Below are 57,671 nucleotides of genomic sequence, written 5' to 3' on the forward strand. Positions count from 1 at the left end.
CTCCAGCCCGCATTGCGCGGCGCTTCTCCCTCAGCCATTGGAATCTGTTTAACCATCGGCTTGGAATCCTTGCCCAGTGCCACGTCGCCTTCTCCCGGATCGGTCCAATCGATTCCTTTCAGACCACTCGCCCCGTTCGTTTGACCTTCGGCAGTGAACATATAGTCCACCATTTTGATTAGAGCGATCTGCGCTTCTTCGCTTGCCTTGTTGGTAATGACGAATTTGGCTCCCGGAGATACGCCGCCTCCATCATGCGTTGCGTACGATACGCCTCCCGGTCCGGAAATCGGAGGTACAGGGTTATAATGTGCCGAGCGTGTATTGCCAGGATCAATGTTTACGAAGATTGCGGGGTGCATTCCTGCCCCGACGCCGAGAATTTCCGCATCTGCATTTTCCCCCAATTTTCTTAAAGGCTTCAGCGTTCTGTGTAAAAGCTCCTGGATCAATGAGACCTGCATCGTACAACGATTTGATATAGGTCAATCCTTCCTTCCACTCCGGCGTAATGGCTGCGGATTGAACCTTTCCTCCTGTCATTTGCAGATAGTTGCGGTCATCATCGTACACAAAGGCATTCATGAGGAATGGGATGATGCGCACACCAAATTCTTCGATGGAACCGCTAAGAGGTACTTCATCGGCTTTGCCATTTCCGTTCGGGTCCTGCGTTTTGAACGCCTGCAGCACATTTTTGAATTCCTCCGTCGTGGTTGGCATCTCCAGATTGAGCTTTTTGAGCCAATCCGTATTCATCCACATCTTGCTCGGATAAGAGCAGTGGAAACATTCCGTATAAGCAACGAGGCCATAAATATTGCCATCCGGTGCTGTGTTAAGCGTTTTCAAATTTGAGTTACTTTCCATCGCTGCTTTGATGTTGGGAGCATATTGATCAATCAGATCGTTGAGCGGCAAGAGGACGCCCTGTTTGCCATATTTCAAAAGATCCGCTTGGGAGAATTGGTCAATGTAATGAGTAAGCAGGTAGGCATCGGGATAGTCGCCACTTGCCAGTGAGATCTGGCGTTTCTCCTTGGCTCCGTCCGATGGATTGATCTGCCAGTTGAATTTGATGTTGAACTTGTCTTCCACGAATTTGGTGAATTGGTTGGTCGGGATATCGATCCCCGATTCCTGTACGGAAAATACACTGATGTTGACCGGACCGTCTCCTGCAGCCGGCTCTCCTGATTCAGGGCTTGACGAGTTGTCACTCGAACATCCGCTCATTACCATTGTGAACACCATGAGCAGCATGAGTATGATTGTCAGACTTTTCTTCAAAATGGATCACTCCCTATAATAATTTACCGGTGAAGAAAATGATTCCCTAACTCAAGCTGTGACTTAGCCCTTAATGGAACCAACCAGCATTCCCTGTACAAAATGACGCTGTACAAACGGATAGATCACCAGCACAGGCAATGTAGCCACCACAATCAAGGAATATTTTAACAGCTCGGCAAGCTGCTGTCTCTCCACCATTTTCGCCGCATCCATCGCTCCTGCACTGTTGTTCTGAATAATAATGCTGCGCAGAATCAGCTGTAACGGGAACAGATCAGCCGATTTAAGATAAATAAGAGCATCAAAATAAGCATTCCACTGCCCAACCGCATACATGAGTACCAGCACAGCGATAATGGGCTTGGATAGAGGGAGAACGATACTCCAGATGAAGCGCATGTCACTGCAGCCGTCCATCTCGCTGGCTTCCAGCAATTCCTCAGGAATGGACGATTTGAAGAAGGAACGGGCAATGATGACTTGCCATACCCAAATGGCATTAGGAATCAACAGCGCCCAGCGTGTGTCGATCAGATGAAGCTGCTTCACAACCATATATGTCGGAATTAACCCGCCGCTGAAAATCATCGTAAAGGTGATGATCATCATTAAGGCGTTTCGGCCAAAAAAGCTTCTGCGTGATAGCGGATAGGCAATCATGATGGTCAGGAGCACACTAATAAGCGTACCTACCATCGTATAAAAGATGGAATTACCGTATCCTTTTAAGATTTCAGGTGTGTTCAATAATGCCTTGTAACCACTGAATGAAATATCTACAGGCCAGAGCCATACACGGCCAGAAGTGACGGCTGCCGGACTGCTTAACGAGCTGCTGATAATAAAAATTAGAGGATAGATCACCGCCAGTACAACGAGACTGAGCACAATATAGATCGTAATCAGGAACGCTCTGTCGGCGGCTGACTCCCTAATCCTTTTTGGTACCGTTGCTGCCACTTGAGGACCCTCCTTTCCTACCAGATACTATTGTTGGTCACTCGTTTCGCCAAACCGTTCACGGTAACCAGCAAAACGAGATTAATCAGCGAGTTGAAAAGTCCGACCGCGGTCGCAAAACTATAGTTGGCATTCAACAGGCCGATACTGTAAACATAGGTTGCAATAATTTCAGAGTTGGCTAGGTTAAGCGGATTCTGCAGCAGGTAGACCTTTTCGAAGCCAATGGCCATGACATTCCCTACATTGAGAATCAAAATAATCACGATGGTCGGCACAAGGCCTGGGAGGTCGACGTGTCTGATCTTTTGAAACCGTGAAGCTCCATCAACTTTGGCCGCTTCATACAGCGTCGGATCAATTCCGGCAAGAGCTGCCAAATAGATCACTGCACTGTATCCTGCGGTTTGCCATATATCCGACCAGACATAGATGGATCGGAACATCCCGGGTTCGCCGAGGAAATTGACCGATTCAAGCCCGAAAAAATTCAGGGCAATGTTGGCAAAGCCAAGCCGAGGTGCCAGAAACAGCATGATAATGGATACCATTACGACTGTTGAGATGAAATAGGGCGCAAACGATACGAGCTGTACGAACTTTTTAAACTTCGTGCTCCGCACCTCATTAATCATAAGGGCTAAGATAATTGGAATCGGGAATCCCGCCAGCAGCAAATATCCGCTCAATATAATCGTGTTCTTCACCAGTGTCCAAAATAACGGATTTTCGAAGAACAGACGGAAGTTTTGCAGCCCCACCCAGGGACTTCCCCAAATACCCTTAATGACGTTATAGTCCTTAAAGGCAAGGACTGCATTAATCATTGGGTAATACTTGAAAATAAGAAAAAACAGCAAGGGTGGAATCACCAGCAAATGCAATTGCCAGTGCTTCCTCATTTTCCTGCGGGCATTGCTCCATAAGCTGGTTTCATTTCTCTGTGGCAATGACCTGTGATTCACAACGACTTCCTTCTCCAGAACAACCCCCCCTGACTTCAGTCTGTGATGTTCAATGATGATAGCGCTTACTACACGTTGATCATAGTGGATTGAGATGGCTTCTTAACAGGTACAATTGAGATGTAGAGCGTACAGTTATCCCTTTTTCGAGGGCACAAACCAGCAACAGAACGGCCATTTCTCCATATAAACCGCTACATTGCACCAAAAAGACCGCATCGTCCTCTTGGGACAACACGGCCATAAGACCTGAATGATTTCATTCGTAAGGTGTCTGTCTATACACACTCGGAGAAATACCATTCAATCGTTTAAACGCACGCCGGAAGGAATGTGAACTGTTGTAACCCACTCTTGCTGCTATTTCGTCCACCGTATAATTACTGTCCCTTAACAGGATCATCGCCTGATCCATTCGCACTTTGATCAGATGATCAGAAAAATTAACCCCCGTATACTCCTTGAACAGTTGGGAAATGTATTTTTCAGGTCGCTCAACGTGTTCAGCAACGCGATACAGGGTTAGCTCGGCATCCGAATACATCTCTGCAGTATACGCTTTGATCTGTTTAACGATTTGACTATGGGTATCCTTCTTCTTGTTTGCAATCAGTCCGCACAGTTCTTCCATGATTTCGTACAATTCAGACTTAACGGTCTCCAGTGGCTCCGCGGACCCAATGTCGATGATCCGCCGTTTGACGTTTTCGATGGAATCATATTCCGTAAATACCTTTTGATCAAGCAGCTTGATAAAGGTTCCCTTCATCTCGCCAATCAGTTGATGTTTCATTTCCATAGATAGCTCCCGCTGCTCCATGTTCTGTACCATGATGGCTTCGACAATCCGCTTAGCTTCCTCAAGTTCTCCGGCCCGGATCGTTGTAATCAGTCGCTGCTCGGAGTCGAGCGGATAATAATAGGTCGTATTTTCGGTCTGTGTTTCACTGCTCCACACCATGCCCCTTTCGTTCATGTAGATGGCATATTCAAGAGCTTGATTGGCTTGGTCGAAGGAATCGCTGACCTCCGTCACGGACGAGAAATGGTTGCCGAATCCCGACTGGATGGTGATCCGGTAATCATTAAACACAACCTGTGCCAACTCATCCATGGTCTGCGTAATATCTTCTACGGTGCGTTGTGTGCCAGCTTCCTCATCCGTGGAGAAAAACAAAGTGGCTACTTTATCCGATCCCCAATCGGTCATCAGTACATTAACACCAAGCTCGCTCAGCGCCTGCTTCAACAGCAGCCGAGAAGCATTTAGCTCATTCAGGATATCAACGTTATCCATGCTGCCATAACCTTTGATCTGAACGAGACCCGCATATCCTGCTCCCTGATGCAAAAGAATATCCGCCTGTTCGGCAGCAGACTGAATCTCGTCCCGTGATTTGAATTCACCAGAGATCAGACGCTTCAAAAAAGCATCCCTTACGAGTGGCAGCTGGCGATTCAATTCCGTCTCCAACAGCTTGTTCTTGGTGATCATATCCGAGATGTTTCCGCTTAGAAAATCAAACTCATTCCTGGAAGTCCCGTCATCTCGTCCGAATTGCTCCTTCATCACACTTAGCAGTCGATTGATTGGGGCGCTATGACGATAAGCAAGCACCAGCCCTACGAGCAGTCCAATCAGTAGTGTTCCACCTGTAATGAGCATGCTCATCTTCTTGATCTTGTTTGCATTTTCCAGAAGGAGGTCACGCGGAATCCCTGCCTGATATACCCAGCCGTTAGAATCAGATTGCGTAGTGATGACCAGATCATCCTCATAGAACTGGCTAACCTTGTTCGGATCGAAATTCGGATCAGCGATCATCTTGGCCATCTCAGGTTCTCCGCTGCCCTTCAGCGCAATGGTTCTCCCTTCCGCATCGCTAATGTGAACCCAGCCGCCATATCGGTCCGTCATACTTGATAGCAATCCAACGATCATCTTCTCATCAATGACGACGACAGCTACCGCTGGCGAGGAATCGTTGAAGCTGTCCAAAGGCAGTGATTGCATATATGTAATGACCGAAGTTTGCTGGCCTCTGCTGACATAGGAACTGAGCGGCTTAATTTCACTACGATGCGTTTGTTGTAATACCTTCTTCATCCATTCCTCCAGGGACAGATCTGTATAATGAAAATCGGCATAATAATGATTCGGCCTGTAGGACGAACCCGGGGTAAGAATTAGATTATAATTGGCTAAATAAATATAATAATTTTGCAGGAAATCATTCGTCTGCCCAAATGTCAGCACATTCTCCATGGCTCGCCATATGCCATATACATTCGTTTCGTTATCCCTTTCATTCATTAGGACGTTCAGTTCCTGATTCACGGCAAGCTGTCTGGTGAAGCCTTCGACTTCAGCCATGCGCCGTTCCAATATTTCTTGGCCTTTCTCAAGCTGAGTAACCCCATTCTCAATGGAAATGGATTGCGTTACGGAAATCGAAGTCAGATAAGACATGTAGCCACCTATGCTGGGTATGACCAAAATGATGACATACGAAATGAGAAATTTCCGAAAAACACTGGAATTTCGAATGGGCAACCCCTCCATCGCCGAGTTGTTGGTAGCGCTATCATAATCACAGATTATATCATTTTTTGGCTTAGTCAAATGTTTTCTTGCTTGTGCAGCAGCTCATGCATTGAGCTTTACTGATGCAGCCCACCCTTTATTAAAAGGATTCAGAAAGAAGGGGACCTATATGGTCCCCTTCTCAATTAGCACTATTTTAAGCTATTCAACCCATTGCTCCCCGCCACTTGCAGCAGGCTTCGAACCATGATTAACCGACGCTTCTTCAATATCTCCAAAAGCCCAATGGGAGGGTGATACATCCTTCCACTGAGGCTGCGAAACTCCCTTAAGTGGTCCTCTTCCCAGCGCCCGGTTAATGACAATAATGGCTTCTGCTCTTGTCAGATCAGCATTCGGCCGGAAGGTGCCGTCCTTGTAACCTGTCAGGATTCCCAGGCCTTGGGCTTTTTGAATCGCCTCCTTAGCCCAATGACTGCCAATATCAGAGAACCCGCTGCCCCGCTTGGTCATATCCGGAGCCAGGCTCACAGCCAAACTTGCCATCTCTGCACGGGTCAAGGACTGATTCGGTTTAAATGTGCCATCCTTGTAGCCTTGCATCAGTCCCATTTTTGCAACCTTGTCGATAGCTGCTGCTGCCCAATGGGAAGAACTCACATCACTGAACGTCACATCTGATGATGCAGCATCTTTTTCAACGACTTTGGCGAGTATGGTTGCCATCTCTGCACGAGTGATCTTGTTATTCGGTCTAAACAGTCCGTCCTTATAACCGTTAATATATGCCTCATGCCGAGTCGTCTCCGTATTCCCGGAAGGTTCCTCTCCTGCTTCTGTTTCCGGAACCGGAGTAACTGGAGGCTGTACAACAGGAGTTGACGGTCCACCCGGATTGGAAGGTCCAGATGGATTGCTCGGATTTGTTGGGTTTGTTGGGTTTGTTGGCCCGCTGTCCCCAGCAGCTATCGTAAATTTCAGTTGATCCGTGAGCATGAGCTCCCCGGACTTTTTGACAGCCTTCAGCGTATGCACACCACTTGTCAGGCCTGTTATGCTGTAGATTTCCTGCCTATTTTTACGTCCCTCACTGTACGTATCTACGGTTTGAACCAGATTTCCGTCGATGTAGATCACCACCTCACCCTGCTGCGGCCCAGTCGGAGTAATCATACGGATGCCAGTACCTTTGAAGACATACTCAAAGGAATCACCGTTTACAGCCGAATAATGAACATCATTGAGATAATCGCCGCCAAAAACAAAACGGAGGTTCAACGTGCCGAGAGGCTGCGCAGCAAGGTAGGATTTTCTAAGCGTCACCCTATCCCCTGCTACCTCGTAATCGGTTCCCTTTACCAGCTCAAGTGAGTCATTCATAATCTTCTTGAAACTTTCCGGTTCCTGCAAAAGTGTCACTTCAATATCGGCTTGAGCAGATTCAGCTTTGTCAAAAACAGCACTCACCGGCTGAATGATATTGGGGATTTCCACCTTGAGGAAGTCAAGCAACATGAACCGCCCTGACTTTTTCACGGCTTTAAGCGTATGCAGCCCATCTGGCAGCCCTGAGACACTATAGACCTTTTGCTGCGCCAAACGTCCGTCACGGTAAGCACTCACCGTTTCCTTAAACTCACCATCCATGTAAATATCCATGTCGCCCTGGGACGGATCCACTTCCGTAAAAAACTGAATACCCGTTCCTCTGAATTCATACTCAAAATAATCGCCGTTCTGCTCGGCGTAATGCACATCATCCTTATAGTCGCCAAATGCTCTTCCCGTGCTGCGTGACCAGTTGCCGCTATACTTAATTGCGGGATCATCATTGTTAATCATCGCGAATCGGATTCCTGAAGTGTCAATAACCTTAATCGTCAGCGTCTGCGGATCTCCCGCGCTAAATAACACGTTAAACTTCGTTGTGCCAACGGGCAGCTGGGTGAGGTATTGTTTCTTGATCGTTAACGTATTGTCAATGACAACGTAGTCATCTTCGCCGAGATTGCCCCCGTCGTATGTCACACCAGTTAACGTATTACCGTTCAGGTTTAACGTAATTTTTACATCCGCCTGCTGATCCACTGCCTTATCAAAGTCTGCAGCGGTTGGACTTATTCCACTGTTCTGCCCATCAGACTCTTTTTCCCTGGTTACCTTGAGTGCATCCAGAAGCATGTATTGGCCCGATGCCTTAACGACCTTTATCGTATGTGTTCCACTTGGCAGATCTGTTTTGCTGTACAGCACCTGCTGGGTTTCCCTTTCTCCATCGGTATACGCACTTACCTGTTCTGCCTCTCCATTATCGAGAATAATGCTCATGTCCCCCTGCTCTTGATGCTTCTCTGTCAGCAGCTCGATGCCTGTACCTGTGAAGGTGTATTCAAAATAATCGCCGTCTTTTTCCGTATAATGCACATCGTCATTGAAGTCCCCAAAACCTCTGCCAGTATTCGCATTCCACGAACCTGTGTAATGTATCTCACCGTCGTCATCGTTAACGTAGACCACCTCGGTAACCGTGGTATCCTCTCCAGCAATGGATGGTTCAGCAGCCAGTTCATCTGCTACATTGGAATTGCTCGCTGTATCAACAGTCGTTCTATCATTACTTGTGGAATCCTGAATTGCTATAGTCAGATCCTGTGAACCCTCTAATTGTTCCTTGCCTCCATTTCGCTTCCAATCTCCGGTATAGCGCATGCCTGTATCATCGTCATTCACCGTCGATGTTCCGTTCAGTGCCTTGACTTTCAGCATTCGTGAAGCATGAGGCTCCAATAAACCACTGCTAAACCCCTCGTTAAAGGTACCCAGTTCGGAATGGCTCCACAGGTCACGGACCGATGCAGGTCCTTCCAGACCGATATCGCTCCAATTGACCTTGACCTCAGCACTCCGGTTGCCCAGATTAAACAGAGCCACACTGTACGTTCCATCTCCGTTATTGGCGTACCATACCTGCTGCTGGGTATCCATCGATACCGGGTGAGCCGGACGTCCAGCCTGATTGACAGCGATCACCTCATCATTGGTAAGAAGTTCAAGTCCATAGCTGTCCAGCCTGGTCATGTCATTCCCTGTATACAACGGTGCAGACGAGATCGCCCAGAATGTCATGGCTGTCTTCCGTTCATCCTTCGTGAGCCCATCCATGGAACCGTTGCCCACGTTTAGCGAGTCAAAATCATTCCACCCGCCAGGACCTGCATCACGCCACCAAAGCGCAGCGATTGGAAACAATCGTGCAATATTAGCCCACTGCGTTAACCCCACATTGCTGTCGTATGCTTCGACATCCCAGTCAATACGCCAGCCATTGGCGTGTTTTTTCCAGAAATCCACGTAGTTATGGTCCAGTGCCCATGAAAGCTCGAACCAGATATTATGCCTTGCCAAAGCCTTGGACCAGGCCTCCACATCGCCTCGTGCATCCCTGCTCAGATTGTTAATTCCTGATCCTGGAGTCACGCTGTCGAATTTGACAAAGTTAATCCCCCACTCGCCCAGTAGATCTGCGATGGAATCGATGTATTTCTGAGCACAAGGATTCGAAAAATCAATCTTGTAGGTATACGCATTCCAAGCATCCATCACGGTAAGCGGCTGATATGCAATATCCTGCATTCGGCAAGCTCCGCCCGTTCCATAGATCTCAAGGTTTTTATTGTATGCATCAATCGACAATCCGGGAATCAGATAGATCCCGATCTTCTGACCATTGTTATGAACATAGTCGATAACCTCCTGGAATCCGTTCGGATACAGCTCTTGGTTAGGAATCGGTCTTCCGTATTCATCATTATCTCCGTTCCATCCTGCATCAATATTGATATATTCATAGCCATGAGCCTGTAACTTCTCTCGCATAGCATCCGATTGCTTCTTGATGCTCTCCGCTGATGTCCATTTTACGGAAGGGTCATACACCTGCATACTGTAACTGCTCCAGCCCATGTACGGTTTCTCAGCCAATGTTTTCTCCGCCGCTGCTTCAACCACACGACCTTTTGTCCCTGTAAAACCAAACTGAACTGCTGCAAAGATGAACACCAGAAAAACCATCGCCATCCGTTTACCCATTCGCTTCAAATCATTCCTACCCCCTCTGAAATAGTGAATTCAAATCCATAATGATAGCGCTTTCCTTACGTGATAAGAGTAGTGGATGTATTATGCTCAGGATAGGTACAATTCGGAATTTTGCGTACATTTCACCATGAAAGCGGGGGTACAACAGCCATAGAACAGGCATTTCTCCCCCTTACACCGGAGATTATGCGAGTGAGCTGCTGCCATCAGATCGATTCGGAGGACGTTGTTTAGTAACGATGTGTGTATCGTAGTTTTGGTCAAGTAGAAAGACATAAAAAAAGGCCTCTCGCAGGCGCTAGCCTAACGAGAAACCTTTTCTTCTTATGATGCGGTCGAGAGGACTCGAACCTCCACGGGGGGTTAGCCCACACGGACCTGAACCGTGCGCGTCTGCCAATTCCGCCACGACCGCATATAGCATATCTCCGAGATAACCTATCGCGGCGACAAGAAATAATATATCATGTGAAATTCAATGTGTCAACATTTAAATGATTTAGTATAAAACTACGATAACCGAAAGTTATAAAATCTGGTCGAGACCTGACTTTTCCTGTTGAGAATGAACCTTGCTATCCTCTACGACTCCAATTTACTTATTTGTCCAATTTATGTGCTGATGAAACACAAATTACGTTTTTGTCATCATAAATAAACATGGAGAACTACTATTTTCCACAAAAAGTCTTGAATTCCGTTAACATTGCAGAAGGAAGAAAGGTTTGACAATTACGCATTTATGCAATATAGTTTCAAAAGGTTACAAAAACTTAATTATTCATTTGCCGAGTTTCATGTTTGAAAACGGGGGAACCATTTTGGGTGAATTATTCTTATACATAGGAAATATAGGGAACCTTCTACCGAACCCTTAGCTAACTCCGTAGGCATCGAAGGGAGAACATTGATTTTGAAAAAACTGATCATTTCTATTTTTGGCGCAGCCGTTCTATTCACATCTGGTGCAGCAAGCACTGAGGCGAGCAGTATCAACACCGTCGTTAACAACATGACTGGAATTCCTTACAAGTGGGGCGGCACGACGCTGGCCGGGTTTGATTGCTCTGGATTTATGAGATATATCTTCCAAAAATATAGCATTGAATTGCCACGTACTTCACAGCAGCAAGCCAAGGCGGGTACTCCGGTATCCAAAGCCAATATCCGCACAGGTGATCTGGTATTCTTCAACACTTCAGGCAGCGGCATTTCGCATACAGGCGTATACATTGGGGGCGGACAATTCGCTCATGCTTCCAGCAGTAAAGGTGTCAGCATCACCAAAATGTCGAATCCCTATTTCAGTGACCGCTATGTAACAGCGCGCCGGGTGACCGGACAGTTTATGTATAACAAGATGCTTGGAAAAATATAAGTTGGACAAGAAACAGGCTCTGGATCATTCCAGAGCCTGTTTTGCTGTCTAGTTATTCAGACACACTTGCAGGAGAAACCTTAGTGCAATGCCTTTTGCACACGCATTGCGCCTTGAGACAGCGCGTGACCGCCGCCTACCGCTCCGGCAACCGCAACCGTCTCCATAATCTCCTGATCGGTTGCGCCCTTCGCACGTGCCTCTTCTACGTGGTAAAACGTACATACTTCGTTATTGGCAAACAATCCGATGCCGAGGGCAATCAGCTGCTTGGTTTTGGCATCAATGGCACCTGACTGAAAGCATTCACCCGTAAATTCGTGATACGCTTTGACTACGCCAGGCAATACATCGCTTAATTCTCCAATCTGATCCTTGTAGGCATGTACCTTATCATTCATCAATGTCATGGCTACCCGCACATCCTCTCGGCTGATAAGTTTACGAATTCTCGCTGTACCTATCTTCTCTCCCGAGTGGCGGAATTATGCCAAACCATCCATGGTAATTCCATGCATCCGTCTCCAGAGCGGGTCTCTATTCATCAGCCGGACTTTGGCGCGGTTCGCTAAAGAGCTGATAGCGATAGCTGCGGTCCAGCTTGACCACACGTCTGTTCTGGCGACGGATAAGCACCTGTTCCCCATCCCATGCAACGACAATCCCTGTTACATCGTTGGACTCCAAACCATCCCGTACCACTCTTACTTTTTCACCCGATAAGCGCAGTGCATCCAATTCTGCATCACTAATCATGTCTATGGCTCCTATGTTCCAAAATAATTTACAAAAAGAGACCTAAATGAAGAGTCATTTAGGTCTCACGTGACTGTATTGGACTGTTATGTCATTCGAAAAATGTCCCGACTGAAAGTTACCGCTGCGCGTGCTCTTTGCTGTCGTTCTTCTCGAACCAAAAATCAAGCACTTTGGCGGACATCACACGTTCTTCAAGGTACTCCACTTGATGTGGTGTAAATTGTTCTTTCCAAGCGAAGGACAACTCTTCACACAAGCCTACAATGGTCAGCAACTCTGACCAGGCAACATAGCGTTTGTACCAGAAAAATTGAGGATGTTCAATCATATAGGGATAAAGGTCATCAAATTCCGTATGTTTACAATCCAGGGCACGTTCAAAATGAACTTTCGACTCCGCCAGCTTTTCAATAAAAAATTGTTCTGATGCCGGTTGGTTCCCCATGGTGTTGCCTCCTCTCCCTAACATAACCCCATTATAAATGAAATCCGCGGTCATGCAAAGGCATTGTTCAAAAAATAGGCTTTTTCCTTTAAACTGTCACATTTAATTATCGTCGAATTGCACGGTTCCATCATTCAGTGAACGAATGCGCACCAAGGCTTCCACCGGAATGCCCTGCTCACGGATCGTACGTGCACCGGCCTGAAAACATTTCTCGACCACGACACCGAATCCGACGAGCTCCGCCCCTGAACGTTCAATGATTTTAATGACACCGCGAGCTGCATCTCCGTTGGCGATAATATCGTCTATAAACAAAATACGGTCGTTCTCATGAATATATTCGCGGGATACCATAATATCGGTTACGATCCCTTTGGTAAAGGAAGGTACGCGTTCACAGTAGGCATCGGGATCTGCCAGAAGTGTCTTTTTTCGACGGGCAAATACGAGCGGCACCCCAAGTTCATGTGCTGCGGCAAAAGCAACCGGAATCCCTGAAGACTCCACCGTTATGACCCGTGTCACTCCACTTTCACGAAAGCGAGCGGCAAACTCGCGGCCCATCTCCATTGTCAGTGCAGGATCAATCTGATGATTCAATAATCCGTCCAGCTTCAGCACCTGATCCGAGATGACTACGCCTTCTTGTAATATTCGTTGTTTTAATACTTCCATAATTCGACCTCCCAAGCCTATCCTATGAGGTAAAAGTATCATAGATGAGGCTGTCAGTTCAAGCGAAATCGGCTTTCCTCCATCATTGACCGATTCTGGGGACGAAAGCTTCTTACAATTGTCATGAGTTACCAGGGTCAAGCATACCTTGTACCATGGTACCCGCATGTCCAAACTATAATGGGGCCTGAGAGGGGAAACGCATGAAACAGGCATTCCGGGTGCTGCAGATCGCATTTACATACATCGGAACGGTTGTAGGAGCAGGCTTCGCGACAGGGCAGGAAATATTGCAGTTTTTTACCCAGTATGGCAAATGGGCCACCATCACCATTGGCTTATCGACCATACTATTTGTCTGGCTGGGCACCAAAATGATGCTCATCGCCCATGATACCGGCTCCCGCTCTTACGAGGACCTGAACAAGCACCTATTCGGCCATAAGGCTGGAAAGTGGATTACCTGGATAACGCTTCTGATACTTATTGGTGTAAACAGTGTAATGCTCGCCGGAGCAGGCTCTGTCTTCGTGGAGCATCTTGGACTGAATTACCAGACTGGCTTGATTATTACGATAGTGGGAACGTACCTGCTTCTTGGACGAGGCATCAAAGCCATATTGCAAATGAATAGCATTGTGGTACCGATGATGCTCCTGTTGTCCATTCTCATGATTACAAGCACCATACACCATCCCGGTGCCTTACGGTTCGTTACGCTGACTACAGATACCAATCCTATAAAGGTGTGGCTGTCTCCACTACTGTATTCATCTTTCAATCTGGTACTGGCCCAAGCTGTTCTGGTGCCGGTAGGCAATCAGATCCGTGATCGTAATGTCCTGAAATGGGGCGGTGTAATCGGCGGAATCGGCGTAGGCTTCATGCTGTTAGCCGCCCATTTCGCCATGTCAGCCCAGATGCCAGGTATCATGCAGTTCGAAATTCCGATGGGGAGCATCGCCTTCCAACTTGGATGGGCTGTGCAGTCTGTGTATGTAACTCTGATCTTCATGGAAATATTCACAACATTCGTCGCAGATATCTATGGTATGACTCTTCAGCTTGGTCAGCACTTACAAGTCCCCCCTAGATTAATTACATTAACCATTATGATGCTGTGCTACTCACTCAGCCAGTTTGGATTCAGTTCTCTTCTATCCATTCTCTATCCAATCTTCGGCAGCCTTGCCCTAGTCTGGGCCGGAAAATTGGTGATCGACCGTTGGGGAAGCTTTCGCACGAGACATAAAAACCTGTAAATTATACTGCGTTCCAAAATGTATTACATTTCAAAACCATATTCTCGCAATCAAAAAGCCGCTGTTCTCCAGCGGCTTCTTCTGTTTATTTTATTTTCAGGGATGAATCTAGGCTTTGCTCGCGTATTGCAGGTACAGCTTTTTCAGTTCATTAACCGATCTGCCCAATGAATAGTGCGTTTTGGCCTTTTCACACGCCGAGCGTGCAAGTTCGTACCGATACGAAGGATCCAGCATCACTTTCTCCAACGCCTCAGCAAGTGCCGAGGGATCCTCAGGGGGAACGAGCAGCCCGTTGCTGCCGTTCTCGATCTGTTCAGGAATTCCGCCCACATCCGTACCTATAAGTGCAAGACAACTCAGTGCTGCCTCGGCAAACACGGAACCAAACGCCTCTGCTCTGGAAGGAAGTACAAATATATCGAAAAATGGCATGAACTCTTCCGGATGCAAGGTGTATCCATAAAAAATAGTCTCGTTATAGATACCCAAACGCTGAGCCAACTCTTCCAAATCAGGTCGAATCGGACCATCCCCGATAATATGTAAAACATAGTCATGTCCTCGACCTTTGAGTTCCGCGCAGGCTTTGAACAAAATATCCAGTCCTTTGGCCGGGACAAGCCGGCATACCGTAACCAGCTGCGGGATCGCATTATCATGAGGAATGGGTTTAAAACGTTTCTCATCAAATCCGTTCGGAATAATGCCAATGACGTCAGGCTGCTTCACATAAGGAGTTAAATACTGCCGAAATGATTCGGAGACGGTTAACAACCGCTCTGCCTGATGCTCCAGCTCGCCGTAAATGGCAATCAAAAACTGATGATCCAGACCGTCTGGCTCGATTCTTCCATTCAGAATCAACTCACGCTCATAACTGGAGTGAATGGTTTGAATAAGCGGTGTATCGGGAAATACACTTTTCATGGCAAGACCCGCAATGGGATGGTGAGCGTGAATCAAATCATAAGGCTTCTGGATCCGCAGCTTCGTCCACCATAAATAATCACGGTAAGTCTGCATATATTTTTGAACGACAGGACTTTCCTGATACTTGGTCCAATCGAACGTTTCGAACTGCACGTCCTCCCTGCCCTTGTTGCGAATTCGCTTCGGCAGCGAAAACAAGTCCATCTCCCACCTCGGGGACGTAAACCTCTCCTGCATATACGGAATCATAGAGGATACACCTCCGGGCTGCTCCGGAGGAAAGAAAAGCGCCTGCAGCAATTTCACCGTTAGTTTCCCCCTTTCTAGCTTCAGTCTTTCAGTACATCTTCAATCATGATATATTAGAACGTATGTTTCAGTAAAGAAATAACTGTTTATTCCTCACCATTTTAACAACAACGTTGCAGCTTGTAGACCCTGAGGGTTATCCGGAAGGATCATGCGGACAAGCTAATGAAAAGGAGAGCAACAAGACATGAGCAAGCCTTCACTCCCTGAGTCGTATATACATCATATTCGGGAAATGCTCGGCTCAGAAGCAGAAGCATTTATTGACAGCTATGATCGGCCTCGTGTACAGGGGTTGCGTTTTAACTCCCTTAAAGCTACACCAGAGCTCAAAAAGCAGGTGATAGAGCAGTTTAACCTGACCAAGGTTCCCTGGTGCGAGACGGGATACTACTATCAATCGAATGAGCGTCCTGGCAAACATGTGTATCATGCTGCAGGACTGTACTATATTCAGGAGCCCTCTGCGATGTCGGCGGTGGAGATGCTGAACCCACAACCGGGTGAGATCATCTTGGATCTCGCGGCTGCACCAGGCGGCAAAACAACCCACATTGCCTCACTGATGGAAGACCAGGGGCTGCTCGTTTCCAATGAAATTCATCCGGCCAGAGCCAAAATCTTGGCAGAGAACGTGGAACGAATGGGACTCTCTTCCGTCGTTGTTACAAGTGCAGCACCCGGAGAATTGTCGGCGCGCTTTCCTGCAGCCTTTGACCGGATCATGCTGGATGCCCCTTGCTCTGGCGAAGGTATGTTCCGCAAAGATCCGGATGCGGTCACCGAGTGGAGCGATGATCTGGTCACACTGTGTGTGAACAGACAATGGGACATTTTGCAGGATGCCTATATCATGCTTAAACCGGGCGGGACTTTGGCTTATTCCACTTGCACCTTCAATCGCGAAGAGAATGAAGGCATGATGGAACGTTTTGTTACCACTTATCCAGATCTGACTCTTGTACGGACTGAACGAATCTGGCCTCACCTGGCCCAGGGCGAGGGACATTTTGTAGCTGTAGTGACCAAAGCAGAATCCCAAGCTTATGCATCCCAAGAACAGGAAGAACAACCTCGCAAACGCAAAGATAAAAGAGGCAGGAATCCACGTCAAACGACAGCATCCAAAGAAGTAGAATCCGCGTGGAATGCTTATCTGGCCTGGAGTTCTGACCATACAGACACGGTAGCTAACGGAACTGGCAGACCTCTGCTTTTTGGTGAAGCTTTGTATGTATTGCCAGAGCGTGCTGCACAGCTGCTGACCGATGATCGTTTAAACGGATTGAAGCTGCCCCGTCCAGGGCTTCATGTCGGTGACTGGAAAAAAGGGCGCTTCGAGCCTGCTCATGCACTCGCGCTGGCTCTGGGACAACAGGAGGCTGTCAACATGCAGCATGCAGCACTAGATGCAGAGACCAGCCAAGTGGCGGCATATCTTCGCGGTGAGAGCCTTCCTGCCGAAAGCGGACTTACCGGATGGACGCTTGTGACTTTCAACGGGCTCCCACTGGGGTGGGGAAAAGCCAGTGCAGGACAGTTAAAAAACCGTTTGCCTAAAGGCCTTAGACGCATGCAGTAGACTAACCCTATCACGACTCAAAGCCGGTGAGCATTAGTGCTCCCGGCTTTATTTTCCGTTCATTAATGGAGTTGAGTTAACAGGTTGATGAAATGACCTGTTTTTTTTAAATTTCATTTAGGATTGAAGTGGCTTCTCAAACGTACTATACCCATTCATTTTCCCCACAAAGGTATATCCGTTGCGTGGATAAAATTCATTCAGCCTCTCGTTGTCACCCACACAATCCAATCGCATGACGTGTTTGTTGTCAAATTGGATTCCACTGCTGGACCAACCCAAAATGTCCCGACCCAGTCCGGTGCGGGCGTACTTTCTCCGAATGGCCAAACGATGCAAATAAAGGGCGCCATCCGCTTGATGTGCTTTCGGTCCCCATAGCTCGAAATCCCAAGCACTTGGCTGCTGCAACAGAATAACCATCCCTGCCACATCGCCTTCTTTCTTGAACACAAACACATCACCGCGACGAATGGCCCCTGCTGTATCGTGGGAATCTTCACCTTTCAAAAGCGCACTCCACTGGGAGGATCCCTGGCTGCGTAACCATTCAGCTGTCTCCCTAAGCAAGGATAGTACATCTTCCGTGTCTTCCGGCTGAGCCTGCATTGCTCTGAAATCATCGTTAATATATTCTGTAATGATTGTAAATGAGTGCTTCATGGTTTTCCTCCAATTCCAGATCTCTTTAGAACTATTGGAACTATACCCGGAAATGAATTTATCGTCAAAGCAAATCAAAAAAGGTAAAAGGCCTAAGCCTCTTACCCGTCGATCTTCGCTTCATCTATAATCTGGTTCCGGTACAGCATGGTAAGGTGCAATGTGTCGAATTCAAGGTCCTTGTCCAGTTCCTGAAGCAGCACCTCAACCAGATCCCGCCGCTGTGCACTAGTTCCGGGTACCTGATAATCCATATAGCCCGTCAGGTCGGCATGAGATGTATCAATGGTTGCTGTCCCCACAGGTAATCCGCCACGTTCTTGCAGAAATAGCTCATAGACCCTGAATTCACGGTCCTTGCGCACCAACATGACATAACAGGAATCCTCTGCTTCGTCTATCTCGTCTTCAGAATCATCCCAATCCTCGTATTCGGTAAACTCCTCTTCCTCCGAGTCATCCACAAAGTCGCGGTGTACCCACTCCATGGACTCCAGCTCATTCCCCTGATGCCACATGCGAAGAGTAATCGTGTCGATCACTTCTTCGTCGAGTTCTCTTACGAGCAGCTCTGCCGCAGCATCAAGCTGGCTCTCGAGAGGCACGTCATACCAGTGTATCTCGCCTTGAATGTCGGCCCCATATTGTTTCAATGAAGCTTCTGCCAGCTCAGTCCCGTCAGCATCGTTAAACACATAGGTCGATATACTTCGTCCGGCGGTTACAAGCTCCATTTCCAGCACATGTTCCCGATCTTCATATGTAAAAGCTTCATCTGCTGTATCCGGAATTACGCGAGAATCATCCACATCCAGGTCATCCAAGTATTCATCAGCCTCGTAATGCATATCATCCGACTCACGCTCTGGATCAAATTCCAGGTTTTGCAGAACCGAATGCAATGTGCCACAGCTGACCAGCACTTCATAATAGATCGCCTCCACTGCATCCGTAAGGGACCGGATATATGCATGAACCTGATCAATGATGTGCTTTTCCTCATCCGCTGAAACCAATTCCCGTTCCATCTGAAGACTGCCAGACAAACGGTCTCCTTCTCTATATACCAGCAGAAGTGAACCCGCGTATTGATCATTCACCATTACATCGAGCACTTCACCACCTGATGTACGCAGATCCGGAATCAGCTCCACTTTCTGTTTCATGTGCCTGTCCTCCTCCATTTCTAATGGTATTCTCATAGGTTACCCATGAGGCCAGTAGATTATGAAGCAGGAGCCTTTGAAAATGAAAAATGTGGTTGTTATTAGACAGCTAGGACGTGTTTTTGGACAGCATGCGCAACACCCTGCTCGTTGTTAGAGAGTGTCACTTCATCCGCAGCAGCCTTCACCTCTTCCGGCGAGTTGTCCATGGCAATCCCTATGCCTGCATAAGTCAGCATCGTGATATCATTGTAGTAATTGCCGATTGCCAAAATTTCTGAAGGTACAATACCTTTGGATTCAGCCAGTCTCTTCAGCGCCGCTCCCTTGGAGGCTTCCGGGTGCATCAGATCAATGAAAAAGTCTCCGCTGCGAGTCATGTAGTAAGGCAAATTCCAAGTTCCCCATTCCTGCTGAACCTTGTCCATCTGCTCTATGGGCCCAAACGCGGTGAATTTGGCAAGCGGTTCTGACAGGTCTGCCCACTGCGGAAGCTTTAAGGGCTCCATCATGAAGTTGTTGTACATCTCCCGAACCTGTAATTCCAATCCTTCCGGCTGATCCACATATAATCCAAATGCCGTGTTGATGTCAAAATGTACACCGTTTGTACGGCAATATGTGACAAAGGGCTCCAATCCCTGACCATCCATGGCAAATCTGTGCACAATTTCACGGCTCTCCACTTCGGCCGTCACGGCTCCGTTATGTGTAACCACATATCCGTCAAGCCCCATTCGCTTCATAAAAGGAATGGTGTTGGCCGGGCCTCTGCCCGAACACAGAACGATCTCGGCTCCCTGCCGGGAAGCACGGATCAGAATCTCTTGGGTCCATTCGGTAAGCTCATGATGATCATTAAGCAGCGTGCCATCTACGTCAAGCGCAATTAATTTGATTGTCATCGGGTCTTCACTCCTCAACTGTTTAAGTAATCGCACCCTCCCAAACCCTCCCTTCCGAGGGAGGGCCCCAGAGGGCTCTGCCCTCTGGACTCCCGTCTGTTGACCGGCGTTTGGTCTGTTCTTGCTATGTGACGGTGGATGTGGGAGCGCTTGTCTGCATGGATCTCCGCTTATCGCGAAATCCAGGCCAAGCTTAAGGGCGACCATTTCGGGCAGCGCTTCGCTCTCTGCCCAGGCTCCCTGCTCCGCTTCGCGAAGGGCGGGAGCTTGCGCCTGCGGCGCTGAGGGCAGGGCTTCGCCCTCTGCCCGGGCTCCCTGCTCCGCTTCGCGAAGGGCGGGAGCTTGCGCCTGCGGCTGGTGGGCAGGGCTTTGCCCTCTGCCCAGGCTCCCTGCTCCGCTCCGCGAAGGACGGGAGCTGCGCCTGTGGCGCTTGAGGGCAGCGCTTCGCGAAGGACGGGAGCTGCGCCTGTGGCGCTTGAGGGCAGCGCTTCGCCCTCTGCCCGGGCTCCCTGCTCCGCTTCGCGAAGGGCGGGAGCTTACGCCTGTGGCGCTGAGGGCAGGGCTTCGCCCTCTGCCCAGGCTCCCTGCTCCGCTTCGCGAAGGACGGGAGCTTTACTTACGCAGACAGGCCAGCTCGTCAGCGGTTAGTTCGCGGTACCTGCCAATCGGGAGCTCCGTATCCAGCTGAAGGTCGCCCATGGCTACCCTTTTCAGATAAACCACTCGTTTGCCTACGGCCTGGAACATCCGTTTTACCTGATGAAATTTGCCCTCGTGAATAATGAGAGAGATCGAAGAAATCACTCCCTCCTCCGTCTCCTCATGATGAAGCACGGTCAATTCGGCTGGCATGGCTTCATAACCGTCATCCAGCTGTATGCCCGCCTTGAAACGTTGAACATCCTCGTCATCCACTTTCCCCAATACACGGGCTTCGTATGTTTTCGGTACATGCTTGCGTGGAGATAACAGATCATGCGCAAGCGGACCGTCATTCGTCAGAATGAGCAATCCCTCTGTATCTTTATCCAGCCGCCCTACCGGGAACGGATCAAATACCCTGTCCTCTTTGCGCAGGAGATCCAAAACTGTTTTATCCCTGGCGTCTTCCGTTGCCGACACAACACCCGGAGGTTTATGCAGCATTAAATAAATCGTTTCACGGTATACGATACGCTCTCCATCAGCTTCAATGACATTGGCATCTGGATTCACCTGCATACCACTATCCTTCACAGCTTGGCCATCGACAAAAATTCTGCCCTGCTTTACCATTTTTTTGAGTTCACTCCGGGTACCTACACCCATGTGACTTAGTATTTTGTCAAGACGCTGTGTTTTCTTTCCTTTGTCACTCATACCGATGTCCACCTCCAGCCAGCCGGGTACTCATTTTTCAGCACGCCATCCAGCCATTTCCCCCAACCAAGAGCATATCCATCCACGCATACCAGCGCATAACCTTTGGCAGCTGATCCAGGCTTGCACTCCACGCGCGCTTCTTCGATATTCAGCGTTTCGCCCTTCAGGTACCTTACCGCTTCTCCACTTGTAGAAGCCAGGTTTATAACCCTTTTCGCCTCAGAACTGTTCAACGCACAAGCCAGTGGATGAGACGGAACAAACCTTCCGTTCTTTACGGTACCCATAAACCATCCGGGCCGGATCACTTTGAGACCTTCCAGACGCGATGCACCAACAGACGATTGATATACACGGTCACCGTAAAATACTGTTTCCCCAGGGAGTTCGAGTTCCAGATGCTCTTTTATAAATTGTTGATACACGCTCCCCGGGTCAATGTTCACCTGATCGGTTCCTCGACCTTTTCCACGATTGGACTTACGCGCATCACGCTCGTTATTCCTTCCCGCTTTCCCCTCATTTTTGCCGCCTCGAGCTGGTCTTTCATTCCGTTCTCTCGATTCAGTTCTCATCAATCGTTCGCGTTTTCGGTCCGCTTTGCTGAGCGGCTGAGTTACAGCAATCCCTTGATCCTCGGAGATCTTGGATACAGTCTCCTTCTCATCCTCAACGCCGCTGATCCGCTCTGCAGAAGTCTCAGGACGATGCTGCAATACAGCTACGTAATGCCCTTCGCCTTCCAACAAGTGAGGCCACAATCTCGCTGTACCACGTGTTTGATCCAGTACTGCACCTGTTTTTTCTGCCGTTTCAGGCAGCATCTGGCGTACCCAATCCGGTCTTCCCGGAGCGAATCCGGCTGTTCCCGGAATATCATGAACAGTGAAGTCTGGATTGAGATTCAGAAATTCGGCGATCATGGCTTCATTTTCCTCCGGCGCAAACGTACACGTGGAATATACGATCGTTCCTCCCGGAGCGAGCAGCTTCGCAGCTGTCTCCAGAATATCTCGCTGCATTAGCACACACTTCTCTACTGAATGATGCTCCCATGACTTCACCATGTCTTCATCTTTTCGGAACATTCCCTCTCCTGAACAAGGAGCATCAATTAGTACCCTATTAAAATAATGCGGAAATGCACCGGCAATCCGTTCCGGCGACTCATTCAGGACAACAGCATTTCGCACACCGTACAACTCTACGTTTTTGGCAAGTGCTTTGGTCCGTTCGGAATGAATATCATTGGTCACCAGCACACCCTTACCCTGCAGCTTTGCTGCGATCTGGGTAGATTTGCCGCCGGGTGCTGCACACAAATCCAGTACATGATCCCCTGGCTGAACGTCAAGCAGCTCCACCGGAGCCATCGCGCTTGGTTCCTGAATGTAATATAGACCTGCATGATAGTACGGATGTAGGCCTGGTTTCACGCCATGCGGCACATAAAAGCCCGTCCCGCACCACGGAATGGGCCGCAAATCAAAAGGAGCCAATTCATCAAATTGCTCCATGGATATTTTTATCGTATTCACTCGAAGTCCCGCATGCGGAGACTGTTCATATGATTTCATAAATTGTTCAAACTCATCTCCGAGCAAGCTTTTCATGCGCTCGGCGAAGATTGAAGGTAGCTGTACAGCCATATTCACTCATCCTGTCCTGTTAAAATGCATATTGTTCTATGTTATCATATCCCGGTGTAGCTTTCCTATTGATTCACTGCATATTCCACTACAGCGTGTAATGTTGTATAATGACAAGTAGGTTGATTCTCGTGCAAAAAACGGGTGTTTATGTATATTATCCCAACCTTTATTTTTGCCAAAACTATATTTTGATATGATCGATGGGGGATGTCCAATGAAATCGAAGAAAAAGAAGAGTGCCTCAATCCTGATTTTCCTGGGTATATTCGTGGTCCTAATCGCAGCGCTTGTCGTAGTAAACCAACAATCCAAGAAACAAATGGACGCTGTGGAGAACGCTTATGGTATTGCAGCTTCCAAGCTTAACCCAGCTACACGCGAATTGCTCGATGATCCTAACTACCAACAGATTATTCTGCCGGATGATCTCAAATCCAAAATTGACAATAAGGAAAGCTTTTTCGTTTATTTCTTTGCCTCCGACTGCTCACATTGCCGGGCAACGACACCACAATTGATGCCGCTGGTAGACGAAGTAGGTATTGAGCTGCCACAATTCAATCTGCGTGAGTTCGATTCAGGCTGGACAGATTATAATATCGAATTTACACCTACGCTGGTTTATTATCAAGATGGCGTAGAGAAGGATCGCATGGTTGGCGGACTTCAGGAGAATGGTAGTGACAACGGTTATACGCTGGATGATTACAGACAATTTTTTGACAAGTACAAAGGCAGCTCCGCTGCTTCGGCAAGCTAAGAAATAATCGTTGACTACAAATCAACATCTCACTTCAAGTTGTGCATGTGGACAGGCTGTTCCATATTCACTCTGAGCTTCATAGCCAATAAAGGCAGACCAAAAAATCACCCCGGCCAATCCTTATCCAAGGTTCAGCCGGGGTGATTTATGTTATATCCGATATGCATCATGCCATCTATACTAATTCTGATTTTCGTCAAAATTGTTCGCCTGCTGCATTGCTTTCATTTTCTCTTCATAGATCCGTCCCCGCGTCGGGCTGCGACGCTGCGGAATGTTGGGTTTCAGTTCCTTAGATCGTTCTTGAAATGCATTAGTCAGTGTCTCATCCCAGATCCGTATGGTCAGATCCCTGTATGGAAAATGCTGCGATTCAGGACCTGCTAGTCCGCTGACCAGTCCCTTCACTTCCTCGACCAATTCTCCAAGTTCAATCCCTTTTGTACGTTCAGGATAATGCTCCAGCAGATCAATCGAACTCTGCAACATCATCCTCCCTCCACGAAGATTGCTGTTTCTGAAATGATATAAGCCAACTGCAATCTGCAGCAAGCCTTTATAAAAAGGGTCCCGATCTAGTTCCAACCATAACTCTTCCAATACCTCATGGCATTCGAAGTAGTCCTGATCACGGTTAAAATAGATCAAATAATCAATATACAGCGGCTCATAGCGGCTCATCGGGATTTTCGCCCTTCCTAGCCGAATTCAGAAGAGCTTTCACATCGTCCAACAAATCTTTAAGTGCTTCCATGTCATGACGCTCCCAGCAGTCGTTAAAGCGCTTCTGAGCCTCAATGGCCTCATTGACGAGATGGTAGAAATACAACTGATGTATGATGGACAGTGTCTTGGAGACGATGTTTGAATCATCTTCAAACTCCTTCTGCGCTTCGAGGATCTGCAGCCGAATGGCTGACATCTCATTATCCAATACAAAAGCGGCTTCTGCCGTTTTCTTCAGCCTTGCCCGCATATCATCCGGCAGACTTTCCCGATATTTATAGCTCAGCGAGTGCTCAATCGTAGCCCAGAAGTTCATGGCCAGCGTCCGGATTTGGATCTCGGCCAGCACTTTCTTCTGTCCCAGAGCCGTCTGAACAGGATATTCAATAATCATATGGAAACTGCGATAACCGCTCTCTTTGAAGTTCGTAATATAATCTTTCTCAATCAATACCGTTAAATCCTTGCGTGCGCGGATGTACTCCGCCACTCTTCGAATATCATCCACAAATTGACACATAATACGAATTCCCGCAATATCCTCAATTCCCGTCTCTACCTGATCTAGTGGCACATTCAGACGTCTGGATTTCTCCAGAATGCTGGATATTTTTTTGACACGACCGGTAACGAATTCAATCGGGGCGTATTCTTCCCGTTTCTTCAGTTCCGCTCGCATTGTCTTGAATTTGACTTTCAATTCCTCTACCGCTTGTTCATAAGGAAGTAAAAATGTACCCCAGTCTCTACCGTCCATGCTGATGCCTCCTGTCTCTATAGCGTCCCCTGTTCTAGTCTATTATACATGATGTTCAGCGGGGGGAAGAGTCCCGTACGCAATCCCCTCTTCCAAGCTTCTATATTTTCGCTCCGGGGAACTTCTTATCCTTTATGTTCTTATCTGTGCTCTGCACCAACAGCTTCGGAGATATGACGATAGCCGTCTTTGCGCAATAGCTCACGCAATCCGGCATGGATACGCCGATTCACCTCAGGTCCTTCATAGATCAGAGCTGTGTATATTTCCACCAGACTTGCACCGGCTTTAATTTTTTCGTAGGCATCTTCGCTGGTAAAAATACCTCCGGAACCGATAATCGGAAGCTTCCCTTCCGTTTGACGATAGATGCGCCGAATAACCTCCGTGGAACGATCCCGCAACGGTTTACCGCTGAGTCCACCGGTTTCCTTGGCATGCTGATGGGACAGCCCCTCTCGGTTAACCGTCGTGTTAGTGGCAATAATACCTGCAACGCCGCTATCCGCGATTGTGCTGACCATATATTCAAGCTCCTGGTCGTTGACATCCGGTGCGATTTTGACCAGAACCGATTTGACTGATCCGCCTGCTTTTGTGCGTTGTGCTTCCATTTCACTCATCACCGCTGCAAGCAGTTCCTTCAATTCATTCCCATGTTGCAGGTTACGCAGATCCGGTGTATTTGGTGAACTGATATTCACGACAAACAAATCCGCATAAGCATACAGCGCCCGAATACATTTTTCATAATCCAGATGTGCTTCTTCATTAGGTGTAGCCTTGTTTTTGCCGATGTTGACTGCAACGGGAATACGACGCTCCTTCAGACGTGCCAATTCACCTGCCATTGCTTCCGCTCCAAGGTTGTTAAACCCCATCCGGTTTACCAGAGCTTCATCTGGAGGCAGACGGAACAGACGTGGCTGGTCATTGCCTGGCTGCGCGAGCGGTGTTACGGTGCCGACTTCCATGAACCCGAATCCAATGGATGAGAAACCCGTTACGGCCTGTCCGTTTTTGTCCAGACCTGCTGCGAGGCCCACTGGGGTGGGGAAATGACAGCCGAACATGTCGACAGCCAGATCTTCCGTTTCACGCACGCCATACATCACCCGCAAGCCGGAAGGCACCGGGCGAATACTGCCCATGCCGCTAAGGCCGCCAATAATCAGATGATGGGCCTGTTCAGGGTCCATTTTGAACAACAAGGGTTTAGCAAGACTTCTATATAACAAATCACTCACTCCGTTCTCGTCCGGTACGCCGTAAATATGCTTTCCCGTCTTTTTCATATGTAAAAAAACACTCTACACACAAGTCTATCTGTTTCTTCATCAAAAGGAAAGTAGTTTGCGCATAGACATCCTCATTTTAGCTAAGTCTCCAAGCCACTTTAAACCTTATGGAAGAAATAATCCCGCATACTGGAAATGACGAGGTGAATTCTTTACAATGGGAGCATGGCAACGATATATCAGTACCAATGAACGAAGGAGGAACAGCCCATGGCTCCCAAACGTAAACCGCCTGCTTTGCAGCAAAAGAAAGAAGAAGTTAATCGGAAAGCCATTGCTTGGACAGCGGCCAGCGTCATCGGATTGATCATTATTATCGGCGCACTCATCATTATCGCCAATATGTAAACGGTCAAACCGACTGCCAGTCCAGTACATAATGTTTCAGCTGGAGTACACGCCATCGTAACAGGTTACAGGAATCGATTAGTTCAGCCAATGATACGTCTTGTTTGGATTGTTTTGTTTGGGAACAAGCGTATGCTGATAGCGATCCTTCGCTTCCGGAACAAGGATGGTCTCTGGCAGCAGATTCGTTCCAATGCGTACCGGGGTGCCCTGAGGTGCGAGCGCAAACAGTTCCTCCACATCCCCAGTACTCATTCTCACACATCCAAGGGACTCATCCAGCCCAATACTGTCAGGCTCGTTGGTCCCGTGGATGGCATAATTCGTATCCGACAGCTGCATGCCTCTTGTCCCAAATTCCCCATCAGAGCGACCATTCGGATTCACGACTTTGTCCGTAATGACAAAAGTGCCTTCTGGTGTTCGCCCTCCCCCTAGCCCGACCTCATAATTGCGAATAATGGTATTACCGCTAATCAACGCAAGTCTGTGGTTGCTTTTATCGACTACGATCTCCAATGGATCCTGTAAAAAGAGTTCCCCTCCAAGCGTGTCTGCAAATGGACCATCTGCTTGCAGAGCAGGTGACTGTCCGGCTTGTTCCTGACCTGCTTGTTGACCTGCCTCTTCCTTTCCTTGCTTCTGCATCGCAAGTATTGCAGGAAACATGTCTTTCATCCCCGGTGCTGTCTCACCCAAAATATTGTTTGGAAAAGGCTGCGCAAGCTGACTTACGTTTTTGGGCCAGGTTTTGTTTTGCTTATAGTATGTATGGATTGCACTGGACAACGATGCCGCTGATTCTTGTTTGGCTGTCCACACTTGTGCAAGCTGCTTGATGTCTTTTGAAACTTCCGGCGGTTCGCAGTTGCACTGGTCGGCATCGTAACTTTGGGCTGTTAATCTGCCGCTGCTATTTGTTTGCACAATATATTTTACCGGCATATTCCGTTTCCATAACGCCCATTCGTCAGAAGTCTGCATGCCCAGAACAGCGGAGGTCTCCACCTTAGGTCCCGCACCCGACCATGCAGCAGCGAGCGCAGTTTCTCCCTGCTGGTTCCCTCCGAATCTCGCAGCTGTAAAAACATTCGAATTGGTGATAGGAGCTGAAGCAGCTTCACGATCATCAGAGATTGAGCCATCCGCCCAATCATCATCTCCGGTTTCCAAAGCCGATGCCAACGCTTCAGCTGCATCACGATTGAATCCTGGAGCATCTGCAGGCGGTACCAGAGCAAGCACAAGCAGCATCAGCAGGGTCAGCCACATTTTGCGAATACGGTGTTTCCTCTCCTTCTGTTCTCCCATCTCCACCAGCTTGTTTTGATAATCCACCCATATGTCTGCAGGAGCCTTACTCCGTTCAAATGCTTCGTAAACTTCGCCCGCTTGCTGAAAACAATAGTTGGCCTTGCCTTCCTGACCTTCACGCACATACTCCTTACCGAGCAAATACCAGGCCATTTTATTATCAGGATGTTTCTTAACATATGTTCTTAGGTGAGTATTCTGCATCCGATCCTCCGCTTGATTTCGCTTTTTCCGTTACTATCTTTTATATCGGCATAGGACGGAATGAAATCCATAGGACTTGAGTACCCGGATGGAACGCAAAGCATTCGACAAAATATCACAACCCTTCAACTATAGAACCCGCACCAACATGAATTTCTACGCACTAAAAAAGCACGTCCCACTGCCCTAAGACAGAGGAATGTGCTTCTTCGTGGTTATATGGTGTATGATTAGCCTTCTTTGTTGAAAGGTTCATCCGCTACTTTGATGGAATCCGTTGGGCAGCCATCACAAGCATCTTGCATATCATCGAACAAGTCGTCCGGGATAGCCTTGATTCCTTGGTTAGCATCGCCATCAAAAATCACTTCTGCCAAGCCCTCATCATCATAGTCATAAATGTCAGGCGCCGTTGCTCCGCAAGCACCACATGCAATACATGTGTCTTTTTCAACCCAAGTGTACTTACTCATTACAATCTCTCCTCCTAAAATTCGAAACGTACAGTGTTTTTATCTAGAAAACATATTAAACCAAAGTAGAAGTAATTTCAAATTATTTTGACAACATCAAGAGTATATTATGCCCTATTTAATCAAGACTTTGCAAGTTATCTTTTTGCAGAGACGTGCCCCTCACCTTGTGATTACGGAGCAAAACGGAAGGGTCATCCCCAAGCATGCCCGCTGTTACAACAGCATTCTCTCCAAATTTGTCACGCAGCTGGTCCATAATGCGAATCAGATTCTCCTTTTTCGGCTTCTGTTCGTATTCAAACAGGTCCAGCTGTACAGCTGATTCCTCACGTGGAATCAAATTCTGAAGGGTAACTCCCAGCATGCGTACAGGCTTCCCACTACTCCAGTGCTTGGCAAATAATGCGCAGGCTTCCCGGTAGATTATCGTTGCATCCTCCGTAGGAACTTCCATCATCCGTGAACGGGTGATGGTTTTCATGTCCGGTGTTCGGATTGTAATCTGAATCCCCTGACTCAGCATCTCGTGCTTGCGCAAACGCCTGGCCACTTGGTCACTAATGTTGAGCAGTACACGGTGTACGTCCTCCATCTCGGTAATGTCCGCTGGTAGCGTTGTGGTATGCCCAATGGATTTGTTCGCTTCCCGTTCTGCCTGAACGGTAGAATGATTGATGCCATTGGCTGAATTCTTCAGCCAGGTACCGTTAACTCCGAATACATCCGTCAGCATCCGCTCATCCGATTTTGCAAGCTGTCCTATGGTTTCGATGCCCAGCTTTTTCAGTTTTTCAGCCGTCTTTTTGCCAATACCGAACAACTCATTGCAGGGTCTATGCCAGAGAATCTGAGGTACATCCCTCATTCGCAAGATGGAAATGCCGTTAGGTTTCTTCAGATCGGAAGCCATCTTTGCCAGCAATTTGTTGGGTGCAATGCCGATGGAACATGGAAGTCCCAGTTCTTCCCGAATTCGTTGCTGGATGCTCTCCGCAATTTCCATGGGAGTGCCGAACTGTTTAGAGCCTGTGATATCCAGATAACATTCATCTATTGAGGTTGCCTCCAGCAGTGGTGTATAACTGTAGGCTATTTTCATAAATGCTCTTGAGTATTGACGATATAGATGAAAATCAGGACGAATTACGATTAATTCCGGACATTTTTTCAACGCCTGATGGACGACCATGCCTGTTGAGATGCCTTTTCTTCGAGCCGTATATGAACACGTTACGATAACGCCTTTTCTTACTTCACTGCTGCCCGCTACAGCTGTTGCTTTTCCTCTGTATAGTTCCGGCTCTTCGGCTTCATGCACCGAGCAATAAAATGCGTTCATGTCGACATGCAAAATGACCCTTCCGGCGGCAGGATAATATCGATCCACATTCGTGTGACGTGTTTCATCCCCAGACATGTACCTCCGCCCTTTCGTACTCTAGTTAATGAAGCTTAAATATCTATTCACCCTATTATATCAAGTTCGTTATGTAAAATCAGTTACGTTTTATTTCCGAATGGATCGGATGATCGATCGAATAATTAGCCACCCTACACTTGCAAAAAGGACTAAAGCAATCAAGAAAATAATAATTGTATTTTCCCATACAAAATTCATTTATACTCCTCCTATTTACCATAAATCCCATTTACCAGTCAAAATCCAATATAACATACATTTCTCCATCATTCACTTATGTGATGATGGAGAAACAAAAAATTTGTTACACGAAACTGCGATTTCTGTGTAGCATTTGGCCATAATGGTGCTATAATAATTAATTATACAAATTCGCGACTTTAGGACAAATCAACGCATGGAGTTTAACACAGTGTAGCGTTGCAGAACCGAAGGATTCACGTGCTAACTTATTTGAATACTTTTCCAACACAACATTCAACTTTTTAAAAAGCGCTTTATCTCAAAGGAGGATCTTCATGTCAAAGGCCATTTCCATCTTCGATACGACTTTACGTGACGGCACACAAGGGGAGGGTGTCAGTTTATCGGCAGATGACAAGCTTAAAATTGCCAAGAAACTCGACGACCTAGGTGCTAATTATATTGAAGGCGGAATTCCCGGCAGCAACACCAAGGACATTGAGTTTTTCAAAAGAGTGAAAGAATTAAATCTCAATGCCAAGGTCGTTGCTTTTGGCAGTACACGTCGCAAAGGAAGCATCGCCAGCGAAGACGCCAATTTGAAACGGATGATCGAATCCGGTGCACAAGCAGCAACATTGGTCGGTAAATCGTGGGATTTCCACGTCCATACCGCCTTGCAAACCACTTTGGAAGAGAATCTATCCATGATCTATGATTCTATTGCTTATTTGAAGCAAAATGGAATGGAAGTTATTTTCGATGCCGAGCACTTCTTCGACGGATTCAAGCATAACCCGGAGTATGCTCAAGCTGTGTTAACGAAAGCTCATGAAGCTGGTGCAGACTGGCTCGTGATGTGTGATACCAACGGCGGAACCATGCCGCATGAAGTATACGAGATTGTATCCAGACTCTCTGGAAGTCTCCCTCATGCTCATCTCGGAATCCATACACATAATGACTGTGAACTGGCTGTCGCCAATACGCTTAGTGCTGTACAAGCTGGTGCCAGACAGGTTCAAGGCACGATGAATGGTTATGGAGAACGTTGCGGCAATGCGAATCTAGCTTCCATTATTCCGAACCTACAGCTCAAGCTTGGATATGAATGCGTGTCCGAAGATTCGATGAGACAGCTCACAAACGTAGCCCGCTATGTTAGCGAGATTGCCAATGTGAACATGCCGATCAACCAGCCTTATGTCGGTAATGCGGCCTTCGCTCATAAGGGCGGCATTCACGTCTCTGCTATCCTGCGTGATTCCCGTACTTACGAACATATCGTACCTGAACTTGTCGGGAACAAACAGCGTGTACTCGTTTCCGAGTTGGCTGGACAGAGCAACATCGTCTCCAAGGCACAGGAACTTGGACTGGAGTTCGATCCAAGCAGCGCCAATTCACGCCAGATCATTGAAAAAATCAAAGATTTGGAGCATCAAGGTTATCAGTTTGAAGGTGCAGACGCTTCCCTTGAGCTGCTCATTCGCGAAGCAAACGGAGATATGAAGGAACTGTTCACATTTGAATCCTTCAAAATGCTTGTGGAAAAAGCAGCCGACAAGTCCGTTGTCTCCGAAGCATTCGTTAAGCTCAATGTCGCTGGAACAAGCGTTTATACCGCTGCGGAGGGCAATGGTCCGGTCAATGCTCTCGATAATGCTCTTCGGAAAGCACTTGTCCAATATTTCCCTTCGCTTGCTAACATGCATCTCTCTGACTATAAAGTTCGTGTACTTGATGAGAAGGATGCCACAGCAGCCAAAGTACGTGTATTAATTGAATCCAAAAATACAGAGAATACATGGAATACGGTCGGCGTTTCCGAAAACGTCATTGAAGCCAGTTGGGAAGCCCTTGTTCACAGTTTCCGTTATGCCCTGCTTCAGGAAAAGTTACAGGACGAGCCGAATGTTGTCCACACAGCCATGCATGGATTAAGCAACCATTAACGCTTATTTCCCGGAAAATAAACGAAGCGCCTGTCTCCAAATTCACTGGGGACAGGCGCTTTTTATTTGACTCACTAGTTGATGACTTTCTTGATTTTACGCTCCAATTCCTTCTCTGGCAAAATGCCGAGTATGACTTCTTGAATAACCCCATTCTTGTCAATCAGAATATTTGTGGGAAAAGCCACACCGTTATATTTTGCATAGGCTTCCCCGTCTTCATCAAGCAAAATAGGGAACGTCAGTTTGTATTCCTCCACAAAAGCTTTCGCATCTTTCAGCTTATCATAAGGGGTTACATTGACTCCATACATATCCATTTCATCTTTATATTTAGCCGCCAAGGTATTAAGCGCTGGCGCTTCCTCCTTGCAGGGTTCACACCAGGAAGCCCAGAAGCTGACAAATACAGCCTTTTCCTTCGCTCCTCCTGCAGTATATGTTTTTCCATCCATGCCTTTAAGAGTGAACCCTGGGGCCAGCAATCCCGCTCTTGGTCCTGTTTCGGTTGGAAGCGGCTCTTCTTGTTTGAACACAGCAGCGATTCCGTTATCCGCATTTTGAGCCAGTGCAACTCCAATGAGCAATACAACACCAAGCAGTATGTATATGTTTCGTTTCATGGCTAGCCACCTTCTTGTAGAATCAGCATCTTGGGTATGACTTCATTACCGTCACTCATTGCAAGTGGTCCTAATCACTTGATACGCTTGCACATGGTGATGTCACTTATTCCTTGTTGTAAAATACTCTCTTTAATATTGTACCCTTTTCCTTTAAAATTTTACAATCAGGGATCATACAAATTCAAACAAAAAAAGGACCCCTGCCTAAGCAGGAGCCAAAGAGAGAGGGGTGAATACAAAATGGCAGCACTTCACGAACAGCAAAACACGATCTTCATTTCTTCTTCCGTAGAGCAAGAAATGTCGAAACACATGTACGATTCGCTGCCGCAGGAAGCCTGCGGGGTTGTGCTGGGTGAAGCTGCAGCGGGCGGCATACGAATCAGTCGGTTTCAGCCAATTCGCAACGTTGCGCCTAACCCGCTGCATCACTTCAGCCTGGATGAGGAGGAATGGATTCGTTGCATATTTAACGAGCCACAGCTCATTGGTATCTTCCACTCACATCCGCGAACCAGTCCCGTACCGTCCCATCAGGACCTTATGGCCCTTCCAGCTTACGCCGAGTTAATCAAGGTGTATCTGATTGGCACGCCTGCTCTGACAAGCAAGTCTGAACCTTGTATGCATTTGAATGGTTATGAGATCCTGTACAAAGTGGAAGACCCAAGTAAGTCAAATCAACAAAAGTGCTATGATGTCCAGCCAGCACAACTACGCATGACTTAAATGGGTATACAAGTCACCCAGTGTTTCTACATTTTTATGAGTCATATCCTCCAAATAACAGGACCATAGCTGCGCAGTCATCTTGGCATCTTCCAATGCATGATGACGTCCGTATATCGGTATCCCTCTTGATTCCAGCAGTTCATCGAGACCATAGCCCGGTCTTCCCGGCTCCAGCCAGCGAGCCAGCATCATGGTGTCGATCAGCCGATGGCTCAGCCTAACTTTGGAGGTGCGCCACAGAGCAGCATTCAGAAATGCCCGATCATGCGCACTTGCATGTGCAACCAGTACACTGCCTCCAACAAAAGACATAAAATCATGCAGGCCCTCCAGCAAAGTAGGTGCGTCAACGCACATCTGCTGTGTGATACCTGTAAGTTCGGTAATGTGTTCTGGTATTGCAGCTTTGGATTGAACGAGTGTATAAAACTGTTCTCCTTCCAGTACTACACCACCACTGATGCGAACGGCGCCAAATGATAGAATCTCATCTCCATGCTGCGGAGAAAAGCCTGTCGTCTCCAGATCGAATACAACCGCATCCAATTCATTCAGTGGCGTATGCAGAACTTCCGGTCTGCGCTGCTCCCTCATCATTGAGCGAATGAACGCCATGTGTTGCGCCGTTGGGGCCCCCATTATGGAAGCGATGGCAGAAGGAACCCCTCCCTGACACAGCGAATTCCAAAATCCAGTATTGCCCCTTGCCGGCTCTCTCATGGACGTCTCCTTTCTGCAAAACGAAGTTGCCTTTGCAGTGCGCGATGCACACGTCGCACCTGTCCCAATGTATCCCGCAATTCATAATGCATCTGTTTTTGCTTCATTTGTTTCTCATCCAGAAAACCACTGCTCTGCTGCAGCCCACCTCTAATGACGACTGGTGTACTGCGTCGAAACTTCAGTGCAATCATAAAAGCACGCCCTGCCGCATCAAGCAGTGTAAGGGGAACCGCTTCAAGGGACACCAATCTCTGTATTCGCTTGAGCGTAGATGTTTCCTTGATTCCATGCTGGAGTGCCAGGAAACGTGCACTGTTTACTAGTGGAATGTATAGTCCATACTTGACGTCGAAACCACCAGCATGCTCTCCAAACCTTTCTGTGACCACCTGACCGAGAATATTCAGGGTTGCCTTGTGTTTAACGGTATTGCGCAGCACAGCATCAGATAGCTCAGGAACGGCTCTGAACCCATCATAGAAGGCAGCAATCCATTCATCCGCCAGACCTTTCTCCCCTGCCACAAAACGCATATCCGAAGCGATGATCAAATTGCGTACAGGTTCCCACGCCAGATCCGACCTCCACGACCGAAGCTGTTCCTTCCAGGATTCCAGTGTTTTGCGCCATAACGGCTCTGAACACATCACTTTCCCTTCACATTTGGCATAGCCTAGCTCTTCAAGCATATCAGCCATTCGTCCCCCGAGTTGGGCAAAATACTCCTCTTTTCCCTCATGTGGGTTATCGCTGATGATCATGCCGTTGTCCTGATCACTCCATAATGTAGCTTCTTCCCTGCCCGAACTGCCAAAAACGATAAAGGCATAGGGGACGGGAGGTCGGCCGAAGCCTTCCTCTACCATCCCCTGGATGCATAACTCTACTGCTTTCCGGTATATCCGGTCATGCAGTTCATTTACCGTTTGGTACCACTCGATCGGCGACAAGGAAGCGGACAACAATTCCTGGAGCTCATTCTGCAATACTACACGTGCCTGGCGCAGCTCCTCGGTTGAAGCGGCACCATCGATCCCTTGATAGGACCAAGAATGGTTTATAAACGGGATAGGTTCCATCATGTCCTGCCTCCTTGAAGCGTGATTCAGTCACCATTCACCCTAGGAGCTGAACGTACCGCCACCGCTCGATTTACCTTCAATACTTTTCATTTGCTCAGGGTACCCGTAAGTACCGTGCTCACTAAGATCCAGACCCATGGTTTCCTCTTCTTCAGTTACACGGATACCCATGATGGCTTTCATTCCGCCGAGGATAATGAAGGAAACAACCAGTACGAAGGCGAATGCGCCAGCCAGACCCAAGAGTTGAACTCCCAGCTGGTGGAATCCACCGCCGTAGAACAGACCCGCTTGACCTACACCTGCATTTTCAGCAAGCTCCGGAGTTGCGAACAATCCTGTGGAAATCGCTCCCCACATACCAGCGATACCATGAACGGAGAAAGCGTAGATTGGATCGTCAATTCCTTTGCGATCGAAGTATTGAGCCGTGAAGAATGTAATAATACCTGCCAAAGCACCGATAACCAGAGCTGCCCAAGGTTCTACAAAGGCACAAGCACCTGTAATCGCAACGAGTGCCGCAAGAACACCGTTCAACATGCTTGGAATATCGGATTTACCAAGAACTGCCCACGAGATCAGCAGTGCAGCAACACCACCAGCAGCTGCGGCAACGTTTGTAGTCAATGCAACATAACCGAAGAATCCATCGCCCATAGCAGATAATGTACTACCTGGGTTAAAGCCGAACCAACCAATCCAGAGGATGATTACGCCGAGCACGGAATACACTTGGTTGTGACCTGGAATGATGTTAGGTTTGCCGTCTTTGTTATATTTACCAATACGCGGTTTCAAGAGGATCGTAGCTACCAATGCAGCTGTTGCACCCGTCAAGTGAACTACAGTTGAGCCTGCGAAGTCTTGCATACCCAGCTCTGCAAGCCAGCCGCCGCCCCATACCCAGTGAGCAACAACCGGATACATGATAATGGTATAAAGTGTTCCAAAAACAATATATACGCTCATTTTTGCACGTTCAGCCATACCACCGCAGGCAATGGCCAGAGATACCGCCGCAAAAGCGAGGTGGAATACAAATTTAATGGTAAGTGGGACATCGGAGAAGGCCAGTGATTCGAAGGATGCAGCCATTTGGTCACCACTCAGGAAAAATCCTGTTGTTCCAAAAAAGCTGTTTCCGTTACCGAAGCCAAGACCGAAGCCGAGAGCCCAGAAGGCAATAACCGAAATACCCAATGTCAGGATCGTCTTACCCGCAATGTGTCCTGCATTTTTCATTCTTGTTGAACCTGCTTCCAATAATGCAAATCCCCCTTGCATCAAGAAAACCAGCACAACAGCCAGAAACGTAAAGGCTGAGTTTAGACCGCTTTGAAGTTCGATGTTAGTCGGCCCCTCAGCTGCAGCAAACGCGCTGACTGGAAAAGCCAGTAAAGTAAGCATTAATAACACCGAAACCAACCATTTCTTTCTCATGTACCCCACTCCCTCTTATGTTAAGTTTCTTCACATAACGTGAAACTCTTAATGTCATTATAAGCAGAAGACAGGAAAGTTGACAAGAGTATTTTAAACAAATCCAGAAATTATTTCTGGGAATAAAGTCATGCGTCTTTTTCTTGCACTTAAGTACATATTCATGTCCTATGAGCACATAGATATAGAAACACGATTTACGGCGGATCAAAGCATAACGTTTGACTGTACGGTTAAAGATCATGTATCATAACTATTAGTAAGAAAAAAATTGGGCGGAGTCTGTAAAGCCGCACGTGGAATCGAACAGTTCCCTACATTAGAACTTGCAAGCGAGGTGAATACCATTGGGGATATGAAACTTTTTCGGATTGGCGAACTAGCCAAGACCGCTGGTGTGAGTGAACGGACGATTGATTACTACACGAAGCTTGGTTTGATCGCTCCTGAAGAGCGCACTGAAAAAAACTATCGTCTATATAGTGATGAAACTTTAACCAGACTAGAACGTATTGTACAGATGAAACAAGAGAAGTATAGTCTCGACGAGATTAAACAATCTCTTGAGAAGTGGAGCCTGGTTAGCACAGAAGAGCAGGTTGCCAGTAAACTGACAACACTTGAGCTCCACGTACAACAACTCGAGCGAGAGGTCAACGAACTCAAACCGCTGCTTGGCGAAATGAAACCTGTACAAGCACGCAAAATGATGGCAGGCCTACTTACGAAAAGCGCCGGTACGATGGAAGCATTGAAGATCTTGCTTGAGAACACCATGATGTAGCTTAATATTAGAAAGCGGAGGAATGAATATGAGTTTTAATAACGGTATGTTCGTTTTGATCATTATCGCCTTTTTGCTCTCCTTATGGGCGCAATTTCGCGTTAAAAGTACATTCAACCGTTGGGCTGGCGTGCAAAACCTGAATGGCATGACCGGATACGATGCAGCTCGTCACATGCTTGATGCCAACGGTCTGCACGATGTTCCAATTGAACCCGTTCGCGGCGCCCTCTCAGACCACTACGATCCAATTAACCGGGTTGTACGATTGTCTGAACCTGTATATTATGAAAATTCGATATCAGCTGTTTCCGTAGCCTGTCACGAGGTCGGCCATGCGATACAGCACAAGGAAAGCTATCCGATGCTGGCACTTCGCCACCGGATCTTCCCGATTGTGAACTTCGCATCCGGACTTGCACCTTTTCTGTTGATTGCCGGTTTTATCTTCAATGCCATGAACCTTGTTGGTCTCGGTATTATCTTCTTCTCCGTTACCGTTGCGTTCCAGCTCATTACATTGCCAGTAGAGTTCAATGCCAGCAATCGCGCACGCGAAATTATGGTTTCTGAAGGATACATTCGAAACGAAGAAGAAAAAGGCGTAGCCAAGGTACTGAACGCTGCAGCGTTGACGTATGTGGCCGCTGCACTGATCTCCCTGCTTGAATTGATCCGTTACATCGGAATTTTCAACAGTCGCGACTAATCGAACATAATAGAAACAAAACAATACCCCACCGTTTACTCGGATGGGGTATTGTTTTGCTGTAAACCGAAGTAGTTAAGTAAAAACGAACGAAATGATTGTGCCACAAGCGGCAATTTGTCATCCGCACGATGGATTAATCCAATAGTCCGCGTTACTTTGGGATGAGAAATGGCCACATGTGCCGGTTGTAGTGGATTGGTCTGGAAAAGTGCCATTTCTGGCAGCAGACTCACTCCCATGCCCGCTGCAACCAACCCGCGAATGGTATCCGTCTCTTCACCTTCAAAAGCAATTTTCGGCGTAAACCCTGCTTCCAGGCAGGCATGCCACACGATCGGACGCAATGAGTACCCTTTGCTGAACAGTACAAATTTATCATCTTTGAGCTGTTCAAGTGCGATTTCCTCTTCTCCTGCAAGCGGGTGATTCGGAGGAAGAATGGCATGTAATTCTTCGGTTAGCACGATGTCACCTGCGACCTGATCATGCTTTTCCGGGAAAGGTGATATGAAAGCCAGATCCACCTCAGCAGACAGCACGTCACGAATAAGCGTCGGATACATGCCCTGTTTAAATCTGAATTTGACATTGGGATAACGCTGACGAAATGCGGCCACGACCGAAGGAATCAGATGGATACCCAGACTATGAGGAAAACCAATACGAATTTCACCATGTTCCGGATCCAAAAACTCATGAACTTCCCCGACTGCTTTGTCCAGATCCTTTAAAATCCCTTCAACACGTTTGCAGAAGAGCTGACCTACTGCGGTCAACTGCAGATTCCGCCCCTTTTGCATAAAGAGGTCAACACCCAGCTCTTCCTCCAGCTGATGAATCTGGCGACTCACTGCTGACTGTGCGACATGCAGCTCTTCAGCTGCCTGGGTCACATGCTCCTTTTGTGCCACTTTCAAAAAGTAATGCAACTGTCTTAATTCCACTCGCCTGATCTCTCCAATCTGCTATACCCTTCTTAGACCTGCCTGCATTCCGTCTTCAGATCATTACACCCATACTTGTTTATTGCTTTCTGAATTTCCTTGGCCTCCACAAACGGATAAGAAGTCCGTAAATAAAGAATCCACCCAACAATCCACCCAAATGAGCCATCCAGTTAATGCCCGACATGGCAAATGAGAAAATAATACCGAATGCAAGCAGTGTATACAACGTTTTGCGTGATGCTTCATCCATCATCGTCCGCTGGAACAGAGCAACATACAGAAACGCACCATAAATCCCGTAAATGGCTCCTGATGCACCTACAGAGATTGTTGTTTCTCCTGCAGAATTATACCAGGCAAGAGCCAAAACATTACCCAGAACCCCGCTGCCCAGATACAATAAGCCATATCTTACCGATCCGAGCAAGCGCTCCATCGGAGGCGCAAATACAACCAGTGCAAAGCTGTTAAACAGCAGATGACTGAAACCTGCATGAAGAAAAATGGACGAAAAATATCTCCACCATTCTCCCGAGAAAAACTCATGGTTAGTCAAAGCACCAAATCTCAGCAATGTCATCATATTCGTCGATCCACCATTGGCAGCAAGTAATATAAACATCACGACATTGGCAACCAACAAAATTGACGTCAGCGGGAAAAACTTCAAATAACTTCTCCAATTTTCATACCGAATAAATATCATACGTTTTCCCTTTCACTCCACCCTGTTCAGATCTTCCTTCACTTGGTATTCATTATCATAATTGCACGCCCGAATTGGACAATGCCTTTCATAAAAGATTATAATGGATTTTGGCACGGATCACCAATTTAAGGAGGAACATTATTATGGCACAAGAACGTACAGGCGCAGCCACATTCAAAGGCAACCCTATTACATTGATCGGACCCGAATTGAAAGTGGGCGATCAAGCTCCCGATTTTACATTGAGCAAAAATCTGCTTGAAGATGCATCCCTGAAAGACTTCGCAGGCAAAATCAAACTGATTAGCGTAGTTCCTTCACTGGATACTGGAGTATGCGATGCCCAAACTCGCCGCTTCAATGTTGAAGCCGGGGACCTTGGCGACAATGTTGTCGTTTTGACGGTAAGCGTCGACCTTCCATTCGCACAGGAACGCTGGTGCGGAGCTGCCGGTGTAGACCGCGTTGTAACATTGTCCGATTACAAAACACGCTCTTTCGGCGAAAACTACGGTGTTCTGATCAAGGAATTCCAATTGGACATGCGTTCCATCTTCGTAGTGGATACGGAAGACCGGATTACATATGTGGAATATCTGCCTGAGATGACAGAATCCCCTAACTTCGAGCAAGCCATTGCTGCAGTAAAAGCTTTGCTGTAAAAGGAATCCACGTTCAGAACAAAAGCGAGGAAGGTTCACCTTCTCTCGCTTTTTGTTTTACCATCCATCTATTTTAATCGTTTGCCTTATATTTGGCGAGCTTCTTATCGAGTACAGAAAACAGATTCATGATTGTTCGATAATTGGAACCTAGATCTCCAAGCGAACCACGTGAAGCTGAATACATGTCTACTGCACTTCGAACCGGACTTACCGAAATAACAGAAACCGTAATATCCATGGTCCGCCCAAACGTCGTGCGTTTCTCCAGAATAATCTCTCCGACCGAAGGAACCTCATGAAGCACCTTATAACCCGGAATCTTTTTCAATGTTGAAGAAACTTCTTCCCAGGCTCTTTCTTTGGATAAATTATAATACCGTGTTTTTAATTTGGGATCCTTGGCTCGATCGCTGGTTCCCTCCATACTGCGGATGATACCGACGAGCGTTCTCTTTAAGGTCAAGACCCTTCCTCCTTTGAATGTAACCGTTCCATTTATGTATTCTAGTGTAACATTGTTCAGGTAGTAACAAAAGGGCGTACCGCGCTTTTAACGCAAATACACTGGTCAAAACATAAAATTTCAAATAAAAAACACCCTGAGCTTCCTGGATTAGAGGAAAGAGTCAGGGTGCTGTACTTGTAAAATAGGAACCCGCCATGCCGTCCGGCTACATTGTCTTATGAACCTGCTTAGCAGGTGGGTGACCGCAATAATGTATTATTTGAAGTCCCCATGTCGTATAGACAGGGCGTTTCAGCAACATTCTGTGTAGATCTCCCGAAGACATCATCATTGGTTCAAAACAACGAATAACCGAAACGTACATCGCAGGATGTACAGTTATTATATCCCTAACCGCGTAAAAAGTAAATGGTGACGCCTCATGTTTTATTTTTGCAGATTTTCGTTTTTCACGTCTGAAGCTTCAAGATCACCGATTTTATCTACTCCATCATCATTTTGCGCTGCTTCTTCCTCTTCCTTCTTCTGCTGCATTTTCTCCATCTGCTCCTGCATTTTCATGAAGGTTGCGTAGAAGTTAAAGAATGCAAACCAGGCAATGATACTGATAATAAAGAAGACAAACAATACCGGATACCGGAATCCAATGTAAAACAATAGTCCGCTTCCGAGCAATGTAGAGAACACACGAAACGGTCTGATCAGAGTCAAGAGTACTGCATTCTTAATAATGAGTCCGATTGACATATGATAGTGTACAACCATCGAAAAAAAGTTAAACAAGGAAACAAACAAAAGCAACAGCAGCACAAGCATGATAATTCCCACAAGCTGCATATTACGGAACTGTGTCATGTATACCGTGTAATCCAGATACATGATGGCAAAAAGCAAAGTGTAAAATATGCCCCCGATTAAGCTTTGTTTGTAGTTCTCTTTGTAACCTACAAAGAATGTACGGAAGATCGGTACATCCGTGTCACCCATATTCCATTTACGAACGACCGTAAAAAGGGCCGATGTTGCCGGAAACAGTGTAAGCGGTGCCACAATAGCTATAGCCCAGTTCATTTGCAATGATTCATTTGCGAGGTTCTGCTGCATAACGAGCAGTTTCATAATCAAGAAAAACAAGAACGGAGACGAACAAATAGCCCACAACAAATTGGTTGCGGCCAGTCTCGTAATCCACTCTGTAAGCCGATAGATCCCACCCATAGCTCCTTTAAATTCCAAACATTTCTCCTCCTCCGCAGCCTTGCGTATAACCTGAAGTCTAATATTAATATACCTTATTATTGATAGGAAAAGCCAGTACTTCCCGAAAACAGATCAGCAACCCTGCTTGTTATGGGTTCTAAAGCGTAACGGATTCAGGGAATTTGAGACATAAAAAAATGGAGCAGTTGCCTGCCCCATTTCTTAAATCAATCTTGCATATTATTCAAAAGAAGAATCTTTCGCAGGACGACGTCCTTCGTTGTTGCTTGGACGTGGTTTGCGGTCACGGTTGTAACCACCTTCTCTGCTTCCACCGACACTACTGTTGCGATCGCGATTGTATCCTCCACGTCCGCCACCACTGCTGTTGCGGTCACGGTTGTAGCCACCGCCGCCACTGCTGCGGTTGCCGCTGTAACCTGATGGCTTACGTCCGCCAGAGCGAACATCCGGTTTACGACGTTTCGCACGGATCGGATCTTCAGGAGTCAGATCAACTTGAGCATCTTTTTTGTCGCCTGTAAGGAGCTTCAGGGAAGCTGACAACAGTTGAACAGAATCGTATTGCTCAAGCAATTGGATAGCGATACCTTTGTATTCGTTCAGTTCGCCATTTTGTACGATTTCGAGCAAACGTTCAGCTGTCAAACGTTGTTTTCCTTCTACTGCTTCAGCCAATGTTGGCAGAGGCTTACGAGGGATACGGTGACGAGTTACACGTTCAATAAAGTGCAGGTGATCAATCTCACGCGGTGTAACAAAGGACCAGGCAGCTCCCTCTTTACCAGCACGTCCAGTACGACCGATACGGTGAACGTAGCTTTCCGGATCTTGCGGAAGGTCAAAGTTCACAACGTGTGTTACGCCAGATACGTCGAGACCACGTGCAGCCACGTCTGTTGCTACGAGTACATCAATGCTTCCATCACGGAATTTACGCATTACCGTATCACGTTGGTTCTGGGACAGGTCACCATGGAGACCGTCTGCAGAATATCCACGTTTTTGCAATGCTTCAGCCAATTCGTCAACACGACGTTTTGTACGACCAAATACGATTGCGAGCTCTGGAGATTCCATATCAAGCAAGCGGCTAAGCGCTTCAAACTTTTGACGTTCTGGCACTTCAATGTACGCTTGGTCAATCAAAGGTGCGCTAACTTGTTTCGGGATAACGGACACGTGCTCTGGGTTGTTCAAGAATTGCTGAGCCAATTTTTGAATGTTAGGAGGCATTGTTGCTGAGAAGAGCATCGTTTGACGGTCAGCTGGAACTTGTTTCAGGATGGATTGAATATCCTCCATGAAGCCCATGTCGAGCATTTCATCTGCTTCATCCAATACAACAGTTTGTACATCTTCAAGTTTAATCGTTTTGCGGTTGATGTGATCCAGGAGACGTCCAGGTGTACCGATGATAATCTGTGGTTTTCTTTTCAGTGCACGGATTTGACGAACGATATCTTGTCCTCCGTAAATTGGCAGGGAGCGCAAACCTTTGAAGCGGGTAAGTTTTTCGATCTCTTCGGCAACTTGGATCGCAAGTTCACGTGTAGGTGCCATAATGAGGGCGCGGATTTTTTCGTCACTTTTGGAGATTTTGCTGATCAGCGGAATACCGAATGCAGCTGTTTTACCGGTACCTGTTTGAGCTTGGCCGATCAAATCTCTGCCTTCTAGCGCAATAGGGATCGATTTGGATTGAATCGGCGTCGCCTCTTCAAACCCGAGTTCGGTGATGGCTTGCAGCACCAGTGGTTCAAGATTGAAATCTACGAAATTTAAATTTGTCAAAATTATTCATACTCCTTCTATAGGGTGGACATGGTGGACAATCCACTTTGTTGTCTGTATTCTTAAGTAGCGTTAATATTTATAGGGTATCCCATATGGGCAAATTATTTTCATTATCAACATAATTCGTGAATGGGTCCCCAACATAAGACTAAAACTACATACATGTGTTTGAAACATTTCAAATTTTATCGTTCCATTTGGAAAAAGTTCCCTACTCAAGAATATCCACAAATCATTATATCACAAAACAATTCAAGATTACCAGCAATCTGGTTTTAAATATAAATGAGGTGATTAAATTGCCCAAAATAATATGGCACTCTTTAGTGATCATATTGGGTGCTGCAGCTATTGCCTGTGGCTTCAACTGGTTTTTGGTTCCCCATCAGCTGCTAAGCGGCGGGGTATCTGGTATTTCCATGCTTCTTGGTTATTTTACAAGTTTGAATCTTAGTATAATGTACTTTGTTCTCAACATTCCTCTGCTGGTCGCAGGTTGGTTTATTCTTGGACGACGATTTATTATATTAAGCATCGTGTCGGTAGCTGCCACATCCTGGTTTATTGGATTGCTGCCTGTTTTTGTCGTGGCAACAGACCCTCTGCTCAGTTGTGTGTTCGGCGGCGTGCTCGTAGGTCTTGGTACAGGCATCTCCTTCCGTGTAGGCGGTTCTACAGGAGGACTCGACATTGTGGGTTCCATCTTCACGCGTTACCGGGATTTCCCCATTGGTACCGTTATGGCGGGTATGAATGGAGCTATTATTATGCTCGCTGGTTATCTGAACAATGACTGGAATATCGCTCTTGCCTCCATGGTTTCGATCTACATTACAGGTAAGGTGCTTGATCTGATCCATATCAGCCATGTCAAGGTGACATTGTACATTATCACGAACGAGACGGAAGCCATGTTGAAAAAATTGCTGGTTCGTCCCCGTGGTGTGACCAAGATCAAAACTCAGGGAGCATACACCGACATTGAAAAGGACATGTTAATGACAGTGACTACTCGTTATGAGCTGGTTGAGATTAAACGCATCATCAAGGAAACCGATCCAAATGCGTTCGTCAATATCGTTGAGACAGTCGGTGTCATGGGTTCTTTCCGCCGAAGTTGAGACACATGTACGGTTAACAATTTATATAATTGTGGTATAATAATTGTGCACGGCTCCTAAATATGATGTATAGCAGGATCTGCCCTTCACTTTCACAGGCCATATGCTTTTCCGATTCGCCCCGAATGACTTACCATTTTGGAATTCGAGTAGGAAAGGGTGATTATTGTGGATATGGAAACGGTAAAACTGTTTGAAATCGTCAACAGATGGTGCCCGGAAATGCTCCCTTTCTTGAAACCGAATGAGCTCGATTCACTTATTGTTCTCCGGGATGGGCTGGGCATTCTGGAGCAGGGAGACGCAATGGAAATCATTCAGTACAGTATTTGTGAGCATCAGAACGACATCTACATTCAATAATATTTTTTTGATTAATCACGCCGCTTCTTGGGAGGTTCTCCTCGCAGGAAGCGGTTTTCATTTTTTCCGGAATGTTTCATCACTTGATTAATATGGTTAAAAGCCCAGAGGCTTTGTTATATAATTCAATCATGGAATGTACATAAAGGGAGTGGGAATAAAATGAATACGTTTTGGGCTTTACTGGCCATGGCCTTGGGAAGCTTCAGTGGAGTATCGGCAACAGCAGATCAGGGTGACCAGCAGCTTCAATCGTTAACAAATAGTTTTAACACCGCCATTATTCAATCCCAAAAGGATCAAGTCGTCATTGATGCGGATAATCCGCCTGCCAAAATTGACCCTCAGCCGGATGCTCCAGTTGTCAAAGGAATTTATGTTACGGCTTACAGTGCCGGCGGAGCCCGGATGAAGGAGCTGCTCGATCTGATTGATAACACAGAGCTTAACTCCATGGTCATTGATATCAAGGACGACCTCGGATACATAACCTACCCTACAGAGAACCAATCGTTACAGAAAATGGGCAAATCCCAACCGTTTATCCGGGATATTGACGCCTTGATGAAACGACTGCAAAAACACGAGGTCTACCCAATTGCACGGGTCGTTGTATTCAAAGATACGATCCTTGCCAAGAAAAATCCGGAGCTTTCCTTCCGAAACAAGGATGGATCGGTATGGGCCAATGGCAAAGGCGACAGTTTCGTTAATCCGTACAGCAAGGAAGTTTGGGACTATAATATTGAAATCGCCAAGGAAGCCGCCAAGCTAGGATTCAAGGAAATTCAATTTGACTACGTTCGTTTTCCAGAAGGCTTCGAGAACCGTGCCGATATATTAAAATACACCAAAACCGACAAATCGCGGGTCGATGTTGTTGCGGAATTTGTTCAATACGCCCGCAAGGAGCTTGCGCCTCTGGGTGTCCGGGTTTCGGTTGATATTTTCGGCTATGCGGCCTCTGTACCCGCAGCAGAAGGAATCGGTCAGGACTTTGTTAAAATCTCCGAAAATGTGGACGTGATCTCACCAATGGTCTATCCAAGTCACTACTCTACCGGATGGTATGGCGTAAAGGATCCTGACAAGGACCCTTACACAACGATCAAAGGCTCCATGGAGGATACACATAAGAAACTCGACCCAACCAAGGATCTCAAGCCGGTAATTCGGCCTTGGATTCAGGACTTTACGGCCAGCTGGCTCGGCAGTGGACACTACATCAAATACGGCAAAAAGCAAGTTGAAGACCAGATTCGTGCAATGAAAGACATGGATGTGGATGAGTATCTGCTCTGGAATGCGTCCAATCGTTATACCTCAGGTGTAAACTATAAGTAAAGCACTCTTCCCTTACCTATCATCTTCCCGTTCCGCTCACGCGGAGCGGGATTTTTATTATTTTCGCCGCGTAATTCCGGCCTTTCCCTGTTCAAATTCAGCAAAATCCACTACAATGAATAGCTGTCGTATGATAGTTTGATGATCATTCTTATGAATAGCGAGGCACTTCAAGTGAACATGACAACCACCCGTTTTTCGCAAAAAGTAAAGCAATTCCTGATCATATTTCTACCGATATTCACAACACAAATTGCCCTGTCTGCCATGTCTTTCTTCGACACCAATATGTCAGGCAAGTTTTCCCCTGCGGATCTCGCTGGTGTAGCTATTGGCACGAGTCTGTGGATGCCGGTACAAACCGGGCTTAGCGGTATTCTTATCGGAATCACCCCCGTGGTATCCCACCTGCTGGGTTCCAAGCGCAATGATCAGATCGGCCACAGTGTGATCCAGGCACTCTATCTGGGCATCGCAGTGAGCCTAGCCGTTCTGGCCATCGGAGCCGTGGTACTTACCCCCATTCTGAATGGGATGCCCCTGGAGCCACGGGTTGCACGGGTAGCTCTTTATTTCTTAAGCGCACTGGCTTTTGGCATCATTCCACTGTTCGGATATACCGTGCTTCGCAGTTTTATGGATGCACTTGGACAGACACGAATAACCATGTTAATTACGTTAGTGTCACTTCCGGTTAATATTTTGCTGAATTATCTGCTCATCTTCGGACGTTGGGGTTTCCCCCAGCTGGGAGGTGTGGGTGCAGGCGTCGCTACCGCGTGTACATACTGGATCATTTTTTTGATCAGCATCTTCTTTGTTCACCGGATTGAACCCTTCGCCCAGTATGGCGTGTTCCGCCATCTCTCCGGCATATCGCTGGGCAAATGGAAAGAATTGCTCAAAATCGGGGTACCCATCGGATTCGCTACTTTTTTTGAAACGTCAATCTTTGCAGCCGTTACATTAATGATGAGCCGATTTGATACCATCACGATTGCTGCGCATCAGGCTGCTCTTAATTTCGCCTCTACGCTGTACATGCTGCCAGTGAGCATATGTATGGCCCTCACCATTCTGGTCGGTTATGAGGCGGGTGCAGGACGTTTAAAGGATGCCAAACAGTACAGCCTGCTTGGCATCGGCGGAGCTATTGTACTCTCGCTGCTCACTGCAGTCGTATTGCTCGTGTTCGGGGAACAAATTGCAGGACTGTATTCAAACGAGCAAGAAGTCATTGCGTTGACTCAGCATTTCCTGATATACGCCATCTTCTTTCAAATTTCAGATGCCATTGCAACACCGACTCAGGGTGCTCTTCGGGGATACAAAGACGTTAATCCTGCACTGATCATTACGTTTGTGGCTTATTGGATCATTGGTCTTCCCGTGGGGTACATTACAGCTACGTATACAGCACTTGGCGCTTTTGGATACTGGATCGGCTTGATTGCCGGCCTCGCGGTCGGTGCTACAGCACTACTATGGAGGCTGTTCCTGGTTCAGCGGAAAGCCGCCATTCGCATGATTAAGCAATCCCAATAAACCGATCGATATAATGCAAACAGATCATAATGTTGATTCATACAAAAAAGAGCACAGCCCGTTTAGACGGCGCTGTGCTCTTTTGCTTGTTGTTTATTGAGATAAACGTTGTGCAAGCTCGTAGGTGTTCATATCGAAATCCTTTTTGGTGTTAACGACTTTATCGATGTCTGTCAGAACAAGCTCACCTTTGATAATGCCACACCCCTTGTCGGTCTCTCCCGCGATCAGGCTGCGCACAGCAAAGTCTCCCAGACGGCTGGCAAGGTTGCGGTCAAACGGAGTCGGCGTACCGCCACGTTGAATGTGACCCAGTACGGTTACACGCGGCTCATATGTCGGGCAGCGTTCCATCAGTTCTTTTGCCACATCTTCACCCTTGCCAACACCTTCGGCAACGATAATGATACTGTGGCGTTTGCCATGTGCGAAGTTGGCTTTCATCCGGTCTGCCACTTCATCCATGTCAAATGGAACTTCAGGCACCAGAATCGTTTCTGCACCCGAAGCCAGTCCGGCATGAAGCGCAATATCACCACAGTGGCGGCCCATAACTTCAACGATGGAAGAACGTTCGTGGGAAGACATAGTATCACGCAGTTTGTTGACTGCATCTACCACAACGCTTACTGCTGTATCGAACCCGATCGTGTAATCCGTAAACGAGATATCGTTGTCGATGGTTCCCGGAAGACCCATTGTATTGATACCGAGTTTACTCAGTTTGTTGGCACCATTGTAGGAGCCGTCCCCACCGATTACAACCAGACCATCGATGCCGCGTGCACGCAGGATATCGGCTCCCTTTTGCTGACCTTCAGCAGTATAGAACTCTTTGCAACGGGCGGATTGCAGAACCGTTCCCCCGCGCTGAATGATGTCACCTACACTACGCAGATCCATTGGGAATATATCGTTGTTCAACAGACCTTGGTACCCGCGTTGAACACCGTATACTTCAAGACCGTGGAACAGTCCGCTGCGAACGACCGCACGAACAGCCGCGTTCATTCCTTGTGAGTCACCACCGCTCGTTAAAACTGCGATTTTTTTTACTGCTGTCATGATGTTTCTTCCTCCTCTAGTTTCACTTCAGGCTTCCGCAACAATGCGCCTGACTTACATATGCTTGCGAATCCAGCGACTGAAGATAAAGAAAAAAACTCTGGTCATTGGACTCTTCTTCATCAAACGCTTGGATATGGCGCGAACTTCCTGCTGTTCGCTGACTTTGGGATCAGACAGGTAAATGGCAAGCAGTCCTTCGATAATCATCCGGTGAAAAGCACTTCCCGGAATATTCTGCACATCACTGCGGGCCATCTCCACAATAAAAGCAATGCGGTCTAGCATCGTCTCCACATTTTCGTAATAATTGCAGAAGTTGAGATCTCCACCGATACGATCTTCATCCTGATCGATTAAATAATCGAGCATAATGTGCAATGCGCATACATGCGGAAAATAGGCAGTATGGATTGAGGCCGCCTGCTCTTCAGTCAGCTGATCATCACTCGCAGCCAGAAACAGCATGAATACGCCCAGCGTAGAGCCGGTAGCGGCGGCAAATTCGTTCCAACGGAACTGAGGTGTACGGTGGCGATGCTCTGCCCACCACTCGAGCAGTGCCGTTTCTCTCAGTTCCGGTTTGATGTGCTTATATACCTGCAGGTCCGTGTATAGGCCTGCCAGATCCTGAATTTGAGGCTTGGCGGACGCATATCCAGGCAGCTGACGTGTGAGCTCCTGACATGTCGTCACCAGATTCCGTAAGTAACCACCGTCGTCCTGCTCCTCACGGAGCGCATAATAATTGACAGGTGTTGCTTCGGGATCTACCGCATCAAGCATGGATTGATGGAGAAGCCGAAAGTCATTCGGGTCCATCGATGTGCTGCGGTCGCACAGATTGTCCAAATAATCACTAATGGTTTGATAAGAAACGATGAGCGGAATCAAGATGTGCCTCTTAGGCATATCGGGCAAAGCATAAACCGTTCCACCTTCACAGTGAAACTGTTTGTCCTTGAGACTAGCCAGAGCCTGATTGCGCAATTCCTCATTCGGAATTTTCTCAGCCTTAGCTCTCCACTCAGCCAGTTCTTTCCGCGTTTCCGGAATGGTGTACTTATACACCCTTCTCATCAATTCCAGCGGTCCCCGCGGATATTGATGTCGACTTTGATTAGATTGGCTCAAAATAAATGTGCCTCCACTTGGTTGAATACGTATTAGAGCGATTTTTAACCAATCCCATTATAATATGAACCCCTTAATTGTACAAATGATCTACCGCATAATCACGGGAAAAAATCGCTTCCGCCAACTAGCCTTTGTGATATACTAAGCATATTTCATCCATCAAAGGAGTCGTTGACATGATGTCAAGTGAGCCTCTCTCGTGGAGACGGTTATTTGCTTTTTTTGTACCGCTCGGCATATCCGCCTCTTTGGTTACCATTTCTCACGTAATTATTAATAGTACACTCGCCAGATCTGCCCATCCGGAGACGGTCATTGCCAGCTACGCGATTGCAGGCAGCCTGCTGACCCTTACGGAACGCCCCTCCACACTGCTGCGGCAAACCTGTTCTGCGCTGGTTCGGGACCGCCTGTCCTTTCAGGCCCTCACTTTCGTCACCAAAATATTTCTTGCCTGCGTACTACTGATCGGATTCCTTATCGTATACTCTCCCATTGGTACAGTGGTTTTTAAATATCTGTTCGGCGTGAGTCCCGATTTATTGTCCAAAGTAATCGATGTCTACGAAATTCTGATGTACGTCAGTATCTTCTCGGTCATTCGCAATATCTATCAAGGCATTATCATTACGAATAATCGGACCAAATGGCTGACGATAGGCATGTTATTCCGTCTTGGAGGCATGTATGGCCTATCCTTGTATTTCATCTATACAGACAGTATTAACAGTGGTCGTGTAGGCGCTATCATTTTTGCGGCAGGGATGATTATTGAAGCGCTCGTCAGTTTTCTTGAGGGAAACAGCATCAAGCGGAACATGCCAGCCAAGCTGGAGGATCATCCTGTCGAAAACAAAGGAGACGTTTTCCGCTTTTACAAACCACTGCTGTTATCCAGTTTTGTCGCCTTGTTCATCGGACCTGTCATTAATATCGTGCTTGGCAAAACGACGGGTATTGCACTGGCCATCTCTTCTTTTGCTGTAGCCAGCAGTTTGATGCAGCTCATGTTAAGCTTTTTCACCTACATCCATCAAATTGTGCTTAATTTCTATGAGATTGATGCCAAACTGGTGAAAAAATTCGCACTGGTGACCGGATTTATTCCTTTTGCCATGACAGCAACCATAGCCTATACGCCTCTAGGTCCATGGGTACTGGAAAATGTAATGAGTGTTCAAGGAAACCTGCTGCAGCAAAGTTTGTGGACGCTGCGTGCCTTTGTGCTATTTCCGCTGATTTCGCCTTTTCTTGATTTCAGCAATGGGCTACTCCTGCTGCGGGGACAGACCAAAACGATGTTCCGCTCCCAGTCAGCCAATGCAATCTGTACCGTGATCGTCCTGCTCATTCTGGTTAGCATCTTCCCGGCTTGGAACGGCATGATTGGTGCAGTCGCCCAGTCACTAGGTCTGCTGGCAGAACTGATCATTGTATGGCTCGTCATCCGGCGCACGCAGAAGGAACCTTCCATGTCTGCCCCACCGTCCCGCAAGTCATCTTCACTTAAAGGCTAAATACTGAAATGTAATGAAGAATGGAGTCTCTCAACATGAAATTAAGTCACAACGCTCGCCCGGATCAAAACTGGCTGCGGGCACTTATGTTTACAATCTTCGGTTCGACCGTGCTGGTGGTATCCTATCTCCAGCTCTACTTCAGTCATCTGGGATTCAGCCGGGCCGAGATTGGCTACTTGTACGGTATCGGTCCACTTGTCTCCGTATTCTCCAACATGTTCTGGAGTATGGCCAGTGACCGCTACAAAACGGTTCGCAAAGTCATGATCATTCTGCTCGGCGGACAATTAATTACAGGCGTCATGCTCGCCAATGCGACGTCCTTTGGCCAAGTATTTATCCTGGTGACGTTATTTTACTTTTTCTATTATCCGGTCTACCCGCTTGCCGATACGATGGCAATTACCACTGCAAGCAAATACGGTCGAAATTTTACGTCCATTCGAGTTTTCGGCTCCATTGGCTATGCTTTTTTTGCATTAAGCATTGGTTATTTTCTTGGTTCTTTTGGACCCGGATGGACGATGTGGGTGTGCGTTACACTTGCGGCCATGACACTTCTGATTGGTTTCCGGTTGCAGGATCAGAATGAACCCTCTGGAAGCAGCAGTAAAATGGAGCTCTCCGGGCTCTGGGCAATCCTGAAACGCAGAGATGTGCTGAGCTTTTTCGGATGTGTCTTCCTGCTGGCATTAGGGCATCGGATGAACGAAGCTTTTCTCACCATCACGCTGAAGGATCTCGGTGCCAGTGAAGGCCTGATCGGTTGGTCGCTGCTCATTTCTTCCGTGAGCGAGATTCCTATATTCCTGCTGCTCAGCAAGTATGGCAATCGGTATAAGGAGCTTCCGTTACTCACCTTTGCTGCACTTATGTATACCCTTCGTTTGTTTCTGATGTCTGTATCGGATACACCAGCGGCTGTTGTCGCCATTCAAACCATGCATAGCGTCACCTTTGGCATTTTCTACGTAACAGCCGTCCGCTATATTACCCGCCTTGTACCCGATGCGTATCGTGCGACAGGTATGGCCCTGTTCACCATCGTATGGTCAAGTGCCTCAGGTCTGCTCAGCGGAACCTTTGGCGGGTTGATATTGGATCATGCAGGCAGACAGGTCTTCTATCTTACTGCCATGGCCTTCTCACTCGCTGCACTTCTTGGTTTCATCCTGAAGCTGTTATCCAGCATGACCAAACGTGCACAATGAGCACACCTCTCTCTTTTTATAAAAATGAACACAAAAAAGCACAGTCTCCGTAGGGGGACTGTGCTTGGGTTCTTTATATTCAGCTAGAAGCCAATCATTTATAAGAAATCCGTTGAACGGAAAAATCTTACAATTTAATTACGTTAGCTGCTTGAGGACCACGGTTTCCATCAGTGATTTCGAATTCTACCGCTTGACCTTCTTCCAATGTTTTAAAGCCGTCGCCTTGGATTGCGGAGAAATGTACGAATACGTCCTCGCCGCCTTCAACTGAAATAAAGCCATAGCCTTTTTCTGCGTTAAACCATTTAACTGTACCTTTCAAATGAACAACCTCCTAAAAATATCGCCATCTATGGCGAATACCCTCATTATACTGTATGACTTTCCACTTTGCAATTTATCTTTTCAATAAATGCGGAAAAAATTTGCTTTGAAACGTAGGGTACGGTATCATTTTACCAAAACCGTAAGTTTGGAGACTATCAATGATTAAAAAACATGAAATATACAAAAGAGACAAGTGGAATATGATGACGGTAGAAGTACAAGGCAAATACCTCGTACTCCGTGAAATTTCAGAGGAATGGGGCGAAGAATGCCATACGTTTCTCAGCCGCCCTGCCTTGATGCACTGGGCTGAGCGCCGTTTTCCAAAAGCCGATTTCGAGAACCGCGAGGATGAATGGCGTCAGCTGATGGCTGCTTTCAAAGAGGTGTAATGAATGACGCTTGACTCAAGCAATGTTGTCATCTTCATTATCCTTGCCTTTTCACTGGGAGTTGTGCTTATTCTGGGACGCAGTTCCATCCCGGATCGACTGCGACGGGGAATGGCCCTTATAGCCACACTGCTGATCTGTTTTGCTTTTTTCCTGATCGTCTATTTCCTGGCCAACATGGGAGCCTAGTGCTCTCAAATATTTCAACCGGTCCGAGGCCATACTATACCGAATTGCTCGTATAGTCAGGAGGAAGGCCGTTGAAATATCGAAAATCACTGTTTGTCATACTAGTACTCAGTCTGATTCCTTCGTCTCTCTCCGCACAAGCGAGCGAGACGGGAGCAGATTGGTCTATACATCAACTTCATCAAAGGAGGATTCCCATGAGTCAATTATTGAAACGTTCCGAGGTGCCAACAGAACATACGTGGAAACTCGAAGATTTGTTCGCCGATCAAAAAGCCTGGGATCAGGAATACGAAGAAGTAACGTCTCTGACCAAGAAAGCCTCCGAATTTCAAGGTAAGCTGAACAAGCCCGAATCTCTTAAGGCATGTTTTGAACTCGAAGATGAGGTAAGTCTCAAAATTGAACGCCTTTTTGTGTATGCACGCATGCACCAAGATGAAGACACAGCTAATCCTACATACCAAAACCTGTCCCAAAAAGCGCAAAAGCTGAGTGTGCGTGTCGGAGAAGCTCTTTCCTTTGTCACACCAGAAATCCTCTCTCTGCCGGATGATCAGCTGGATGCATTCATTGCAGATGAGAAACTGTCTGCATTCAAGTTCACACTGGAAGAGATGAAACGTGAGAAGGCGCATGTCTTGAGCAAAACGGAAGAAGCCCTGCTTGCACAGGTGGGCAACTTGTCCCAAGCGCCGCAAACCATCTTCAGCATGCTGAATAATGCTGATCTCAAGTTCCCGAAAATTAAGGATGAACACGGCAACGAAGTGGAGCTTACCCACGGAAGTTACATTCAATTCCTGGAGAACCCTAATCGCGAAGTTCGCGAACGTGCCTTCAAAGCGGTGTATGAAACGTACGCCAAACAGAAGAACACGATCGCTGCAGCCCTGAATGCCAATGTCACCAAAAACATGTTCTATGCGAATGTCCGGAAGTACCCTTCCGTAATGGAAATGTCACTGTATGGTGACAACATTCCAACAGAGGTTTACACCAACCTGGTGGACACCATTCATGAAAGCCTCCCGCTCCTGCACCGTTATATGGATCTGCGCAAAAAATTGCTCGGTGTGGATCAATTGCATATGTATGACTTGTTCGCTCCTCTGGTTGATGAGTATAAAATGGACATCACTTATGAAGAAGCGAAACAGACCGTCAAAGATGGCTTGAAACCGCTGGGCGAGGATTATGCGAATACATTGCAGGCTGGATATGATGACCGCTGGATTGACGTATATGAGAACGAAAACAAACGTTCAGGTGCTTACAGCTGGGGTGCATACGGCACACACCCATACGTCCTGCTTAACCATAAAGACAATCTGAACAGCATGTTTACACTGGCACATGAAATGGGTCATGCTCTGCATTCCTATTATTCGGATACTACCCTTCCGTATCGGGATGCACAGTACACCATCTTCCTGGCAGAGGTTGCATCCACAACCAATGAGGCATTGCTGATGGATTACCTGCTTAACAAATCCACGGATCCGAAGGAAAAACTGTATCTGTTGACCTATTATGCAGATCAATTCCGTACAACGGTGTTCCGTCAAACGATGTTTGCCGAATTTGAGAAAATCATTCATGAGCGTGCTGAACAGGGTGAGGCCCTTACACCGCAGCTGCTGTCTGAAATTTATTACGACCTCAATGTCCAATACCATGGAAACAGCATGGCTGTGGATAAGGATATTGAGATGGAATGGGCACGTATCCCCCATTTCTACAACAGCTTCTACGTTTACAAATACGCAACCGGGTTCTCTGCAGCAACGAGCTTCTCCAAACAGATTCTCGAAGAAGGTCAGCCTGCGGTAGACCGTTATCTTGGCTTCCTCAAGAGTGGTGGAAGTGACTACTCCATCAATATTCTAAAAAAAGCAGGCGTGGATATGTCTTCTCCACAGCCAATTCGCGAAGCCATGAGTGTCTTCAAAGAATTGATTGAACAGATGGAACAATTGACTAAATAAAGTTGTCTCTCTGTTACATGCGACCTGCATCCCTTGCCCATTTCGGGCAAGGGATTTTATAATCAAGCCAGATGCACAGCGCCTTCTTTGGGGTAATGCATTCGTATTCCTGAATTGTTCAACAAGGAGGCACCACCATGAAAATGCAATGGACCCTCATCGCAGGTCTTGTTTTTGCACTTCTTACCGGAATCTTCGCTGTTATTAATGTGGATTCCGTGCAGGTTAACCTGCTGTTTAACACGGTTCAAATCCCCCTGATTTTGCTGATTCTGGGCTGTACCCTGATTGGTGGAATCATTGTCGGATCCTATGGCATTTTCCGTCAGTATCGATTGCAGCGTGAGAACAAGCAATTGAAATTGCGTGTAACCGAATTGGAGAACACGGCTTCGAGCTATTCTTCACCGGGTTCCACCGCGACAATGGAAGCCTTCGAAACAACTGAAACGGATCGCTTGGCTGAGACGGATTCCATCCAGAGTCAGCAACGCAAAGGAAATTCTGCAGATTCGTTGTAAGAAGAACAAGCAGCCTGCTGGCATAAGGAATGGATGTCCCATTCGACCAGACAGGCTGTATTCTTGTTTGGGAACACTGATTATGAGGAGGAATCTCTATATGAATTTTACAATTAATGAATCCTACGTCCTGGACCTTCTGAAAAGGCTGCTGGATACTCCGAGTCCAAGTGGCTACACACACCACATTATCGAGATGATCCGGGAAGAAGCACAATCATTGAATATTTCATTTGAATTAAATAACAAAGGCGGAGCCGTACTCACTTTGCCTGGGCAGGATGCCTCCAAGACCATTGGACTCAGTGCACATGTGGATACGCTAGGCGCGATGGTACGTTCCATCACTTCTTACGGTACGCTCAAGCTAACCTCTGTGGGTGGATTCACCATGCACAGTATTGAAAATGAGTATTGCACGATCCACACACGTGATGGCAAAACATATACCGGTACGATTCTCTCCCTGCACCCTTCCGTTCATGTCTACCCTGATGCCCGCACCTTTGAGCGTAAGGAAAGTCATATGGAAGTTCGTATTGATGAATTGGTCTCTTCCAAGGAAGATGTTCTTGAACTCGGTATCGGCGTTGGTGACTTTATTTCATTCGATGCACGTGCGGTTATTACGCCAAGCGG

Annotated in this window: 53 protein-coding genes, 1 tRNA gene, 1 other RNA gene, 1 pseudogene and 1 riboswitch (2 of these 57 cut by a window edge); of the genes and pseudogenes, 21 read left to right on the forward strand and 35 right to left on the reverse strand. The window is 47.1% G+C overall.

Annotated elements, in window-relative coordinates; genetic code table 11:
* The 6 genes and pseudogenes from ABIC22_RS29085 to ABIC22_RS29110 form a co-directional block, all read right to left on the reverse strand.
* Positions 1-1,290, reverse strand: a pseudogene (locus tag ABIC22_RS29085) (extracellular solute-binding protein); it reaches 358 nt to the left of the window's first position.
* A 63-nt stretch (positions 1,291-1,353) separates the two neighbouring features.
* Positions 1,354-2,253 (reverse strand): carbohydrate ABC transporter permease, encoded by a 900-nt coding sequence (locus ABIC22_RS29090; protein ID WP_354485594.1) that lies wholly within the window; start codon positions 2,251-2,253, stop codon positions 1,354-1,356.
* Between the two features lie 17 nt (positions 2,254-2,270).
* On the reverse strand, positions 2,271-3,155 hold the full coding sequence (locus ABIC22_RS29095; RefSeq protein ID WP_221192575.1) for an ABC transporter permease: 885 nt from the start codon (positions 3,153-3,155) through the stop codon (positions 2,271-2,273).
* A 322-nt stretch (positions 3,156-3,477) separates the two neighbouring features.
* Positions 3,478-5,688, reverse strand: coding sequence for a helix-turn-helix domain-containing protein (locus ABIC22_RS29100; RefSeq protein WP_354485596.1), 2,211 nt, complete (start codon positions 5,686-5,688; stop codon positions 3,478-3,480).
* A 276-nt stretch (positions 5,689-5,964) separates the two neighbouring features.
* Positions 5,965-9,852 (reverse strand): X2-like carbohydrate binding domain-containing protein, encoded by a 3,888-nt coding sequence (locus ABIC22_RS29105; protein WP_354486142.1) that lies wholly within the window; start codon positions 9,850-9,852, stop codon positions 5,965-5,967.
* Positions 9,853-10,191: 339 nt separating this feature from the next.
* Positions 10,192-10,276, reverse strand: a tRNA-Leu gene (locus ABIC22_RS29110).
* 361 nt (positions 10,277-10,637) lie between these two features.
* Positions 10,638-10,769, forward strand: a riboswitch (cyclic di-AMP (ydaO/yuaA leader).
* Between the two features lie 5 nt (positions 10,770-10,774).
* Here ABIC22_RS29110 and ABIC22_RS29115 point away from each other — a divergent pair.
* A complete protein-coding gene (locus ABIC22_RS29115; protein ID WP_127536424.1) occupies positions 10,775-11,239 on the forward strand; it encodes a C40 family peptidase in 465 nt (154 codons plus the stop codon).
* 80 nt (positions 11,240-11,319) lie between these two features.
* Here ABIC22_RS29115 and ABIC22_RS29120 read toward each other — a convergent pair whose 3' ends face one another.
* The 4 genes from ABIC22_RS29120 to ABIC22_RS29135 form a co-directional block, all read right to left on the reverse strand.
* Complete coding sequence (locus ABIC22_RS29120; protein WP_095358830.1) at positions 11,320-11,649, reverse strand: carboxymuconolactone decarboxylase family protein; 330 nt, start codon at positions 11,647-11,649, stop codon at positions 11,320-11,322.
* 127 nt (positions 11,650-11,776) lie between these two features.
* Positions 11,777-11,995 (reverse strand): hypothetical protein, encoded by a 219-nt coding sequence (locus tag ABIC22_RS29125; RefSeq protein ID WP_095287968.1) that lies wholly within the window; start codon positions 11,993-11,995, stop codon positions 11,777-11,779.
* A gap of 118 nt (positions 11,996-12,113) precedes the next feature.
* A complete protein-coding gene (locus tag ABIC22_RS29130; RefSeq protein WP_095287969.1) occupies positions 12,114-12,443 on the reverse strand; it encodes a hypothetical protein in 330 nt (109 codons plus the stop codon).
* 102 nt (positions 12,444-12,545) lie between these two features.
* A complete protein-coding gene (locus tag ABIC22_RS29135; RefSeq protein ID WP_336780215.1) occupies positions 12,546-13,121 on the reverse strand; it encodes a xanthine phosphoribosyltransferase in 576 nt (191 codons plus the stop codon).
* Between the two features lie 203 nt (positions 13,122-13,324).
* Here ABIC22_RS29135 and ABIC22_RS29140 point away from each other — a divergent pair, with 203 nt between their 5' ends.
* Complete coding sequence (locus ABIC22_RS29140; RefSeq protein WP_127536425.1) at positions 13,325-14,383, forward strand: YkvI family membrane protein; 1,059 nt, start codon at positions 13,325-13,327, stop codon at positions 14,381-14,383.
* 108 nt (positions 14,384-14,491) lie between these two features.
* On the opposite strand, the gene ABIC22_RS29145 is transcribed toward ABIC22_RS29140, so the two are convergent.
* Positions 14,492-15,622 carry a glycosyltransferase gene (locus ABIC22_RS29145; RefSeq protein WP_154896039.1) on the reverse strand — a complete coding sequence of 377 codons (1,131 nt, stop codon included), beginning with the start codon at positions 15,620-15,622 and terminating at the stop codon, positions 14,492-14,494.
* A gap of 190 nt (positions 15,623-15,812) precedes the next feature.
* On the opposite strand from ABIC22_RS29145, the gene ABIC22_RS29150 reads away from it, so the two are divergent.
* Positions 15,813-17,207 carry an RsmF rRNA methyltransferase first C-terminal domain-containing protein gene (locus ABIC22_RS29150; RefSeq protein WP_354485599.1) on the forward strand — a complete coding sequence of 465 codons (1,395 nt, stop codon included), beginning with the start codon at positions 15,813-15,815 and terminating at the stop codon, positions 17,205-17,207.
* Positions 17,208-17,324: 117 nt separating this feature from the next.
* Here the strand turns inward: ABIC22_RS29150 and ABIC22_RS29155 are convergent, their stop codons facing one another.
* From ABIC22_RS29155 to ABIC22_RS29175, 5 genes are all read right to left on the reverse strand, one after another.
* Positions 17,325-17,870 carry a GNAT family N-acetyltransferase gene (locus tag ABIC22_RS29155; protein WP_354485601.1) on the reverse strand — a complete coding sequence of 182 codons (546 nt, stop codon included), beginning with the start codon at positions 17,868-17,870 and terminating at the stop codon, positions 17,325-17,327.
* A 101-nt stretch (positions 17,871-17,971) separates the two neighbouring features.
* Positions 17,972-19,036 carry a hypothetical protein gene (locus ABIC22_RS29160; protein WP_354485603.1) on the reverse strand — a complete coding sequence of 355 codons (1,065 nt, stop codon included), beginning with the start codon at positions 19,034-19,036 and terminating at the stop codon, positions 17,972-17,974.
* A gap of 101 nt (positions 19,037-19,137) precedes the next feature.
* Positions 19,138-19,941 (reverse strand): Cof-type HAD-IIB family hydrolase, encoded by an 804-nt coding sequence (locus tag ABIC22_RS29165; RefSeq protein WP_354485605.1) that lies wholly within the window; start codon positions 19,939-19,941, stop codon positions 19,138-19,140.
* A 612-nt stretch (positions 19,942-20,553) separates the two neighbouring features.
* Positions 20,554-21,300, reverse strand: coding sequence for a pseudouridine synthase (locus ABIC22_RS29170; RefSeq protein WP_354485607.1), 747 nt, complete (start codon positions 21,298-21,300; stop codon positions 20,554-20,556).
* Entirely contained in the window at positions 21,297-22,952 is a 1,656-nt protein-coding gene (locus ABIC22_RS29175) for an RsmB/NOP family class I SAM-dependent RNA methyltransferase (RefSeq protein ID WP_354485609.1), read from the reverse strand. Before ABIC22_RS29175 ends, ABIC22_RS29170 begins: the two co-directional genes overlap by 4 nt.
* Positions 22,953-23,169: 217 nt before the next feature.
* Here ABIC22_RS29175 and ABIC22_RS29180 point away from each other — a divergent pair, with 217 nt between their 5' ends.
* Entirely contained in the window at positions 23,170-23,715 is a 546-nt protein-coding gene (locus ABIC22_RS29180) for a thioredoxin family protein (RefSeq protein ID WP_095287999.1), read from the forward strand.
* Between the two features lie 183 nt (positions 23,716-23,898).
* Here the strand turns inward: ABIC22_RS29180 and ABIC22_RS29185 are convergent, their stop codons facing one another.
* The 3 genes from ABIC22_RS29185 to ABIC22_RS29195 all read right to left on the reverse strand — a co-directional run bounded on the left by ABIC22_RS29185 (position 23,899) and on the right by ABIC22_RS29195 (position 26,439).
* Complete coding sequence (locus tag ABIC22_RS29185) at positions 23,899-24,399, reverse strand: DUF309 domain-containing protein (RefSeq protein ID WP_154896032.1); 501 nt, start codon at positions 24,397-24,399, stop codon at positions 23,899-23,901.
* Positions 24,386-25,201: a GTP diphosphokinase gene (yjbM, locus tag ABIC22_RS29190; RefSeq protein ID WP_154896031.1), complete on the reverse strand. Its 816-nt coding sequence runs from the start codon at positions 25,199-25,201 to the stop codon at positions 24,386-24,388. The genes ABIC22_RS29185 and yjbM overlap by 14 nt, the downstream gene beginning before the upstream one ends.
* 140 nt (positions 25,202-25,341) lie before the next feature.
* The gene (locus ABIC22_RS29195; RefSeq protein ID WP_336780214.1) at positions 25,342-26,439 is read right to left on the reverse strand and encodes a quinone-dependent dihydroorotate dehydrogenase; all 1,098 of its coding nucleotides are present in this window, start codon (positions 26,437-26,439) and stop codon (positions 25,342-25,344) included.
* A 270-nt stretch (positions 26,440-26,709) separates the two neighbouring features.
* On the opposite strand from ABIC22_RS29195, the gene ABIC22_RS29200 reads away from it, so the two are divergent.
* Positions 26,710-26,847 carry a hypothetical protein gene (locus ABIC22_RS29200; RefSeq protein ID WP_164764163.1) on the forward strand — a complete coding sequence of 46 codons (138 nt, stop codon included), beginning with the start codon at positions 26,710-26,712 and terminating at the stop codon, positions 26,845-26,847.
* Between the two features lie 78 nt (positions 26,848-26,925).
* Here ABIC22_RS29200 and ABIC22_RS29205 read toward each other — a convergent pair whose 3' ends face one another.
* The 3 genes from ABIC22_RS29205 to ABIC22_RS29215 all read right to left on the reverse strand — a co-directional run bounded on the left by ABIC22_RS29205 (position 26,926) and on the right by ABIC22_RS29215 (position 30,258).
* The gene (locus tag ABIC22_RS29205; RefSeq protein WP_127536435.1) at positions 26,926-28,365 is read right to left on the reverse strand and encodes a L,D-transpeptidase family protein; all 1,440 of its coding nucleotides are present in this window, start codon (positions 28,363-28,365) and stop codon (positions 26,926-26,928) included.
* A gap of 230 nt (positions 28,366-28,595) precedes the next feature.
* On the reverse strand, positions 28,596-28,838 hold the full coding sequence (locus tag ABIC22_RS29210) for a ferredoxin (protein WP_062322102.1): 243 nt from the start codon (positions 28,836-28,838) through the stop codon (positions 28,596-28,598).
* 118 nt (positions 28,839-28,956) lie between these two features.
* Complete coding sequence (locus ABIC22_RS29215; RefSeq protein ID WP_127536436.1) at positions 28,957-30,258, reverse strand: DNA polymerase IV; 1,302 nt, start codon at positions 30,256-30,258, stop codon at positions 28,957-28,959.
* Positions 30,259-30,779: 521 nt separating this feature from the next.
* On the opposite strand from ABIC22_RS29215, the gene cimA reads away from it, so the two are divergent.
* Positions 30,780-32,399, forward strand: coding sequence for a citramalate synthase (cimA, locus tag ABIC22_RS29220; RefSeq protein ID WP_354485613.1), 1,620 nt, complete (start codon positions 30,780-30,782; stop codon positions 32,397-32,399).
* A gap of 74 nt (positions 32,400-32,473) precedes the next feature.
* On the opposite strand, the gene ABIC22_RS29225 is transcribed toward cimA, so the two are convergent.
* A complete protein-coding gene (locus tag ABIC22_RS29225) occupies positions 32,474-33,022 on the reverse strand; it encodes a TlpA family protein disulfide reductase (protein ID WP_354485615.1) in 549 nt (182 codons plus the stop codon).
* Between the two features lie 243 nt (positions 33,023-33,265).
* Between ABIC22_RS29225 and ABIC22_RS29230 the strand changes: the two genes are divergently transcribed.
* Positions 33,266-33,754, forward strand: a complete 489-nt coding sequence (locus tag ABIC22_RS29230) for a M67 family metallopeptidase (protein ID WP_354485617.1) — start codon at positions 33,266-33,268, stop codon at positions 33,752-33,754.
* Here the strand turns inward: ABIC22_RS29230 and ABIC22_RS29235 are convergent.
* Genes ABIC22_RS29235 through ABIC22_RS29245 form a run of 3 tightly spaced genes read right to left on the reverse strand, consistent with a single transcriptional unit; the run spans position 33,740 to position 37,005 of the window.
* The gene (locus ABIC22_RS29235) at positions 33,740-34,477 is read right to left on the reverse strand and encodes an exonuclease domain-containing protein (RefSeq protein ID WP_354485619.1); all 738 of its coding nucleotides are present in this window, start codon (positions 34,475-34,477) and stop codon (positions 33,740-33,742) included. The genes ABIC22_RS29230 and ABIC22_RS29235 overlap by 15 nt on opposite strands.
* Positions 34,474-35,559: a DUF294 nucleotidyltransferase-like domain-containing protein gene (locus ABIC22_RS29240; RefSeq protein ID WP_127536627.1), complete on the reverse strand. Its 1,086-nt coding sequence runs from the start codon at positions 35,557-35,559 to the stop codon at positions 34,474-34,476. Before ABIC22_RS29240 ends, ABIC22_RS29235 begins: the two co-directional genes overlap by 4 nt.
* Before the next feature lie 42 nt (positions 35,560-35,601).
* Positions 35,602-37,005 carry an ammonium transporter gene (locus ABIC22_RS29245; RefSeq protein WP_127536441.1) on the reverse strand — a complete coding sequence of 468 codons (1,404 nt, stop codon included), beginning with the start codon at positions 37,003-37,005 and terminating at the stop codon, positions 35,602-35,604.
* Positions 37,006-37,360: 355 nt separating this feature from the next.
* Between ABIC22_RS29245 and ABIC22_RS29250 the strand changes: the two genes are divergently transcribed.
* Together ABIC22_RS29250 and ABIC22_RS29255 are read left to right on the forward strand one after the other, a co-directional pair.
* Positions 37,361-37,789, forward strand: coding sequence for a MerR family transcriptional regulator (locus tag ABIC22_RS29250; protein WP_127536442.1), 429 nt, complete (start codon positions 37,361-37,363; stop codon positions 37,787-37,789).
* A gap of 28 nt (positions 37,790-37,817) precedes the next feature.
* Positions 37,818-38,498 (forward strand): zinc metallopeptidase, encoded by a 681-nt coding sequence (locus ABIC22_RS29255; protein WP_127536443.1) that lies wholly within the window; start codon positions 37,818-37,820, stop codon positions 38,496-38,498.
* Between the two features lie 35 nt (positions 38,499-38,533).
* Here the strand turns inward: ABIC22_RS29255 and gltC are convergent, their stop codons facing one another.
* Positions 38,534-39,445, reverse strand: a complete 912-nt coding sequence (gene gltC, locus ABIC22_RS29260) for a glutamate biosynthesis transcriptional regulator GltC (RefSeq protein WP_127536444.1) — start codon at positions 39,443-39,445, stop codon at positions 38,534-38,536.
* Positions 39,446-39,524: 79 nt separating this feature from the next.
* A complete protein-coding gene (locus ABIC22_RS29265; RefSeq protein ID WP_127536445.1) occupies positions 39,525-40,154 on the reverse strand; it encodes a rhomboid family intramembrane serine protease in 630 nt (209 codons plus the stop codon).
* Positions 40,155-40,300: 146 nt separating this feature from the next.
* Here ABIC22_RS29265 and tpx point away from each other — a divergent pair, with 146 nt between their 5' ends.
* Entirely contained in the window at positions 40,301-40,819 is a 519-nt protein-coding gene (gene tpx / locus ABIC22_RS29270) for a thiol peroxidase (protein WP_095288013.1), read from the forward strand.
* A gap of 73 nt (positions 40,820-40,892) precedes the next feature.
* On the opposite strand, the gene ABIC22_RS29275 is transcribed toward tpx, so the two are convergent.
* From ABIC22_RS29275 to cshA, 4 genes are all read right to left on the reverse strand, one after another.
* Positions 40,893-41,285 carry a DUF1499 domain-containing protein gene (locus tag ABIC22_RS29275; RefSeq protein ID WP_095288014.1) on the reverse strand — a complete coding sequence of 131 codons (393 nt, stop codon included), beginning with the start codon at positions 41,283-41,285 and terminating at the stop codon, positions 40,893-40,895.
* Positions 41,286-41,470: 185 nt separating this feature from the next.
* A non-coding RNA gene (ssrS, locus tag ABIC22_RS29280) (6S RNA) lies at positions 41,471-41,663 on the reverse strand.
* A gap of 51 nt (positions 41,664-41,714) precedes the next feature.
* Positions 41,715-42,524, reverse strand: a complete 810-nt coding sequence (locus tag ABIC22_RS29285) for a YesL family protein (protein WP_127536446.1) — start codon at positions 42,522-42,524, stop codon at positions 41,715-41,717.
* Positions 42,525-42,728: 204 nt separating this feature from the next.
* Positions 42,729-44,303, reverse strand: coding sequence for a degradosome RNA helicase CshA (gene cshA, locus ABIC22_RS29290; RefSeq protein WP_354485623.1), 1,575 nt, complete (start codon positions 44,301-44,303; stop codon positions 42,729-42,731).
* 302 nt (positions 44,304-44,605) lie between these two features.
* On the opposite strand from cshA, the gene ABIC22_RS29295 reads away from it, so the two are divergent.
* The 4 genes from ABIC22_RS29295 to ABIC22_RS29310 all read left to right on the forward strand — a co-directional run bounded on the left by ABIC22_RS29295 (position 44,606) and on the right by ABIC22_RS29310 (position 48,679).
* The gene (locus tag ABIC22_RS29295) at positions 44,606-45,427 is read left to right on the forward strand and encodes a YitT family protein (RefSeq protein ID WP_095288017.1); all 822 of its coding nucleotides are present in this window, start codon (positions 44,606-44,608) and stop codon (positions 45,425-45,427) included.
* Between the two features lie 174 nt (positions 45,428-45,601).
* Positions 45,602-45,790: a hypothetical protein gene (locus ABIC22_RS29300; RefSeq protein WP_170948057.1), complete on the forward strand. Its 189-nt coding sequence runs from the start codon at positions 45,602-45,604 to the stop codon at positions 45,788-45,790.
* A 162-nt stretch (positions 45,791-45,952) separates the two neighbouring features.
* Positions 45,953-47,134, forward strand: coding sequence for a putative glycoside hydrolase (locus ABIC22_RS29305; protein ID WP_127536448.1), 1,182 nt, complete (start codon positions 45,953-45,955; stop codon positions 47,132-47,134).
* Between the two features lie 180 nt (positions 47,135-47,314).
* Positions 47,315-48,679, forward strand: coding sequence for an MATE family efflux transporter (locus ABIC22_RS29310; RefSeq protein ID WP_354486144.1), 1,365 nt, complete (start codon positions 47,315-47,317; stop codon positions 48,677-48,679).
* 93 nt (positions 48,680-48,772) lie between these two features.
* On the opposite strand, the gene pfkA is transcribed toward ABIC22_RS29310, so the two are convergent.
* Together pfkA and ABIC22_RS29320 are read right to left on the reverse strand one after the other, a co-directional pair.
* Positions 48,773-49,744 carry a 6-phosphofructokinase gene (gene pfkA / locus ABIC22_RS29315; protein ID WP_127536449.1) on the reverse strand — a complete coding sequence of 324 codons (972 nt, stop codon included), beginning with the start codon at positions 49,742-49,744 and terminating at the stop codon, positions 48,773-48,775.
* Between the two features lie 54 nt (positions 49,745-49,798).
* A complete protein-coding gene (locus ABIC22_RS29320) occupies positions 49,799-50,824 on the reverse strand; it encodes a tetraprenyl-beta-curcumene synthase family protein (protein ID WP_095288097.1) in 1,026 nt (341 codons plus the stop codon).
* A gap of 233 nt (positions 50,825-51,057) precedes the next feature.
* Here ABIC22_RS29320 and ABIC22_RS29325 point away from each other — a divergent pair, with 233 nt between their 5' ends.
* Positions 51,058-52,398: a multi antimicrobial extrusion protein MatE gene (locus ABIC22_RS29325; RefSeq protein ID WP_354485627.1), complete on the forward strand. Its 1,341-nt coding sequence runs from the start codon at positions 51,058-51,060 to the stop codon at positions 52,396-52,398.
* A gap of 35 nt (positions 52,399-52,433) precedes the next feature.
* Positions 52,434-53,612, forward strand: coding sequence for an MFS transporter (locus ABIC22_RS29330; RefSeq protein WP_127536451.1), 1,179 nt, complete (start codon positions 52,434-52,436; stop codon positions 53,610-53,612).
* A 127-nt stretch (positions 53,613-53,739) separates the two neighbouring features.
* On the opposite strand, the gene ABIC22_RS29335 is transcribed toward ABIC22_RS29330, so the two are convergent.
* Positions 53,740-53,937, reverse strand: a complete 198-nt coding sequence (locus ABIC22_RS29335) for a cold shock domain-containing protein (protein WP_095288023.1) — start codon at positions 53,935-53,937, stop codon at positions 53,740-53,742.
* A 163-nt stretch (positions 53,938-54,100) separates the two neighbouring features.
* On the opposite strand from ABIC22_RS29335, the gene ABIC22_RS29340 reads away from it, so the two are divergent.
* From ABIC22_RS29340 to ABIC22_RS29360, 5 genes are all read left to right on the forward strand, one after another.
* A complete protein-coding gene (locus ABIC22_RS29340; protein ID WP_095288024.1) occupies positions 54,101-54,334 on the forward strand; it encodes a hypothetical protein in 234 nt (77 codons plus the stop codon).
* Positions 54,335-54,337: 3 nt separating this feature from the next.
* Positions 54,338-54,523, forward strand: a complete 186-nt coding sequence (locus tag ABIC22_RS29345) for a hypothetical protein (protein ID WP_095288025.1) — start codon at positions 54,338-54,340, stop codon at positions 54,521-54,523.
* 197 nt (positions 54,524-54,720) lie between these two features.
* Positions 54,721-56,511 (forward strand): oligoendopeptidase F, encoded by a 1,791-nt coding sequence (pepF, locus tag ABIC22_RS29350; RefSeq protein ID WP_127536452.1) that lies wholly within the window; start codon positions 54,721-54,723, stop codon positions 56,509-56,511.
* Between the two features lie 137 nt (positions 56,512-56,648).
* Positions 56,649-57,032: a LapA family protein gene (locus ABIC22_RS29355; RefSeq protein WP_127536453.1), complete on the forward strand. Its 384-nt coding sequence runs from the start codon at positions 56,649-56,651 to the stop codon at positions 57,030-57,032.
* A 100-nt stretch (positions 57,033-57,132) separates the two neighbouring features.
* A protein-coding gene (locus ABIC22_RS29360; protein WP_354485631.1) for a M42 family metallopeptidase crosses the window boundary here: on the forward strand, positions 57,133-57,671 show its 5' portion. The gene runs 502 nt beyond the window's last position; only the first 539 of its 1,041 coding nucleotides appear in the window; it begins with the start codon at positions 57,133-57,135; its stop codon lies beyond the right edge, outside the window.

This window comes from Paenibacillus sp. PvP094, assembly GCF_040546835.1.
In the GTDB taxonomy this organism is placed as follows: Bacteria; Bacillota; Bacilli; order Paenibacillales; family Paenibacillaceae; genus Paenibacillus; species Paenibacillus illinoisensis.

What these genes read in the sequence shown, in the direction of transcription:
- ABIC22_RS29095 (WP_221192575.1), bottom strand. Translation starts at nt 3,155, where the DNA reads ATGAGGAAGCACTGGCAATTGCATTTGCTGGTGATTCCACCCTTGCTG.
- ABIC22_RS29100 (WP_354485596.1), bottom strand. Translation starts at nt 5,688, where the DNA reads ATGTCTTATCTGACTTCGATTTCCGTAACGCAATCCATTTCCATTGAG.
- ABIC22_RS29105 (WP_354486142.1), bottom strand. Translation starts at nt 9,852, where the DNA reads ATGGGTAAACGGATGGCGATGGTTTTTCTGGTGTTCATCTTTGCAGCA.
- ABIC22_RS29120 (WP_095358830.1), bottom strand. Translation starts at nt 11,649, where the DNA reads ATGACATTGATGAATGATAAGGTACATGCCTACAAGGATCAGATTGGA.
- ABIC22_RS29125 (WP_095287968.1), bottom strand. Translation starts at nt 11,995, where the DNA reads ATGATTAGTGATGCAGAATTGGATGCACTGCGCTTATCGGGTGAAAAA.
- ABIC22_RS29130 (WP_095287969.1), bottom strand. Translation starts at nt 12,443, where the DNA reads ATGGGGAACCAACCGGCATCAGAACAATTTTTTATTGAAAAGCTGGCG.
- ABIC22_RS29135 (WP_336780215.1), bottom strand. Translation starts at nt 13,121, where the DNA reads ATGGAAGTATTAAAACAACGAATATTACAAGAAGGCGTAGTCATCTCG.
- ABIC22_RS29140 (WP_127536425.1), top strand. Translation starts at nt 13,325, where the DNA reads ATGAAACAGGCATTCCGGGTGCTGCAGATCGCATTTACATACATCGGA.
- ABIC22_RS29150 (WP_354485599.1), top strand. Translation starts at nt 15,813, where the DNA reads ATGAGCAAGCCTTCACTCCCTGAGTCGTATATACATCATATTCGGGAA.
- ABIC22_RS29155 (WP_354485601.1), bottom strand. Translation starts at nt 17,870, where the DNA reads ATGAAGCACTCATTTACAATCATTACAGAATATATTAACGATGATTTC.
- ABIC22_RS29160 (WP_354485603.1), bottom strand. Translation starts at nt 19,036, where the DNA reads ATGAAACAGAAAGTGGAGCTGATTCCGGATCTGCGTACATCAGGTGGT.
- ABIC22_RS29165 (WP_354485605.1), bottom strand. Translation starts at nt 19,941, where the DNA reads ATGACAATCAAATTAATTGCGCTTGACGTAGATGGCACGCTGCTTAAT.
- ABIC22_RS29170 (WP_354485607.1), bottom strand. Translation starts at nt 21,300, where the DNA reads ATGAGTGACAAAGGAAAGAAAACACAGCGTCTTGACAAAATACTAAGT.
- ABIC22_RS29175 (WP_354485609.1), bottom strand. Translation starts at nt 22,952, where the DNA reads ATGGCTGTACAGCTACCTTCAATCTTCGCCGAGCGCATGAAAAGCTTG.
- ABIC22_RS29180 (WP_095287999.1), top strand. Translation starts at nt 23,170, where the DNA reads ATGAAATCGAAGAAAAAGAAGAGTGCCTCAATCCTGATTTTCCTGGGT.
- ABIC22_RS29185 (WP_154896032.1), bottom strand. Translation starts at nt 24,399, where the DNA reads ATGAGCCGCTATGAGCCGCTGTATATTGATTATTTGATCTATTTTAAC.
- yjbM (WP_154896031.1), bottom strand. Translation starts at nt 25,201, where the DNA reads ATGGACGGTAGAGACTGGGGTACATTTTTACTTCCTTATGAACAAGCG.
- ABIC22_RS29200 (WP_164764163.1), top strand. Translation starts at nt 26,710, where the DNA reads ATGGCTCCCAAACGTAAACCGCCTGCTTTGCAGCAAAAGAAAGAAGAA.
- ABIC22_RS29205 (WP_127536435.1), bottom strand. Translation starts at nt 28,365, where the DNA reads ATGCAGAATACTCACCTAAGAACATATGTTAAGAAACATCCTGATAAT.
- ABIC22_RS29210 (WP_062322102.1), bottom strand. Translation starts at nt 28,838, where the DNA reads ATGAGTAAGTACACTTGGGTTGAAAAAGACACATGTATTGCATGTGGT.
- ABIC22_RS29215 (WP_127536436.1), bottom strand. Translation starts at nt 30,258, where the DNA reads ATGTCTGGGGATGAAACACGTCACACGAATGTGGATCGATATTATCCT.
- cimA (WP_354485613.1), top strand. Translation starts at nt 30,780, where the DNA reads ATGTCAAAGGCCATTTCCATCTTCGATACGACTTTACGTGACGGCACA.
- ABIC22_RS29225 (WP_354485615.1), bottom strand. Translation starts at nt 33,022, where the DNA reads ATGAAACGAAACATATACATACTGCTTGGTGTTGTATTGCTCATTGGA.
- ABIC22_RS29230 (WP_354485617.1), top strand. Translation starts at nt 33,266, where the DNA reads ATGGCAGCACTTCACGAACAGCAAAACACGATCTTCATTTCTTCTTCC.
- ABIC22_RS29235 (WP_354485619.1), bottom strand. Translation starts at nt 34,477, where the DNA reads ATGAGAGAGCCGGCAAGGGGCAATACTGGATTTTGGAATTCGCTGTGT.
- ABIC22_RS29240 (WP_127536627.1), bottom strand. Translation starts at nt 35,559, where the DNA reads ATGGAACCTATCCCGTTTATAAACCATTCTTGGTCCTATCAAGGGATC.
- ABIC22_RS29245 (WP_127536441.1), bottom strand. Translation starts at nt 37,005, where the DNA reads ATGAGAAAGAAATGGTTGGTTTCGGTGTTATTAATGCTTACTTTACTG.
- ABIC22_RS29250 (WP_127536442.1), top strand. Translation starts at nt 37,361, where the DNA reads ATGAAACTTTTTCGGATTGGCGAACTAGCCAAGACCGCTGGTGTGAGT.
- ABIC22_RS29255 (WP_127536443.1), top strand. Translation starts at nt 37,818, where the DNA reads ATGAGTTTTAATAACGGTATGTTCGTTTTGATCATTATCGCCTTTTTG.
- ABIC22_RS29265 (WP_127536445.1), bottom strand. Translation starts at nt 40,154, where the DNA reads ATGATATTTATTCGGTATGAAAATTGGAGAAGTTATTTGAAGTTTTTC.
- tpx (WP_095288013.1), top strand. Translation starts at nt 40,301, where the DNA reads ATGGCACAAGAACGTACAGGCGCAGCCACATTCAAAGGCAACCCTATT.
- ABIC22_RS29300 (WP_170948057.1), top strand. Translation starts at nt 45,602, where the DNA reads ATGGAAACGGTAAAACTGTTTGAAATCGTCAACAGATGGTGCCCGGAA.
- ABIC22_RS29305 (WP_127536448.1), top strand. Translation starts at nt 45,953, where the DNA reads ATGAATACGTTTTGGGCTTTACTGGCCATGGCCTTGGGAAGCTTCAGT.
- ABIC22_RS29310 (WP_354486144.1), top strand. Translation starts at nt 47,315, where the DNA reads ATGACAACCACCCGTTTTTCGCAAAAAGTAAAGCAATTCCTGATCATA.
- pfkA (WP_127536449.1), bottom strand. Translation starts at nt 49,744, where the DNA reads ATGACAGCAGTAAAAAAAATCGCAGTTTTAACGAGCGGTGGTGACTCA.
- ABIC22_RS29320 (WP_095288097.1), bottom strand. Translation starts at nt 50,824, where the DNA reads ATGAGAAGGGTGTATAAGTACACCATTCCGGAAACGCGGAAAGAACTG.
- ABIC22_RS29325 (WP_354485627.1), top strand. Translation starts at nt 51,058, where the DNA reads ATGATGTCAAGTGAGCCTCTCTCGTGGAGACGGTTATTTGCTTTTTTT.
- ABIC22_RS29330 (WP_127536451.1), top strand. Translation starts at nt 52,434, where the DNA reads ATGAAATTAAGTCACAACGCTCGCCCGGATCAAAACTGGCTGCGGGCA.
- ABIC22_RS29340 (WP_095288024.1), top strand. Translation starts at nt 54,101, where the DNA reads ATGATTAAAAAACATGAAATATACAAAAGAGACAAGTGGAATATGATG.
- ABIC22_RS29345 (WP_095288025.1), top strand. Translation starts at nt 54,338, where the DNA reads ATGACGCTTGACTCAAGCAATGTTGTCATCTTCATTATCCTTGCCTTT.
- pepF (WP_127536452.1), top strand. Translation starts at nt 54,721, where the DNA reads ATGAGTCAATTATTGAAACGTTCCGAGGTGCCAACAGAACATACGTGG.
- ABIC22_RS29355 (WP_127536453.1), top strand. Translation starts at nt 56,649, where the DNA reads ATGAAAATGCAATGGACCCTCATCGCAGGTCTTGTTTTTGCACTTCTT.